We start from the raw sequence: 57,671 nt of genomic DNA on the forward strand, positions 1-57,671 counted from the left end.
GCTGGAGAGCCTGCACAATGCCTACACCGGCCGTTACGGGCTGCTGCGCCTGAACGAGCGCGCCGGTGGCGCCAAGCAACCGCGCTTCCTGCGCCTGGACGTAAAGAGCCGTCCGCTGGACAGTGGTATTTCCGGCCCCATGCAGCAGGCAATCGGCCAGACCCTGGCTGCCGGGCAACAGGTATTGGTATTTCTCAACCGTCGGGGTTTTGCCCCGACTCTGCTGTGCCACGACTGCGGCTGGATGTCTGAATGCCAACGCTGTGATGCGCGAATGACCGTGCACCAACGCTCCGGCGAACTGCGCTGCCACCATTGCGGCTATGTCGAACGCGTGCCTCGGCATTGCCCGAAATGCGCCAAAGTGGATTTGCGCCCGGTAGGGGCTGGCACCGAGCGCGCCGAAGAGCGACTGGCGATTCTGTTTCCAGAGGTGCCGGTGCTGCGTGTAGACCGCGACAGCACCTCGCGCAAGGACGCCATGAACCAGTTGTTCGCGACCATCCAGAAAGGCCAGCCGTGCATTCTGGTGGGCACGCAGATGCTTGCCAAAGGTCATCACTTTCCCAGGGTGACCCTGGTGTCGATCCTGGATGCCGACGGCGGCCTGTTTTCCGGCGACTTCCGCGCCAGCGAACGCATGGCCCAGCTGATAGTGCAGGTCGCCGGGCGCGCCGGGCGTGCCGAGGAACCTGGCAGAGTGATCATCCAGACTCACCTGGCCGATCATCCGCTGCTGGTGCAACTGACCGAGCAGGGTTATTTCGCTTTTGCCGAGCAAGCATTGAGCGAGCGGCGTTCGGCGGGCTTGCCACCCTTTGCCCACCTGGCGCTGTTGCGCGCAGAGGCACACAAACCGGGGCAGGCCGAAGGCTTTCTTGACGAAGCATGCAGCGAGGCCGAGCGTTTGCTGGCTGAGCAGAATTTGACCGGCATTGAGCTGCTCGGGCCGGTGCCCGCACCCATGGAGCGACGCGCGGGCCGGTATCGCGCTCAGCTATTGTTGCAGGCGACAGCCCGCGCGCCGCTGCATCGGCTGCTGAGCAGCTGGTTGTTGGCGCTGGAGCAGATGCCGAGTGGGCGAGCGGTGCGCTGGTCGCTGGATGTCGATCCCGTCGATTTGTATTGAAGGTCAAAAGATCGTCCGAACGCGGCCCGAGCCTTCGGCAGCTCCTACCCCGGTCGCGCTTATCTGTAGGAGCTGCCGAAGGCTGCGATCTTTGCCGCTTTTGTCACCGCATATCCATAACCTGCCCGCTATAGTTGGCAAGCCCGTCTCCGCCACGGATAATGCCCAGTTTTTCCACCCGCGCATCCAGGCGCTGCCGCGCTTGCGGTCGAAAGAGAGCATCATGAAAGACACCATTCGCCAGCTGATCCAACAAGCCATCACCCAACTCGTCAACGAAGGTGTGTTGCCTGAAGGCCTGTCGCCGGCGATCCAGGTGGAAAACTCCCGCGACAAGAAGAACGGCGACTTCGCCAGCAACATCGCCATGATGCTGGCCAAACCGGCAGGCATGAAGCCCCGCGACCTGGCGGAAAAAATCATCGCCGCGCTGCCATCCGATGAAAACATCACCAAGACCGAAATCGCCGGCCCGGGCTTCCTGAATTTCTTCCAGAACACCCAGGCCCTGGCCTCGCGGCTTGACGCGGCCTTGGCAGACGCAAACATCGGTGTGCGCAAGGCAGGCCCGACCCAACGCACCGTGGTCGACCTGTCCGCGCCCAACCTCGCCAAGGAAATGCACGTCGGCCATTTGCGCTCGACCATCATTGGCGACGGCGTGGCTCGCGTCCTGGAGTTCCTCGGCGACGACGTGATCCGTCAGAACCACGTTGGCGACTGGGGCACCCAGTTCGGCATGTTGATGGCTTATCTGCAGGAAAACCCGATTACCAGCGACGAACTGTCGGACCTGGAAAACTTCTACCGCGCCGCCAAGGGCCGTTTCGACGAATCCGAAGAGTTCGCCGACCGTGCCCGCGGCCTGGTGGTCAAGCTGCAAGCCGGCGACCCGGAATGCCTGGCGTTGTGGACCAAGTTCAAAGACATCTCCTTGTCCCACTGCCAGAAAATCTACGAGTTGCTGAACGTCAAGCTGACCATGGCCGACGTGATGGGCGAAAGCGCCTACAACGACGACCTGATCAACGTGGTCAACGACCTCAAGGCTGCCGGCATGCTGGTGGAGAGCAACGGCGCCCAGTGCGTGTTCCTCGACGAATTCAAAAACGCCGACGGCGACCCGCTGCCGGTGATCATCGTCAAGGCCGATGGCGGCTACCTGTACGCCACCACCGACCTGGCGGCCGTGCGCTATCGCAGCGGCAAGCTCAAGGCTGATCGCGCCCTGTACTTCGTCGACCAGCGCCAGGCCCTGCACTTCCAGCAAGTGTTCGCCGTGGCCCGCAAGGCCGGCTTCGTGACCCATCCGATGGAAATGGAACACATGGGCTTCGGCACCATGAACGGCGCTGACGGCCGTCCATTCAAGACCCGCGATGGCGGCACCGTGAAACTGATCGACCTGCTGACCGAGGCCCAGGAACGCGCCTACACCCTGGTCAAGGACAAGAACCCGGAGCTGGCCGAAACCGAGCTGCGCAACATCGCCAAGGTGGTGGGCATCGGCGCGGTAAAATACGCCGACCTGTCCAAGCACCGCACCAGCGACTACAGCTTCAACTTCGACCTGATGCTGAATTTCGAAGGCAACACCGCGCCGTACCTGCTGTACGCGTACACCCGCGTGGCTGGCGTGTTCCGCAAGCTGGGCAAGGATTTCAGCGAAGTCGAAGGCCAGATCACCCTGGAAGCCGTCCATGAGCACGAACTGGCGGCCAAGCTGGCGCAGTTCGGTGAAGTCCTCAATAACGTTTGCGACAAAGGCACGCCGCACATTCTGTGCACCTACCTGTACGATGTCGCGGGCCTGTTCTCCAGCTTCTACGAGAACTGCCCGATTCTCAGCGCCGAAACCCCGGCGCAAATGCAGAGCCGCCTGCGCCTCGCCGCGCTGACCGGTCGCACTCTCAAGCAAGGCCTGGAACTCTTGGGTCTGGAAACTCTGGAGCGTATGTAAGTTGGCTGCCAAGAAAAAACCTGCACCCAAGCGTGGCGCCAGCCGTTACCAGGCACCTGCCAAGCAACCGATCCCGGGATGGCTGTGGATGGCCATCGGCCTGACGGTCGGTGCGTTCATTGTATTCCTGATGAAACTGGAGCCTGGCAAAGGCAGCGAGAGCGTCAAGCGCGAGAAGATTGAGCAACAGAAAGCCACCCGGATCGCCGAGGCCAACAAGACCCCCCCGAGCCCGACGCAACCGGTGAAGCCAAAGTACGACTTCTACACGTTGCTGCCGGAATCGGAAGTCATAGTGCCTGCTGATGCCGTGCCGGAAAAAACCTTGCCGACACCCCAGGTGCCCGCGATTCCGACCACTCCGGTGACGCCGGAGCAAGCCGCCAAGATCGACACTGCGCGGGCGCAGGCAGCACTGGCCGGGATTACCCCGCCACCAGCGCCGCCGGTAAGCAAGGCCGCACCGGTGACCAAGTTCTTCCTGCAGGCCGGTTCGTTCCGCAAGGAGGCTGACGCAGACAAGGTTCGGGCGCAGATCATCCTGCTGGGCCAGGCCGTGGCGGTTGAGTCCGGCACCGTGAAGGACGAGACCTGGTACCGGGTGCTGGTCGGGCCGTTCAGCAATCGCGAACAACTGACCACCGCGCAGAAACAACTGGCGGGCAGCGGCTTCAGCAACCTGTTGTTACAACAACGCCAAAGCCGCTGAGTTCGTCAGCCACACTGCGTTATCGTTTATCGCGGGCAAGCCTTGCTCCCAACCTGTGGTGGCAAGGTTACCCACACTGCCGAGCTCGCGCAGGAACGCACAAACCTGTGGGAGCAAGGCTTGCCCGCAGTGACATTTGTACCGTCATCACCACACGCGAATCGTCCACCGCTCGTCCTCTCTCCCTCCCCGCAGTTGAAAAACCCGTCACCACCCCCATATGAGTTTCCATAAGGCATTTTCGCCCCGCTGCGTGGAGACTCTCCCTTGACCACCATCGTTTCAGTTCGCCGCCACGGCAAAGTCGTCATGGGCGGCGACGGCCAGGTTTCTCTCGGCAATACCGTGATGAAAGGCAACGCGAAGAAAGTTCGTCGCCTGTACCACGGCCAGGTTATCGCCGGTTTTGCCGGGGCTACGGCTGACGCCTTCACCCTTTTCGAGCGATTTGAAGGTCAGCTTGAGAAACATCAGGGTCACCTGGTTCGCGCTGCTGTCGAACTCGCCAAAGAATGGCGTACCGACCGTACTCTGAGTCGTCTCGAAGCCATGCTGGCAGTGGCCAACAAAGATGCTTCGCTGATCATCACCGGCAACGGCGACGTGGTCGAGCCTGAAGAAGGCCTGATCGCCATGGGTTCCGGTGGCGGTTACGCCCAGGCCGCCGCAAGCGCGCTGCTGAAGAAGACCGACCTGTCTGCCCGGGAAATCGTCGAAACCGCACTCGGCATCGCTGGCGACATCTGCGTATTCACCAACCACACCCAGACCATTGAGGAGCAGGACTGCGCCGAATAAGCCTGTTTCGGCCTTTGTGCCACGGCTCATTCTTGCTTGAGGTCCGCCAATTATTATGTCCATGACTCCCCGTGAAATCGTCCACGAACTCAATCGCCATATCATCGGCCAGGACGATGCCAAACGCGCCGTCGCCATCGCCCTGCGTAATCGCTGGCGCCGGATGCAGCTGCCCGAAGAGCTGCGCGTTGAAGTAACCCCCAAGAACATTTTGATGATCGGCCCGACCGGTGTCGGCAAGACCGAAATCGCCCGTCGCCTGGCCAAGCTCGCCAACGCGCCGTTCATCAAGGTTGAAGCGACCAAGTTCACCGAAGTCGGTTATGTCGGTCGCGATGTCGAATCGATCATTCGTGACCTGGCTGACGCCGCGATGAAACTGCTGCGCGAACAGGAAATGACCAAGGTTCGCCACCGCGCCGAAGACGCCGCCGAAGAGCGCATTCTTGACGCCCTGCTGCCACCGGCACGCGCGGGCTTCAACAGTGACGAAGCGGCTCCGCCTGCCGACTCCAATACCCGCCAGCTGTTCCGCAAGCGCCTGCGTGAAGGCCAGCTGGATGACAAGGAGATTGAAATCGAAGTCGCCGAAACGGCCGGCGTCGATATCTCCGCGCCGCCGGGCATGGAAGAGATGACCAACCAGCTGCAGAGCCTGTTTGCCAACATGGGCAAGGGCAAGAAAAAAGCGCGCAAGCTCAAGGTCAAGGAAGCGCTGAAACTGGTGCGCGACGAAGAGGCCGGGCGCCTGGTCAACGACGAAGAGCTCAAGGCCAAGGCCCTGGAAGCGGTTGAGCAGCACGGTATCGTGTTCATCGACGAAATCGACAAGGTCGCCAAACGCGGCAACTCCGGCGGCGTCGATGTCTCTCGCGAAGGCGTGCAGCGCGACTTGCTGCCGCTGATCGAAGGCTGCACCGTCAATACCAAGCTGGGCATGGTCAAGACCGATCACATCCTGTTCATCGCCTCGGGTGCGTTCCACCTGAGCAAGCCGAGCGACCTGGTGCCGGAACTGCAAGGTCGCCTGCCGATCCGCGTTGAGCTCAAGGCACTGACGCCAGAAGACTTCGAGCGCATCCTCAGCGAGCCACATGCGTCCCTGACCGAGCAATATTGCGCACTGTTGAAAACCGAAGGCCTGGGTATCGAGTTCCAGCCGGACGGGATCAAGCGCATCGCCGAGATCGCCTGGCAGGTGAATGAAAAGACCGAGAACATCGGGGCCCGTCGCTTGCACACGCTACTGGAGCGCCTGCTTGAAGAAGTGTCGTTCAGTGCCGGCGACCTCGCCAGCGCCCACGACGACAAGGTGATCATGATTGACGCCGAATACGTCAACAGGCACCTGGGCGAATTGGCGCAGAACGAAGACCTGTCCCGTTATATCCTGTAGGTCACCTGCCGCCCCGTAGGAGCTGCCGCAGGCTGCGATCTTTTGATCTTGATTTTGGTAGAGTCAAAAATCAAAAGATCGCAGCCTGCGGCAGCTCCTACAGGGTGCGTCACCCGACGGACGACCTTTCATGACCCAACTCCCCACCGACATCAAGCTGCACAAAGCCTCGAAAACCCTGTCGCTGAAATACGCGTCCGGCGAGGAACATCACCTGCCCGCGGAATTCCTGCGCGTGCACTCCCCTTCCGCCGAGGTCCAGGGCCACGGCAAACCCATCCTGCAATTTGGCAAGATCGGCGTCGGCCTGAGCAAGGTCGAACCGGCCGGTCAGTACGCACTGAAATTGACCTTCGATGACGGCCACGACAGCGGCCTGTTCACCTGGGAATATCTGTATCAGCTGGGCGTGCGCCAGGAAGACCTCTGGAACGATTATCTTGCAGAGCTCAAGGCTGCCGGAAAAACCCGCGACCCGAACCAATCCGTCGTCAGGCTGATGCTCTAGTCCGCACCTCTTGCTCATTAGAAGGCATTTTCTAATTTCATCTGTTTGAATGCTCCGCTCCAGGGCCGACGATTAGCCCGCTTGCGAAAAAAATTAAACTCGGGTAACCAATGGAGCTGGCAAGTTCCCTGCAGTGCTCTCTGCATAAAAGCAGTGGTGCAGAACTATCGGTCACCCGAGTAGTAGTACCTGGCATTTGCTGTGTGACTACACAGCTGGACTCAGGTACTCGTCTCAGGACAATGGAGCGTCGTAGATGAGTAACAAGAATAACGATGACCTGAAATCTCAGGCCTCGGAAAATACCTTGGGGCTGAATCCTGTCGTTGGACTGCGTAGAAAGGATCTTCTGGGCTCAGCTCGAATGGTGCTGACCCAAGCCATCAAACAACCGATTCACAGCGTCAAGCACGTTGCCCATTTCGGCCTCGAACTCAAGAATGTCCTGTTCGGTAAATCCGAACTCCAGCCTGCCGGTGATGATCGCCGCTTCGCCGACCCGGCCTGGAGCCAGAACCCGCTCTACAAACGTTATCTGCAAACCTACCTGGCGTGGCGCAAGGAACTCCACGACTGGATCGACGACAGCAGCCTTTCGCCCAAGGATGTCGCCCGCGGGCACTTCGTCATCAACCTCATGACCGAGGCAATGGCTCCGACCAACAGTGCAGCCAACCCGGCGGCGGTCAAACGCTTTTTCGAAACCGGGGGCAAAAGCCTGCTCGACGGCCTCTCGCATCTGGCCAAGGACCTGGTACACAACGGCGGCATGCCCAGCCAGGTCAACATGGGTGCGTTCGAAGTGGGCAAGAGCCTGGGCGTGACCGAAGGCGCGGTAGTGTTTCGCAACGACGTACTGGAGCTGATTCAGTACCGGCCGATCACCGAGCAGGTGCACGAGCGCCCGCTGCTGGTAGTGCCACCGCAAATCAACAAGTTCTATGTATTCGACCTCAGTCCGGACAAGAGCCTGGCGCGGTTCTGCCTGCGCAACAACGTGCAGACCTTCATTGTCAGCTGGCGCAACCCGACCAAGGAGCAGCGCGAGTGGGGCCTGTCGACCTATATCGAAGCGCTCAAGGAAGCAGTCGACGTCGTCACCGCTATCACCGGCAGCAAGGACGTGAACATGCTCGGCGCCTGCTCCGGCGGGATCACCTGCACTGCGCTGCTGGGCCACTATGCCGCGATCGGCGAGAAGAAGGTCAATGCCCTGACGCTCCTGGTCAGCGTCCTGGACACGACGCTGGACAGCGACGTGGCGCTGTTCGTCGACGAGCAAACCCTCGAAGCCGCCAAGCGCCACTCCTATCAGGCCGGTGTACTGGAAGGCCGCGACATGGCGAAAGTCTTCGCCTGGATGCGCCCCAACGACCTGATCTGGAACTACTGGGTCAATAACTACCTGCTGGGCAACGAGCCGCCGGTGTTCGACATCCTGTTCTGGAACAACGACACCACGAGATTGCCTGCCGCCTTCCATGGCGACCTGATCGAGATGTTCAAAAACAACCCACTGATCCGCCCGAATGCACTGGAAGTGTGCGGCACCGCCATCGATCTGAAGCAGGTCACGGCCGACATCTTTTCCCTGGCCGGCACCAACGACCACATCACGCCGTGGAAGTCCTGCTACAAGTCGGCGCAACTGTTCGGCGGTAACGTCGAGTTCGTGCTGTCGAGCAGCGGCCACATCCAAAGCATTCTGAACCCGCCTGGCAATCCAAAGTCACGTTACATGACCAGCAGCGAAATGGCGGTGAACGCCGAGCAGTGGCAGGAGAATTCCACCAAGCACACTGACTCCTGGTGGCTGCACTGGCAGGCCTGGCAGGCGGAGCGTTCAGGCAAGCTGAAGAAATCGCCGACCAGCCTGGGCAACAAGACCTTCACCGCCGGCGAAGCTGCACCGGGGACTTACGTACACGAGCGGTAACCGATACACCTCGGTCTGCAGGAGCTGCCACAGGCTGCGATCTTTTGATCCTGGTTTTCAAAATCAAGATCAAAGATCGCAGCCTTCGGCAGCTCCTACGGGGTTCGGGGATGAATTCACCCACAGGGCCTGACGCATGCCGCAACCGTTCATTTTTCGTACCGTCGACCTGGATGGCCAGACCCTCCGGACCGCCGTACGCCCCGGCAAGCCTCATTTGACGCCCTTGCTTATTTTCAACGGCATCGGCGCCAACCTGGAGCTGGTATTTCCGTTTGTCGCCGCGCTGGACCCGGACCTGGAAGTCATCGCCTTCGATGTTCCGGGAGTGGGTGGCTCGTCGACGCCAAGTCGGCCCTACCGCTTTCCGGGCCTGGCGAAACTCACGGCACGCATGCTCGACTACCTCGACTACGGCCGGGTCAACGTGATCGGCGTGTCCTGGGGCGGCGCCCTGGCCCAACAGTTTGCCTACGACTACCCCGAACGCTGCAAGAAACTCGTCCTGGCTGCGACTGCGGCCGGTGCGGTGATGGTCCCGGGTAAACCCAAAGTGCTGTGGATGATGGCCAGCCCCAGGCGCTACATCCAGCCGTCCCATGTGATCCGTATCGCACCGATGATTTACGGCGGCTCGTTCCGCCGCGATTCGACCCTGGCGGCCAGCCACGCGGCGAAAGTCCGTTCAGCGGGCAAGCTTGGCTATTACTGGCAGCTGTTCGCCGGCCTTGGCTGGACCAGCATTCACTGGCTGCACAAAATTCACCAGCCGACCCTGGTTCTGGCAGGTGATGACGACCCATTGATCCCCCTGGTCAACATGCGCCTGCTGGCCTGGCGGATTCCCAACGCTCAGCTGCACATCATCGATGACGGTCATTTGTTCCTGATCACCAGGGCCGAAGCGGTGGCGCCGATCATCATGAAATTCCTCGAAGAGGAACGCCAGCGCGCAGTGATGCACCCGCATCCGGCGCCATTGGGCGGTTAACCGGCACCGACGTTTGGTCACAAAAAGGAATCGGCAGGACGCCGTACCGCGCAACAACCCGTTAGTGCGGCTATGGTGTTCTGGTCCAGTGAGTTTGTTTTTGGCCTGAAGACGAAGGAGTGTTGAGTCATGCGCGAAAAACCAGTGCGGGATTCCCTGCCCACTCCCGCCGCGTTCATCAACGCACAAAGTGCGATTACCGGCTTGCGTGGCCGCGATATGCTGTCGACCTTGCGCAGTGTGGCCGCTCACGGCTTGCGCAATCCGCTGCACAGTGCCCGGCACGCGTTGAAGTTCGGCGGCCAGTTGGGTCGCGTGCTGTTGGGCGAAACCCTGCACCCGACCAACCCGCAGGACAATCGGTTTGCCGACCCCGCTTGGAGTCTCAATCCATTTTACCGCCGCAGCCTGCAGGCCTATCTCAGCTGGCAGAAGCAAGTCAAAAGCTGGATCGACGAGAGCAATTTGAGCCCCGACGATCGAGCCCGCGCGCACTTCGCGTTCGCCTTGCTCAACGACGCCGTGGCACCTTCCAACTCTTTGCTCAACCCGCTGGCAATCAAGGAAATCTTCAACTCGGGTGGCAACAGCCTGGTGCGCGGAATCAGCCATCTGGTCGATGACTTGCTGCACAACGACGGCCTGCCCCGGCAAGTCACCAAACAGGCCTTCGAAGTCGGGAAAACCGTCGCGACAACCACAGGCTCCGTGGTGTTTCGCAATGAATTGCTGGAGTTGATCCAGTACCGGCCGATGAGCGAGAAACAGTATTCGAAACCCTTGCTGGTGGTGCCGCCGCAGATTAACAAGTACTACATCTTTGACCTGAGCCCCGCCAACAGCTTCGTCCAGTTCGCCCTGAAAAACGGCCTGCAGACCTTCATGATCAGCTGGCGCAACCCCGATGTACGTCACCGTGAATGGGGTCTTTCGACCTACGTTGAAGCTGTCGAGGAAGCGATGAACGTTTGCCGGGCGATCACCGGCGCGCGGGAGGTCAACCTCATGGGCGCCTGCGCCGGGGGCCTGACCATTGCCGCGCTGCAAGGTCACCTGCAGGCCAAGCGCCAGCTGCGCCGGGTCTCCAGCGCTACCTACCTGGTCAGCCTGCTGGACAGTCAGATGGACTCCCCCGCCACCCTGTTCGCCGATGAGCAGACACTGGAAGCTGCCAAGCGTCGCTCTTACCAGAAAGGTGTGCTGGACGGCCGCGACATGGCCAAGGTGTTCGCCTGGATGCGTCCCAACGACCTGATCTGGAGTTACTTCGTCAACAATTACCTGCTGGGCAAAGAACCGCCGGCCTTCGACATTCTCTATTGGAACAACGACAACACCCGTCTGCCAGCGGCGCTGCATGGCGATCTGCTGGACTTCTTCAAACACAATCCGCTGACTCACCCCGGCGGGCTGGAGGTGTGCGGCACGCCAATCGACCTGCAGAAGGTCACGGTCGACAGCTTCAGCGTGGCCGGCATAAACGATCACATCACGCCGTGGGATGCGGTGTACCGCTCCACCTTGCTGCTTGGCGGCGACAGGCGTTTCGTGCTGTCCAACAGCGGCCACGTGCAGAGCATCCTCAACCCGCCGAGCAACCCAAAAGCCAATTTCATCGAAGGCGCCAAACTGAGCCTCGACCCACGGGCCTGGTTTTATGACGCCAAGCAGGTCGACGGCAGCTGGTGGACCCAATGGCTGAGTTGGGCCCAGGCACGCTCAGGGGCGCAGAAAGAAACCCACATGGCACTCGGCAATCAGAACTATCCACCGATGGAGGCTGCACCCGGCACCTATGTGCGAGTGCGCTGACGTTCAACGAACCATTAAGAAGACTGGATGAAGACCCGCGACCGGATTCTCGAATGTGCCTTGCAGTTGTTCAACCAGAAGGGCGAACCGAACGTTTCGACCATGGAAGTGGCCAACGAAATGGGCATCAGCCCGGGCAACCTCTACTACCACTTTCACGGCAAGGAGCCGCTGATACTGGGTTTGTTCGAGCGCTTTCAAAGCGAACTGTCGCCGCTGCTCGACCCGCCGCCGGACGCGCAATTGGCACCGGAAGATTACTGGCTGTTCCTGCACCTGATTGTCGAGCGACTGGCGCATTACCGCTTCCTGTTTCAGGACCTGTCCAATCTGGCAGGCCGCCTGCCCAAACTGGCCAAGGGGATCCGCAACCTGCTCAACGCGTTGAAGCGCACGCTGGCCTCGCTGTTGGCGCGCTTGAAGGCTCAGGGACAGCTGGTCAGCGATACCCAGGCACTTGGGCAATTGGTAGAGCAGATCACCATGACCTTGCTGTTTTCACTGGACTACCAGCGGATCCTCGATCGCGAGGGCGAGGTCCGGTTGGTGGTTTACCAGGTCATGATGCTGGTGGCGCCGCACTTGTTGCCGCCGATCAAGGTGGCGACCGAGCACCTGGCGATGCAGTACCTGGAAGAACATCAGTAAAAATCACCGCACAACGCCGTACAACGCCGTAGGAGCTGCCGTAGGAGCTGCCGAGTGAAACGAGGCTGCGATCTTTTGATTTTTAAAGATCAAAAGATCGCAGCCTTCGGCAGCTCCTACGTAGATTCCGGAGATCATGGATGATAATGGAGGTCATGGAGGTCATGTTGTGCATAAAAAACGCCCGACCTTTGCAGGCCGGGCGTTTTTATTGAGTCCTGGAATCAGGACTGACTGGTTGGCGTCGATGGTGCTGGCGCGGCAGTCGGGGTTGCAGCCGGGGTCGGCGCGGCGGCCGAGTTCGACGTGCTGGCCGGGGTCGGCTTGGCGGCAGCCGTTGCGGCTGGTTTTGCTGCAGCGGCTTTCGGCGCCGCCGGCTTCTTCACTGCAGGCTTCTTCGCTGCGGCAGGTTTTGCCGCTGGCTTGGCAGCGGGTTTGGCCGCTGTGCTTTTTGCAGCAGGTTTGGCTGCCGGCTTGGCGGTGGCTTTTGCAGCAGCAGATTTGACGGCTGACTTCGCTGCAGCAGGTTTCGCTGCGGCAGTCTTGGCCACCGACTTCGCGGCAGACGCGGCTTTCGCTGCAGTCTTGGCTACCGGCTTGGCGACAGCTTTGGCCAGTGGCTTGGCAGCCGGTTTGGCCGCTGCGGTTTTAGTCGCCACTGGCGCAACCTTGGCGCCGGTGAGTTTTTCGATCTGCTTGGTCAGGGTATCGACCTTGCTATGCAGTGCCTTGACTTCATTACGGCTCGGCACGCCCAGACGCGAAATAGCGCTGTTCAGGCGCTTGTCAAAAGCACCTTCGAGCTCATCCCACTTGCCCAGTGCACGATCTTTCACGCCGCTGATGCGCGACTTGGCCGAAGTGGCGGAGTCTTTTGCCGCATCGACTTTATCGCCGACTGCATTCTTGGCGAGCTTCTCGGCTTTCTCGCCGTCTTTTACCAAGGTATCGAAGAGCTTGCTGCCGTCAGTGTCGATCTTCGAGTACACGCCTAAACCGGCCAGCCAGATTTTGCGGGAGTAGTCTTCAACTTTCCCGATCCACGAGCTGCCTTCTTTTTCGATGTTCTTTTTACCAGCCATCCCGTTCTCCTTAAGATTTACGCGCGACGCGTTCGAGCAATGCCGTCAGCTCATCGAGCTTAGCAGAGAGTGTCTCAACGTCATGTTTAGACGGAATGCCGATACGATTCAAGGCACTTGCAACGCGCGAGTCAAAAGCCTTCTCGACCTTGTCGAGTTGCAGTTCGACTTTGCCTTTAAAACTACTGACTTCACTCTTTGCTTCATCGATCTCGGAGTTGGCGGCTTCAAGTTTTTCCGCAACGACCTTTTTGCCTTTTTTTTCAACAGTTTGACCTTCCTTGATCAACTCCTGAAAGTATTCGCTGCCTTCTTGGCCAACCTTGGTGTAGGCCCCCAGGCCTGCCAGCCAGATCTTGCGGGCATAAGATTTGACGTCGCCCAGAGCAGATGTCGAAGCGTCGATTTTTTTCTTCAAAATAACTTTGGCCATGGTGCACCTCACGCGCAGAAGGTTTGAGGAACTGCCCGCGAAAGAGTCGGGCTCAGGCACAAAGTAGTGAGAATAATTAGAAACGGCACCCTAACAACTGACATGAAACGGTGGTGCCTGAATGAAAAGATCGCAGCCTTCGGCAGTTCCTACAGAGGAATGTGGACTCTGTAGGAGCTGCCGAAGGCTGCGATCTTTTGATCTTCAGGCCAGGGCCTTGTCCAGCGCCTTTTCAATCTCGGCTTTGATCATACCGCTCATGGCCGACATCATCAGGCCCAACTCCACGTCGACCTTGATAGAATCCTCGGCCACATGCACCGCGCCCTTCACCCCCGAGCGCTTGAGATTCAGGGTATCGCCCGCCCACTGCGGCTCCAGGCCGTACTGATCGGACAGTTTCTGCGCCAGCTGGTCGGCCTTCTCGCGAGCCGCTTCCTTGCCCAGCGCGTGGGCACGTTCAACACTAATACGGGCCATCAAATGACTCCTGCTTTATGAATGCTTCCTGAAGCATCTTGACCGCCGCTGCGGCAAAACGTCCCGGTGATTGCCTATCTTACCTTTAGCCACTCCAAGACAAAGCAGGCCACCGGGATTAGAATGTCCCGCATTCTCTTCTGGTGACAGCGATATGACTGATCAGCGCAAAGGCAGCGATGCCGAACCCACCACTCACTTCGGTTTCAAAAACGTTCCGGAAAGCCAAAAAGCGGAGAAAGTCGCTGAGGTCTTCCACTCGGTAGCCGCCAAGTACGACCTGATGAACGACCTCCTGTCGGGCGGCATGCACCGTTTGTGGAAGCGTTTTGCGATCGAACTGTCGGGTGTTCGCACCGGTAACCGGGTGCTGGACATCGCTGGCGGCACCGGCGACCTGACGAAAAAATTCTCGCACCTGGTAGGCCCTACTGGCCAGGTCGTGTTGGCCGACATCAACGAATCCATGCTCAAGGTCGGTCGTGACCGCCTGCTGGACCTCGGTGTTGCCGGCAACGTCGAATTCGTCCAGGCCGATGCGGAAAAGCTGCCCTTCCCGGACAACCATTTTGATTGCGTGACCATCGCCTTCGGCCTGCGCAACGTGACGCACAAGGAAGACGCCCTGCGTTCGATGCTGCGCGTACTCAAGCCGGGTGGTCGCCTGCTGGTGCTGGAATTCTCCAAACCGACCAACGCACTGATGTCCAAAGCCTACGACGCCTACTCGTTCGCCTTCATGCCGTTGATGGGCAAGCTGATCACCAACGACTCGGAAAGCTATCGCTACCTGGCCGAATCGATCCGCATGCACCCGAACCAGGAAACCCTGAAGTCGATGATGGTCGAGGCCGGTTTCGACCGCGTGACCTATCACAACATGACCGCAGGTATCGTTGCCCTGCACCGCGGCATCAAACCCTGATGTTGCTGGCCGGCCTGCTCGCCAGCGTTGAGCTCGGTCTTAACCGGGTGCTGCGCCTCGACAGCACGGCCTTGCCGCGCCTGGCGCATTTGAGTGGCAGGGTGATCGCCGTCGATTGCCGCAACCCGGCATTCCAGCTGTTCATTCTGCCCAGCGACGAAGGCCTGATGCTCGCCTCCCAGTGGGAGGCCGGCGCCGACTGCACCTTGCGTGCCCCGGCCTCAAGCCTGCTGAAACTGGCCATGAGCAAGGACAAGACTGCCGTGCTGCACGGCCCGGAAGTCGAGCTCGACGGCGACAGCGGCGTGCTGCTGGAACTGGCGGCGATCCTCCAGGACCTCGAGCTGGACTGGGAGTACGAACTCTCGCGCTGGCTGGGCCCTGTGGCAACACAACTGGTCGGCGGTCATTTGCGCAGTCGCGCGCGCTGGTACCAGCAAGGATTTGTCAGCCTCGGCCAAAACCTGGGCGAATACCTGGCCGAAGAATCGCGCACCCTCGTCGGTCAGCGCGAAGCCGAAGCCCGTTTCATTGAACTGGACCAGATCAAACTTGATCTGGAACGTCTTGAGGCGCGTTTCGAGCGCCTTTCCCGATCTCTCGACCCAAGCGATAACGCATGAAGCTGCTTGCCGTCCGCCGTTTGTTGCGCATCCAGCGCGTTGTGATTCGCTACCGTCTCGATGACCTGCTGTTCGCCCTGCCGCTGCCCTGGTTCCTGCTGGCGCTGCGGTATGCATTGCCGTGGCGCTGGTTCCCGCGCAAAACGCTTGAGCTGAGCCGCGGCGCCCGACTGCGCCTGGCCCTGCAGGACCTGGGACCAATCTTCATCAAGTTCGGGCAGATCCTGTCCACCCGCCGCGACCTGCTGCCGGAAGACATCGCCGATGAATTGATGCTGCTGCAGGACCGTGTCCCGCCGTTCGATTCGCAAGTGTCGATCAAACTCATCGAAGAGCAGCTGGGCAAGAAGATCAGCGAAGTGTTCAGCCGATTCGACGTCCAACCGCTCGCTTCGGCTTCGGTAGCGCAGGTGCATGCCGCGCAGCTCAAGACCGGTGAAGAAGTCGTGGTCAAGGTGATCCGCCCCGGCCTCAAGCCGATCATCGCCCAGGACCTGGCATGGCTGTTCATCCTGGCTCGCGCGGCAGAAAAACTCTCGGCCGATGCGCGCCTGCTGCATCCGGTGGACGTGGTCCAGGACTACGAGAAAACCATCTACGACGAACTCGACCTGCTGCGCGAAGCCGCCAACGCCAGCCAGCTCAAGCGCAACTTCGAAGGCTCGCCACTGCTCTACGTGCCGCAAGTCTATTGGGATTGGTGCCGGCCCAAAGTGCTGGTGATGGAGCGCATCTACGGGGTTCAGGTGACCGACCTCGCGACCCTGGCCGACCAGCGCACCGACATGAAGATGCTCGCCGAACGCGGCGTCGAAATCTTCTTTACCCAGGTGTTCCGTGACAGCTTTTTCCATGCCGACATGCACCCGGGCAACATCTTCGTCAGCACCGTCAACCCGTGGAGCCCGCAGTACATTGCGATCGACTGCGGCATCGTTGGCAGCCTGACCCCGGAAGACCAGGACTATCTGGCCCGCAACCTGTTCGCTTTCTTCAAACGCGACTATCGGCGAGTGGCCCAGCTGCATATCGATTCGGGCTGGGTGCCGGCGGAAACCAAACTCAACGAATTCGAAGCGGCGATCCGCACTGTATGCGAACCGATCTTCGAAAAACCGTTAAAAGATATTTCATTCGGCCAGGTGCTGATGCGCCTGTTCCAGACCGCTCGACGCTTCAACATGGAAGTACAGCCGCAGCTTGTCCTGTTGCAAAAAACCCTGCTGAACATCGAAGGCCTGGGCCGCCAGCTGTACCCGGACCTCGATCTGTGGAACACCGCGCAACCGTTCCTCGAACGCTGGATGCGCGAGCGCGTCAGCCCCAAAGCGTTGCTGGGCAACGTGCAGAGCCAGTTTGAACAGCTACCGCACCTGGCCAACATGGCCCGCGACCTGCTCGAACGCATGTCCCAGCCTCACGCCTACGACCCGCCGCCACCCTGGCACCGCCGACGTGACGACTGGTTCCTGCGCCTGCTCGGCACCGCTCACCTGGCGGGCGGCGCAGTACTCGCGATCGGCGGCCCGCTGAACGACCTGGCCTATTGGCCAGCCGGAATCATGATGGCGGTCGGTTTGTATCTGGTCGTTCGCCGATAGCCAGTTGTGTGATCCGCTGGCACACTGTTTCAACGTTGGACTCCGCTAATGAAGTGCGGAGCCCGCTGTCGGAGTCGAAGATGAAAAACTGGCTGGACGAAATCAAGTGGGACGCCGATGGCCTGGTGCCCGCGATTGCCCAGGATCACAAGACCGGGCGCGTCCTGATGATGGCCTGGATGAACCGTGAAGCGCTGCAACTGACTGCCACGGAGAATCGTGCCATCTACTGGTCACGTTCCCGAGGCAAACTGTGGCGCAAGGGTGAGGAGTCCGGGCATGTGCAGACCCTGCATGAGATGCGCCTTGACTGTGACGCCGACGTGATCATTCTGATGGTCGAGCAGATCGGCGACATCGCCTGCCATACCGGCCGCCAGAGCTGCTTCTATCGAGTCTTCGAGAACGGCGACTGGAAAACCGTCGACCCGGTACTTAAAGACCCGCACGCCATTTACTCCGCAGGACACACCCATGAGTGACACCCTGACCCGCCTGGCCGAAGTGCTGGAAGAGCGCAAAGGCGCCGCTGCCGACAGCTCGTATGTTGCCAGCCTGTACCACAAGGGCCTGAACAAGATTCTGGAAAAAGTTGGCGAAGAATCCGTCGAAACCATCATTGCCGCCAAGGACGCTGCCATCAGCGGCGACTGCAGCGATGTGATCTACGAGACTGCCGACTTGTGGTTCCACAGCATGGTCATGCTCGCCCAACTGGGGCAGCATCCACAGGCTGTACTCGATGAACTCGACCGTCGCTTCGGTCTGTCCGGACACGCCGAGAAAGCCTCGCGCCCGTCCGCCTGAACAACTATATTAGAGAGGAGCAGCAACATGGGCATTTTTGACTGGAAACACTGGGTCGTCATCCTGGTCGTTGTCGTGCTGGTATTCGGCACCAAGAAACTGAAGAACCTCGGCACCGACGTCGGCGAATCGATCAAGGGCTTCCGCAAAGCCATGAACGATGACGAAAAGCCCGCTGATCCAAGCGTGACCCCGGCGCAACCGGTACCACCTGTGCAGCCACAGGCCACCCCGGTCAACCCGCCGCACACCATCGACGTGCAGGCACAAAAAGTCGAAGAGCCGATTCGCAAAGACGTGTGAGCACTGACTAATGTTTGGTATCAGCTTCTCTGAACTGCTGCTCGTCGGCCTCGTCGCCCTGCTGGTGCTGGGCCCCGAACGCCTGCCGGGTGCTGCGCGCACTGCCGGCCTGTGGGTCGGTCGTCTGAAGCGCAGCTTCAACGCGATCAAACAGGAAGTTGAACGTGAGATCGGCGCCGACGAAATTCGCCGGCAGCTGCACAACGAGCATATCCTGTCCCTGGAGCAGGAGGCGCGGAAGATCTTCACGCCCACCCAGCAGGAGCCGACTCCGGTGCAGCCTGTCGCGGAGCCGACCATTCATGCCCCGGTGCCGAACATCGAGCCGACAATCGGCGCTGAACCTGCGCCTGTCGCTGCTCCTGCGGCGCAGCCTCTGGCCGAATCTGCAACACCTGCGGCTGCGTCTGTTGCGCCTGCCCCTCATGACCCAACACTGCCGCCGCGAGCCCCATGAGCGATCTTCCTGAAAATGACCAGCACATGCCGCTGGTTTCGCACCTCACCGAGTTGCGCACCCGCCTGCTGCGCTGCGTAGCGGCGATCTTCATCGTCTTCGCCGGGTTGTTCGCCTTCACCCAGCAAATCTATACCTTCGTCTCCACGCCGCTGCGCCAGTATTTGCCGGAAGGCGCGACAATGATCGCTACCGATGTGTCGTCGCCCTTCCTGACGCCACTGAAGCTGACGATGATGGTTTCGCTGTTCCTGGCGATTCCGGTGATCCTGCATCAGATTTGGGGTTTCATCGCACCAGGCCTGTACAAGCACGAGAAGCGCATCGCCGTGCCACTGCTGATGTCCAGCATCCTGCTGTTCTATACCGGCATGGCGTTCGCCTACTACCTGGTGTTCCCGTTGATCTTCAAATTCTTCGCTGCCGCTACGCCGGCCGGTGTGGAAATGATGACCGACATCACCAGCTACCTCGACTTCGTCATGACGCTGTTCTTCGCCTTCGGCGTGGCGTTCGAAATCCCGGTAGCCGTGGTATTGCTGGTGTGGATCGGTGTAGTCGACGTCAAGTACCTGAGGAAAATCCGCCCGTACGTGATCATTGGCTGCTTCGTGGTCGGCATGATCCTGACGCCGCCGGACATTTTCTCGCAGACCCTGCTGGCTGTACCGATGTGGCTGCTGTTTGAAATCGGCATCCTGTTCGGCAGCCTGATCAGCAAGCGTGGCGAGCACCCGGACGACCAGCCGGCTGACGACTCCAACGACCAGCCGCCAGCGACCCAGCCGTGAACCTGCTGCTTCTCGAAGAGGCCGATTTCATTGCGGCCGATCGGGTGATCCTGCGTGATCGCCGCCTGACCCACATGCAGGAAGTCCACCGTTCGCAAGTCGGTGACAGCCTGCGGGTCGGCAGGATTGGCGGTCTGATGGGGTCTGCCGAGTTGCTGCGCCTGGACACCACCGAAGCCGAATTGCGCGTCACCCTTGATCAGCCCCCTCCGAGCAAGCTGCCGCTGACCATGGTGTTGGCCCTGCCACGCCCGAAAATGCTGCGCCGGGTGTTTCAGACCGTTGCGGCCATGGGAGTGCCGCGAATCATCCTGGTGAACAGCTATCGCGTCGAGAAGAGCTTCTGGCAAACGCCGTTCCTGGAACCAGACGCCATTCGCGAACAATTGATCCTCGGCCTTGAACAGGCCAGGGACAGCGTGTTGCCGGAAATTATTATCGAGAAGCGCTTCAAGCCGTTCGTCGAAGACCGGCTTCCCGCGATCACCGAAGGGACTCTGGGCCTGGTCGGCCATCCCGGCAACTACCCACCCTGCCCTCGCGGCCTGAACGAGCCGGTGACCCTGGCCATTGGTCCGGAAGGCGGCTGGATCCCCTACGAGATCGACCTGCTGGCCAAAGCCGGGCTGCAACCGGTACAACTGGGCGAGCGCATCCTGCGGGTCGAAACCGCGGTCACCGCCCTGCTGGCCCGACTCTTCTAAACACCACGCCCCCCGGTAGGAGCTGCCGCAGGCTGCGATCTTTTGATCCTGGCGTTTGTAAGGACGCCAGAACTCAAGATCAAGATCAAAATCAAAAGATCGCAGCCTTCGGCAGCTCCTACAGGTTCCGGAGAAGCTGCCGATACAACTCTCATAAAACCTACGTGTGGTTCGAGGGAGTTGCAGCATGTACCAATCGCTAGCCGATAAACTGGGGAACGTCAGCGTCAATCGCAAACTGGGAGTCGGTTTCGGATTGGTGTTGCTGCTGACCTGCCTGATCACCTTCACTGGCTGGACGGGCCTCAGCGGCGTCATGAGCCGGGGCGACAAGCTCGGTTTCATCTCCGGCCTGATCGAGCTGAGCAAAGACCTGCGCATCGCCCGCCAAGACTACGACATGCATCGCGGCGAACAGGGTCCCGGGACAGTCAACGATTTGCTCGGCCAACTGGATACCGGCCTGAAAACCGCCCGCACCCTGATCGAACAGCCTGCCGATGCAGCCATGGTCGACCAGCAACTGGTCGCCGTCGCTGAATACAAGCGCGCCTTTGCCGACATGACCCAGGCAACCGCTGCTCGTGAAGACGCCCGGAGCAAACTGGGGGTAAACGCTGACAACGCCGTAGCGCAAGTCAGCACGGTCGAAAAATCCATGCTGCAAGGCGAAAGCGTTGCCGACTACAGCCAGGTGATCGAACTGAGCAAGCTGCTCCAGCAAGCGCGCTACCAGGTTCGCGGCTACACCTACAGCGGCAAGGCCGAAGCCCAGCAACCGGCACTGGACGCCATCGACACCGCCCTGAAAAGCCTCGACAGCCTCGCGGCAAAACTGCCTGAGCAGCACCTTGCCAACCTGCAACAGGCTACCGGGTCGCTGAAGGCTTACCGCGCGGCTGTCAGCCAGTTCCGCGACTCCCAGGTCGCAAACGCCACGGCGCTCACGCGCATGACCGCTCAGGGCGACATCCTGATCGACCTCAGCAAGAAGCTGACGGCCTCGCAGACCATTGTTCGCGACACCGATGCCGCGCACGCCAAGAACATGCTGTTGCTCGCCACCCTGCTCGCCCTGGCTTTCGGTCTGCTGGCGGCTTGGGCCATCACCCGCCAGATTGTCATTCCCCTGAGCCAGACCCTCAAAGTTGCCGAACGCATTGCAGCCGGCGACCTGACCCACAATCTGGTGTCTCGCCGCCAGGACGAACTGGGCCAGTTGCAGCGTGCTATCCAGAGCATGACCCAGGGCTTGCGCGAGTTGATTGGCGGCATCAGTGATGGCGTCACGCAAATCGCCAGCGCCGCCGAGGAGTTATCGGCAGTCACTGAGCAGACCAGCGCCGGGGTCAACAGCCAGAAGGTCGAGACCGATCAGGTGGCAACCGCCATGAACGAGATGACCGCTACCGTGCAAGAAGTCGCACGCAATGCGGAAGAAGCCTCGGAGGCCGCTGTGGCCGCCGACCAGCAGGCCCGTGAAGGGGACAAGGTGGTGGGTGAAGCCATCGCCCAGATCGAGCGCCTGGCGCTCGAAGTGGGCCACTCGACCGAGGCCATGGGCCATCTCAAGCGCGAGAGCGACAAGATCGGCAGCGTGCTCGACGTGATCAAGTCGGTAGCCCAGCAAACCAACCTGCTGGCGCTAAACGCCGCCATCGAAGCCGCCCGTGCCGGTGAAGCAGGCCGCGGTTTTGCCGTGGTTGCCGACGAAGTCCGCAGCCTCGCCCAGCGCACCCAGAAGTCGACCGAAGAAATCGAAGAGCTGATCGTTGGCCTGCAAGCCGGCACCCAGCAGGTGGCGACAATAATGGACAACAGCCGCAGCCTCACCGAAAGCAGCGTCGAACTGACCCGCCGCGCCGGTGGTTCGCTGGAAAGCATTACCCGCACAGTGTCAGCGATCCAGTCGATGAACCAGCAGATTGCCGCAGCGGCCGAGCAACAAAGCGCGGTGGCCGAAGAAATCAATCGCAGCGTGTTGAATGTGCGCGATGTGTCCGAGCAGACCTCGGCCGCCAGTGAAGAGACGGCGGCGTCGAGTGTCGAACTGGCACGGCTTGGTACTCATTTGCAGACGCTGGTGGGACGGTTCAAGGTCTGAGTTGATGCGAACGCCTCGGTTCACACAGGACCAAGGTGATGCTATCGCGGGCAAGCTCCCACAGGGTTCAACGGTGTTACGCAAATTGCATGAACACTGAACATACTGTGGGAGCGGGCTTGCCCGCGATGGCGGCCGGATGGCCGCCGCGATCAGAGAACCTGGCGCAGGAACGCCTGTGCCCGAGGATCCTTCGGCGCAGCGAAAAACTCGGCCGGCGAAGCATCTTCCAACAGCTTGCCGTGATCGAAGAACAACACCCGATCCGCCACTTCCCGCGCAAAGCCCATTTCATGGGTAACGCAGACCATCGTCATGCCTTCCACGGCCAGGGTCTTCATCACATCCAGCACTTCACCGACCATTTCCGGATCAAGCGCCGAGGTCGGTTCATCGAACAGCATCACCTTCGGCTCCATCGCCAGCGCCCGGGCAATGGCCACACGCTGTTGCTGACCGCCGGACAGGCGTGATGGAAACTCGTTGGCTTTCTGCGCGATACCGACCTTCTCCAGCAACGCCAGGGCCTTGGCCTCGCGCTCCTTTTTGCCGCGCTTGCGCACGACTTTTTGCGCCAGGCAGAGGTTTTCCAGTACGGTCATGTGCGGGAACAGGTTGAAATGCTGGAACACCATGCCGACTTCACGGCGGTAGGCATTCACGTCGGTTTTCGGGTCGGCCAGCTCCAGGCCGTCGATGCTCACTGAGCCGGAATCGAATTCTTCCAGGCCGTTGAGACAGCGCAGGAACGTCGACTTGCCGGAGCCGGACGGACCGATCACCACCAGCACTTCACCCCTGGCCACTTGCGTGGTGACGTTATCCACCGCGCGCACCACCTGGCCACGGGTATCGAAGACTTTTACCAGATCGCGGACTTCAATCACTTTGCGCGAGCCTCCGCTCTAGCCGGCTGGCGATTTTCGACAGCGGCAGGTTGATCAACAGGTACAGGCCGGCGACGCAGAACAGGATTTCGAACGGCGAGAACGAGGTAGTGATGACTTCCCGGCCGCTTTTGAGCAGTTCGGTAATCGCGATGACCGAGACCAGCGAAGTGTCCTTGACCAGGCTGATGAACTGCCCGGCCAGTGGCGGCAGCACGCGCTTGAATGCCTGCGGCAGGACCACATGACGCATCGACTGGCCAGCGCTCAGCCCCAGAGATCGCGCGGCTTCGTTCTGGCCGCGGGCGATCGACTGCACGCCAGAGCGGATGATTTCCGCGACATAGGCGCCGGTAAACAGTGACAGCGCGGCGATCCCGGCAAATTCCCGGGACAGGTTCATCACGGTGCCGATGAAGAAGTAGAAGATGAAGATCTGCACCAGCAGCGGCGTGCCGCGCACCAACTCGACATAAATGGTCGAGAGATCGCGCAAGGTCGGGTTGCTGGACAGCCGGCACAGGCCGGTTGCCAGGCCAATCAGCAGGCCGAGCACACCCGAGACCACCGACAGCCACAACGTCGTCCACAAGCCCCACAACAGCGGTCCTGCCGCCCAATGGCGAGTCACGCCCACGACATCGCCTTCTGCCACGTCATCGCCCTGGGCGACTTGCAGGCTGTTGTCATCGACGATCAGGTGCTGCTCGTCGCCAGCGTCGTTGCGCAGGGTGACTTCAGCCTTGTCACCCTTGCGTACCAGCTCGCTGACGGTGGAAATGTCAGCAGCACGCTGGGACTCTTCGGCGTGGTAGGCGAAGTACTGCGGCACACGGTTCCAGCGCCATTCGTAGGACATCAGCGAGGTGGCGTAGTACAAGGCGCCGGCCAGGCCGATCAGCACCAGCACGGTTAAAACGTGCCAGGGCCATTGGGCTTTTCTCTGTTTCATGGGTTTAGCAAAATCCGAAAGTTGTGTCGCCAGGAAGGCCGTCATCGCCAGCAGGCTGGCTCCCACACTGGATCTGTGACGCACACAAATCCCCCGTGGGAGCCCGCCAGGAAGGCCGTCATCGCCAGCAGGCTGGCTCCCACACTGGATCTGTGACGCACACAAATCCCCTGTGGCAGCCCGCCAGGAAGGCCGTCATCGCCAGCAGGCTGGCTCCCACACTGGACCTGTGGCGTACACAAATCCCCTGTGGCAGCTCGCCAGGAAGGCCGTCATCGCCAGCAGGCTGGCTCCCACACTGGATCTGTGGCGTACACAAATCCCCTGTGGCAGCCCGCCAGGAAGGCCGTCATCGCCAGCAGGCTGGCTCCCACACTGGATCTGTGGCGTACACAAATCCCCTGTGGCAGCCCGCCAGGAAGGCCGTCATCGCCAGCAGGCTGGCTCCCACACTGGATCTGTGGCGTACACAAATCCCCTGTGGCAGCCCGCCAGGAAGGCCGTCATCGCCAGCAGGCTGGCTCCCACACTGTGGCGTACACAAACCTCCTGTGGGAGCCAGCCTGCTGGCGATGGGAGCGGCGCGGTCTTACTGACCGAGCCTTATTCCATGTCCTTGAGCCAGGCGGTGTCCTTGAACCACTTGTCATGGATGCGATCGTAGGTGCCGTCTTCGTGGATCTGGTGCAGGAAGTTGTTGATGAAGTTGAGGCTGTCGTAATCACCCTTCTTCAGGCCAAAGGCCAGCGGCTCGTAGGTGAACGGCTTGTCGAGGAATACCAGCTTGCCGGCCCCGACCTTGTTCACGGCGACAACGTTGTACGGCGCGTCGTAGATGAAGGCATCGGCCTTGCCGTTGACCACGTCCAGCACAGCTTCCTGCTCGTTGTCGTAGCCGTGGTACTTGGCCTTGGAGATCAGCTTCTTCGCGACCATCTCGCCCGTGGTGCCGAGCTTGGAGGTGATGCGGTAGTCGGCGGTGTTCAGGTCCTTGTAGGACTTGATGGTGCCTTCCAGCTCTTTGCGGATCAGCAGTGTCTGGCCAACGACGATGAAGGGGTCGCTGAAGTTCAAGCGCAGGTTACGCTCCTGGGTCAGGGTCATGCCGCTGCCGATCATGTCGAATTTGTCGGTCATCAGCGCCGGGATGATGCCGTCGTAGCCGGTGGACACCAGCTCCAGCTTGACGCCCATGGCCTTGGTCATGGCTTTGAGGATGTCGACTTCGAAACCGATGATCTCGCCGCGCTTGTTGGTCATTTCGAAGGGCATGTAGGTCGGGTCCATCCCGACTTTCAGCGTGCCGCGCTTGACCGCGTCATCGATGGCACCGGCCTGCGCCGTGCTGACTGCAACCAATGCCGTGACGCCGACCAGCAGCATCGAAAGATACTTCTTCATCATCAAGTCCCCAAAACCATTGCGGTATGAGGCGCGCAAACAGCAGATTTCCCTGGGGAAACCGGCAGATACGAACAAAAAGTTGTCCGGGCGCACCAATTCGGGGACGGATGCTATCGCAGCCTTGAAGGATTTGTTAGACGCAAAAGCAAAAGATCGTCCGACCGCGGCCCGAGCCTCCGGCAGCTCCTACGGATAAAGCCTGTAGGAGCTGCCGGAGGCTCGGGCCGCGGTCGGACGATCTTTTTAGCCGGGGAATGCTTTATGCCAACTGAGGCTGCGCACTCAGCGGTTTAAGCGGCAGCAACGGAGCATGCGGATCGGCTTTCACCGACTTGCGCCACGCTTCCAGCCACTCAGGATGACCTTCGTTCCAGATTTGCTCGTGCAGGCGAGCCAGGGCCACCGGATCACTGAGCAGTTGCACGCGCTCATTGTTGTTCAGGCCATCCGGCCCGACTTTCAATGCGTGCCGCACTCGCTCGATACGCAGCCATTCGATCGGCTCCGCCTGACCGTGACGGGAGGTCGCCAGCGAACACGCCAGGGCGTTCTGCTGCGGGTCCACCACCGACCGGACAAAGCCGTCGTTCAGCGCGTGATAGCGGTTTTCGTGGGTGTACTGGTCAGTCGCCAGCAACGCCTGTGGCGGATTGTATTCCTCAGGGATCAGGAACAGGCTCTCGTCACGGGATTTGAGCCCCAGGCCAACCCGGCTGGAAATCACCGACACCGGAATCGACAGCATCAACGAACCGACGATCGGCACCAGCCACCACAGGAAGCTCGGGTTCAGCCAGATCACCAGCAGCGCCCAGAGGAAGCCCAGCAGCGTTTGCGGACCGTGGCGCTTGACCGCTTCACTCCATGGCGTCGAGTCATCGTCACGCTGGGGCGAGTTCCAGGTCGCGGCCCAGCCAAGGAACGCGGCGAGCACGAAACGCGTGTGGAAAATCATCCGCACCGGCGCCAGCAGCACGGAGAACAGCATCTCCAGCAGCATCGACAGGGTCACCTTGAACTTGCCACCGAACTCTTTCGCGCCCTTGGCCCAGATCAGGATGATGCTCAGCAGCTTCGGCAGGAACAGCAGCACGATGGTGGTCGAGAACAGCGCGACGGCCTTGTCCGGGTGCCACTGTGGCCACAACGGATACAGCTGTCGCGGCTCCATGAAGTACTGCGGTTCCATTAGCGTGTTGACCGCCAGCAGCGCCGTCGACAGCACGAGGAAGAAGAACCACAACGGGGCCGACAAATAAGACATCACACCAGTGAGGAATACCGCCCGGTGAACCGGGTGCATGCCCTTGACCAGGAACAGCCGGAAGTTCATCAGGTTACCGTGGCACCAGCGACGGTCACGCTTGAGTTCGTCCAGCAGGTTTGGCGGCAGTTCTTCGTAGCTGCCCGGCAGGTCGTAGGCAATCCATACGCCCCAGCCGGCACGGCGCATCAGCGCCGCTTCGACGAAGTCGTGGGACAGAATCGCACCTGCAAACGCGCCTTTACCCGGCAACGGCGCCAGGGCGCAGTGCTCGATGAACGGCTTCATGCGAATGATCGCGTTGTGGCCCCAATAATGGGATTCGCCCAACTGCCAGAAGTGCAGGCCGGCGGTGAACAGCGGCCCATAGACCCGGGTGGCGAACTGCTGCATGCGTGCATACAGCGTGTCCATGCCCGATGCGCGCGGCGCAGTCTGGATGATCCCGGCGTCCGGCGTGGCTTCCATCAGGCGTACCAGGCTGGTCAGGCATTCGCCGCTCATCACGGAGTCCGCGTCGAGCACCACCATGTACTTGTAGTCACCCCCCCAGCGACGGCAGAAGTCGTCGAGGTTACCGCTCTTGCGCTTGACGCGACGACGGCGGCGGCGATAGAAAATCTTGCCGAAGCCCTTGGCTTCGCGGCAGACGTCGAGCCAGGCCTGTTGTTCGGCGACGCAGATGTCGGCATCGTTACTGTCGCTGAGCACGAAGAAGTCGAAGCGATCGAGGTCACCTGTGGCCGCTACCGACTCGAAGGTCGCCCGCAACCCGGCAAATACCCGCGGCACGTCTTCGTTGCAGATCGGCATCACCAGCGCAGTGCGCGCATCCTTGGCGATCGGCTCATTACCAGCGCTTTTACCGGAAATACGGTACTTGTCGTGGCCGGTGAGCAGCTCGAGGAAGCCCATCAGCGCCGTCCAGAACCCGGCAGACACCCAGCAGAACAGAATCCCGAACAGAATCAGGATGCTGGTTTGCAGCGCATACGGCAGTACTTGCGTAGCCGTCTGCAGCAGCGGTTGGTGCAGGACTTCGTTGAGGTCGACGAACGACCAGCCCTGATACGGCATGATGCCTTTCATGTACCAGCCGGCAACGATGGTCTGGCCGAGCATCAGCACCAGCAGGATGTAGCGACGGATCGAACCGACGGTGCGCCAGCGAGCCGCCGGCAACACGCGTTCATCCTTCGGCGGGGCCGGTGGATTGGTGCGACCGGTCAGCCGGCGCCAGCCACGCACCAGGATATTGGTGCGCCATGGCTCCGGCACGACCTTGGTCCGACGGATCGGCGGGGTCGCCTTCAGGCAAACCCGACCGCTGGCGTCGAGCGCCAGCATTTGCGCGTCTTCCAGCTCTTCGGCCGTGCTCAGGGCCAGGCGCTTGCCGACCGAGGCCTGGGCGGCCTCGCTCGGCGCGTCGAACGTCGAAGACGACAGCCGCTGGTGCAGCTCGCTGAAAGACTGGCAGCCCGCGAGTTCCGCGCGCTGCTGGTCGGTCATCGGCAGATGCGCCAGATACTCGGCAAGCGTCTCTGGCTGTACTTGAGAATTACTCATCGGCAGGCAACTGGTAGCTCCAGGTCTCGGTCAGGACTTCTTCAGTCGGCGCCGATTCCGGTGTGGCTGGGGCCGCATCGGCAGCTGCAGGCTGCTTGGCGTCTTTGTTGTCCTTGTTGGCGGTATCCGCTACTGGCTTGGCATCAGCCTGCTTGGCCTCTGCCAGCTTGGTTTCCTTGTCCGCCTTCTCCTGCTGCTTGGCGGCAACCTTGTCGGCCTTGGCCACGGACGAGCTGGAAACAGGCAACGAAGTCTTGGCCAGGTCCTCAGGTACGATGTTCTGCACCAGTGCAGCACGCATCTCGGTGGATTTACCCGGATCCTTGATCTTCATCCGCAGGGTCAGGCGCCAGCCCTTGGTTACAGGGTTGTAACGCACGCTGTTCTCGACCAGTTCGGCGTTGTCACCGACGCTGACCTGGCTGCGAACGTCAGTCTCAGGCGGCAGGGCTGCCAGGGACGGGCCTTCGAAGTCCACCAGGTAGGCCACGCTGCCGTCCGGCTGACGGATCAGGTTGGACTGCTTGACGTCACCGGTGGAACGCAGGGTCTGGCTGACCCAGGCGCTATCGGGTGCGTGCAGCGCCGCTTCATCGATCGTCCAGTGCAGGCGGTAGGCGACATCCAGCGGCTGGCCTGGCTCAGGCAGTTTTTCCGGACTCCAGAACGCCACGATGTTGTCGTTGGTTTCATCGGCAGTCGGGATTTCCACCAGGTCGACAGAACCCTTGCCCCAATCGCCTTTTGGCTCGATCCAGGCACTTGGGCGCTTGTCGTAGCGGTCGTCCAGGTCTTCATAGTGGCTGAAATCGCGACCACGTTGCAGCAGACCAAAACCGCGCGGGTTCTCGACGGCGAAGTTGCTGACGGACAGGTGCTTAGGGTTGTTCAGCGGGCGCCAGATCCACTCACCGTTGCCGGCATGGATCGCCAGGCCGCTGGAGTCGTGCAGTTCACGACGGTAGTTGAGCACCTTGGATGGCTGGTTGGCGCCGAACAGGAACATGCTGGTCAGTGGGGCGATGCCCAGTTTGGTGACCTTGTCGCGCAGGAACATCTGCGCCTTGACGTCGACGATGGTATCGCTGCCCGGACGCAGGGTCAGGCGGTAGGCACCGGTCGCACGCGGGGAGTCGAGCAGCGCAAAGATCACCAGGTGCTTGTCACCCGGTTTTGGCTGTTGGATCCAGAACTCGGTGAAACGCGGGAATTCTTCGCCGGAAGGCAAAGCGGTATCAATGGCCATGCCACGGGCGGACAAACCATAGGTGTGACCCTTGCCGACGACGCGGAAGTAGCTCGCGCCCAGCATGGTCATGATTTCGTCCTGCTTGTCGGCCTTGTTGATCGGGTACAGCACACGGAAACCGGCATAACCCAGTTGCTCAGTGGCCTTGGGATCAAACTTGACGTCGCCGAAATCAAAACGACTTGGGTCGTATTTGATCTCCTCGACCGTATTGGCCGTGATTTCGTTGATTTTCACCGGGGTATCGAAGTGCATGCCCTGGTGATAGAACGACAGCTTGAACGGGGTTTTCTGATCGGCCCATTCGGCTTTTTCGGTGAGGAAACGAATTTTTTGATAGTCCGCGAACTTCATATCGCGGAATTCGTTCGGCAGATTACTGCGCGGGGCTTCGTATTTCTGCCCGGCCAGCTCTTTTGCCTTGACCGACACATCATCCAGACTGAATGCCCAAAGCTGGCCGGCGCTGAGCAGGCAAAGCAGTGCAGAGCCCGCTACCAGAGCGCTTCGTAGCCGTTTGGCAGACAATTTTGGTGCAATACAGGGACTAACAATCACGAGCAACCCTCGCCGAAAACAGATCAAAAAACCAACGGCCAGCTATCTATATGCCAGGTTGGCGAGCATTGTTCCGACTCCCATGGGGCAAAATGATTCCCCAACAGGTCCAGGACAAGTCTCTACCTAAGTCAAAATGGACCAACGAACGCTGATCCCCGTAGCGCGCGATTATCTAGTAGGCCGCGTTACAACGCATCAGGGGTAACAAAGTATTTATCGCGAAAACCCCCTGTTTCCGCTCGAAATGCGCTTAAAAAGATGTTTCAAGCGCTTTCAGGCCTGTAACAGGAAGGTGACCGGGCCATCATTGACCAGATACACCTGCATATCCGCGCCGAATCTACCTGATGTCACTGTGCCATGCATTTGTTTCGCTTTGCCTAATAGATAGTCAAAAAGCTCTTCGCCCAGTGCCGGAGGGGCAGCAGTCGAGAAGCTGGGGCGCAACCCGCTCTTGGTATCAGCGGCCAGGGTGAACTGAGAGACCAGCAGCAAACCACCGCACACATCCACCAAGGACCAGTTCATCTTGCCCTCGGCGTCACTGAACACCCGATAGTTAAGCAGCTTATGCAGAAGTTTGTCGGCGCTGGCCCGTGTATCGTCGGGTTCGACCGCCACCAGCACCAGCAAACCCTGGTCGATTGCACCGACCACTTCACCCTCCACCTCGACTCGCGCGCTGCTCACGCGTTGCAGCAGAGCCTTCATGCTTCTTCAGGCGAAAGGTCGAGCATGCGGCGCGCCATCAGATCGGCGGCGCGCACCAGCGCATCGGTAATGCCCGGCTCGGAGGCGGCATGGCCGGCGTCACGAATCACCTGCAGTTCACTGTTCGGCCAGTTCTGGTGCAGTTCCCAGGCGTTATCCAGTGGGCAGATCACGTCGTAGCGGCCATGAACAATCACGCCGGGCAGATGGGCGATCTTGCCCATGTCGCGGATCAGTTGGTTAGGCTCGAGAAAAGCGTTGTTGGTGAAATAATGGCACTCGATCCGGGCGATCGACAAGGCTCGCTGGGGCTCCGAGAAGCGGTCGACGACCAGTGGGTTCGGGCGCAGGGTCGCGGTCCGGCCTTCCCAGGTGGACCAGGCCTTCGCCGCGTGCATCTGGGCAATCTGGTCATTGCCGGTCAGGCGCCGGTGGAACGCGCCGAGCAGATCCTCACGTTCGTCCAGCGGGATCGGTGCAATGTAATCCTGCCAATAGTCAGGGAACAGCCGGCTGGCGCCCGCCTGATAGAACCATTCGATTTCCTGCGGCCGGCAGAGAAAAATCCCACGCAGGATCAGGCCGTGAACACGTTCCGGATGGGTCTGCGCATAGGCCAGTGCCAGGGTCGAGCCCCAGGAGCCACCGAACAGCACCCATTTGTCGATGCCCAGGTGCTTGCGGATTCGCTCCAGGTCGGCGACCAGATCCCAGGTGGTGTTGTTTTCCAGGCTGGCATGGGGCGTGGAGCGACCACAGCCACGCTGGTCGAAGGTGACAATGCGATACAGATTCGGGTCGAAGTACCGACGGCTCTGGGCATCACACCCGGCGCCCGGGCCACCGTGGATAAACACCACAGGCAAGCCTTGCGGCGAACCACTTTCGTCGACATACAGCGTGTGGGTTCCATCGACGGCCAGATCGTGCCGGGCGTAGGGTTTGATCTGCGGGTACAAAGTCTGCATTGCGCGCTCCGTAAGGGGTCGAGGTCATCCCTGTGGGGACTTCTATTATTCTGCCGTCTGGCATCATAAACCCGAATTACGTGATTGAGCACGCGCGCGCAGTTGGCTTCAGTGCTTCTGGCCCCAAGCCAGCAACCCTTGCAATAACTCCCGAAGCACCACCTGCGTCGGTGCTGCCAGGTCCGGTCGATAGCGGAACGGCTCAAACTCTTCCATGTACGTGCACTGGCCCAGCTCCAGCTGCACCGCATGAATGTTTTGCGCCGGGTTGCCGTAATGCCGGGTGATGTGGCCGCCCTTGAAACGACCATTGAGCACATGGCTGTAATCGGTGTGGCGAGCGCAGATCGCTTCCAGTTCGGTGGCCAGCTGTGGGTCGCAACTGGCGCCATTGAAGGTGCCAAGGTTGAAGTCCGGCAGCTTGCCGTCGAACAGGTGCGGGATGATCGAGCGAATCGAGTGCGCATCGAACAGCAACGCGTAGCCGAACTCGGCCTTCAGGCGCGCCAGTTCGTTCTGCAAGGTGCGGTGATACGGCGTCCAGATCTGTTCCAGATAGGTCGCCCGCTCTGCCGGTGACGGTTCCATGCCTTCGCTGAACAACGGGATGCCGTCGAACAGCGTGGCCGGGTACAGACCGGTGGTCGCCCCGGCGTACAACGGCTTGTCGTCAGACGGTCGATTCAGGTCGATGACAAAGCGCGAGTACTCGGCCGCCAGCGTGCTGGCGCCCAATTCAGCGGCAAACTCATAGAGCCTGGGAATGTGCCAGTCGGTATCCGGCAGGCTGCGCGCGTCAGGAATCAACCCGGCCTCGACCGCGGGAGTCAGGCGCAGGCCCGCGTGAGGCATGCTGATCAGCAGCGGCACACGACCTTGTTGGAAATTCAGAACCTTGTCCACAGCTGCTCTCCTATACGCTCGTTTCGACGCCGTGGCGCACGACGCGTTTTTCCAGATCGCCGCCCAGCCAGTACGACAGGTCGGCAGGACGATCGATTTGCCAGGCCACAAAGTCCGCGACCTTGCCGGCTTCCAGCGAACCATGGGTGCCGGCCATGCCCAATGCCGTAGCGGCATGGATGGTCGCGCCGGCGAGGGCTTCTTCGGGGGTCATGCGGAAGCAGGTGCAGGCCATGTTCAGCATCAGGCGTAACGACAGCGCCGGCGAAGTGCCCGGGTTGAGGTCGCTGGCGATGGCGATTTTCACGCCGTGCTTGCGCAGGGCTTCCATGGGCGGCAATTGGGTTTCGCGCAGGAAGTAGAACGCGCCCGGCAGCAGCACCGCGACGGTGCCGGAAGCCGCCATGGCGATGGCGTCGTCTTCGTCCATGAACTCCAGGTGGTCGGCGGACAGCGCGTGGTAACGCGCGGCCAGGCTGGAGCCGTGCAGGGACGACAATTGCTCGGCATGCAGCTTGACTGGCAGGCCGAGCCCCTGAGCAGTGACGAACACACGCTCGACCTGCTCTGGCGAGAACGCCAGGTATTCGCAGAACGCGTCGACCGCGTCCACCAGGCCTTCGGCGGCCAGAGCCGGAAGCATTTCAGTGCAGATGTGCTCGATGTAGGCGTCGGCGCGATCAGCATATTCGGGAGGCAAGGCGTGAGCGGCCAGGCAGGTGCTGCGCACGCTGATCGGCAATTCGGCGCCCAGGCGGCGGATCACCTGCAGGATCTTGCGTTCGCTGGCCAGGTCCAGGCCGTAGCCGGATTTGATCTCTACCGTAGTTACGCCGTCGCGCATCAGGCTTTTGAGTCGCTTGGCCGCGCTGGCGAACAGTTCATCTTCACTCGCGGCACGGGTGGCGCGCACGGTGCTGGCGATGCCCCCGCCCTGGTTGGCGATTTCGGCGTAGCTCAAGCCTTGCAGGCGCTGTTCGAACTCGCCGCTGCGGTTACCGCCGAACACCGTATGGGTGTGGCAGTCGATCAGGCCTGGCGTAACCCAGGCCCCATTCAAATCGTTGACCGCCGGGTAGTCGCCTGCCGGCAGGTCGGCACGTGGGCCAATCCACTCTATGAGCGCACCGGACGTCACGATGGCCGCGTCCTCGATGACCGAGTAGACGCCTTGCGCCATGGTTGCGACGTGGCAGTGTTGCCAGAGCGTTTTCATCCCGAGTTCCTCGTCTTGTTCAAAATCGATTCGCGAGCAAGCCCGCTCCCACAAGAGATACGCATTCACCTGTAGGAGCTGTCGAGTGCAACGAGGCTGCGATCTTTTAATAAGCAAGATCAAAAGATCGCAGCCTTCGGCAGCTCCTACATGAGCGGCCTTACAGGCTCGGCAGCAACTTCACCGAGACCAGATCATTCAAACAACGCGTCGCCAACAATTCAGTCGCCGCGTTGATGTCCGGCGCAAAGAACCGGTCCTTCTCATAAAACGCCACTTCAGCACGCAAAATGGCGCGAGCTTTTTCCAGCTTCGCCGAGGTCTTCAAGCCTTCACGCAGATCCAGGCCCTGGCACGCTGCCAGCCACTCCACCGCCAGCACCCCACGCGTATTCTCGGCCATTTCCCACAAACGCTTGCCCGCAGCCGGTGCCATCGATACGTGGTCTTCCTGGTTGGCCGAAGTCGGCAGGCTGTCGACCGAATGCGGATGGGACAGCGCCTTGTTCTCGCTGGCCAGTGCCGCCGCCGTCACCTGGGCGATCATGAACCCGGAGTTGACGCCACCATTGGCCACAAGGAACGGCGGCAATTGCGACATGTGCTTGTCCATCATCAGCGAAATGCGACGTTCACTCAGGGAACCGATTTCAGCGATGGCCAAGGCCATGTTGTCCGCAGCCATGGCCACCGGCTCGGCGTGGAAGTTACCGCCGGAAATCACGTCGCCTTCGGCGGCGAACACCAGCGGGTTATCCGACACCGCGTTGGCTTCGACCGCCAGCACTTCGGCAGCCTGGCGCAATTGCGTCAGGCAGGCGCCCATGACTTGCGGCTGGCAGCGCAGGGAGTATGGGTCCTGGACCTTATCGCAGTTCTGGTGCGAGTCAGACACGTCACTGCGCTCGCCGAGCAAATCGCGGTAAGCAGCAGCGGCGTCGATCTGGCCTTTTTGCCCGCGAGCGGCGTGGATGCGTGCGTCGAATGGCGAGCGCGAGCCCAGTACCGCCTCGACCGTCAGGGCCCCCAGCGCCACGGCGCCGGCGAACAGGTCTTCACCTTCAAACAGGCCGCGCAGGGCGTAGGCGGTGGACACCTGGGTACCGTTGAGCAGCGCCAGGCCTTCCTTTGCCGCCAAGGTCAGCGGGGTCAGGCCGGCGACTTTCAACGCTTCGGTCGCCTCCAGCCATTCGCCCTTGTAGCGCGCCTTGCCCTCACCCAGCAGCACCAGGGACATATGCGCCAGCGGCGCCAGGTCACCGGAAGCACCGACCGAACCTTTCAACGGAATGTGCGGGTAGACCTCGGCGTTGATCAACGCGATCAACGCATCGATCACCACCCGGCGAATGCCGGAGAAACCACGACTCAGGCTGTTGACCTTGAGCACCATGACCAGCCGCACCAGGGCGTCGCTGATCGGCTCGCCAACACCGGCGGCATGGGACAGCACCAGTGAGCGCTGCAGGTTTTCCAGGTCTTCGCTGGCGATGCGAGTCGAGGCCAGCAGACCGAAACCGGTGTTGATGCCGTAGGCGGTGCGGTTCTCGGCGAGTATCTGCTCAACGCAGGCAACGCTGGCCTCGATCTGCGCCGAGGCGCTGTCGTCAAGGCTGATTTTGACCGGCTGCTGATAAACATCGCGCAGTTGGGCAAGGCTCAGTTGGCCGGGAATCAGGTTTAGCGCAGTCATTCAAATGCTCCTTATGAGAGTTTGTTATTAACTACCAGTCGCTCCGGAGCATTCCGTTATCCGTCGCCTCTCGTCTTCTGGACGATCCGCGCCTTGGCACGCTGGTGTGGGTATCGGTCAGTGCAAATTCGGTAACGCGTCGTGCAGCCGCTGCGGATCTTTCAGCACGCTGGCGGCGGCGGCAATGTCCGGAGCCAGCCAACGATCCTGATCGTAGGCCGGAACCTGTTCACGCAGCAGGCGCCAGGCGATATCGGTGCCGACGCCAAAACGTTGCGGCTTGAGGAATTCGAACGCCTGGGCGGCCAGCAAGTATTCGATCGCCAGGATCTGCGTGCAGTTTTCCAGCGCGCGATGCAGCTTCAGCGCGGCATTGGTGCCCATGCTCAGGTGATCTTCCTGCAGACCCGAGGTGACGTAGTTGTCGAGCACCGCCGGTTGCGCCAACTGACGGTTCTCCGCGCACAGCGAAGCGGCGACGTACTGGACGATCATCATCCCGGAGTTCACCCCGGGATTGGCCACCAGGAATGCCGGCAGACCGCTGACATGCGGGTTGATCAAGCGGTCCAGGCGCCGCTCGGCAATGGAGCCGATTTCCGCCATGGCAATGGCCAGCAAATCAGCGGCCAGGGCCACTGACTGACCATGCGGGTTGGCCTGGGACATGATGCGGAAATCGTCCGGTGTGCCCAGCAGCATCGGGTTATCGGTGACCGAGTTGAGCTCGGTTTCAATCTGCTTTCTGGCGTGCTCCAGCTGATCGCGGGCGGCGCCGTGAACCTGCGGGATCGAGCGGATGCTCAGCGCATCCTGCGTGCGCACGCCCTTGCTCGACGCGATCACTTCACTGCCATCCAGCAACGCTCGCAAGTTGAGCCCGACCTGCTGCATGCCAGGATGTGGTTTGAGCGCAATGATCTCGGCATCGAACGCCGCGATCTGGCCACGCTGGGCTTCAAAGCTCATCGCACCGATCACATCAGCCCATTGCAGCAGACGCGTGGCATCAGCAATCGCCAGGCAGCTCAGGCCGGTCATGCACGGCGTGCCGTTGACCAGGCACAGGCCATCCTTGGCACCGAGCTGGACCGGTTGCAGACCTTCTTCGGCCAGGGCTTGCTGCGCAGAAACTATTTTCCCGCGATAGCTCACAGTGCCGACACCCAACAGCACGATGCCGATGTGCGCCATGTGGGTCAGATAACCGACTGAACCCTGGGAAGGCACTTGCGGGGTGATGCCTCGATTGACCAGCGCCAGCAGCGCTTCGATCACTCGACGGTGAATGCCGGATTTGCCATGACTGAAATTGCGGATCGCCGCACACATGATTGCGCGGGTCTGCTCGTCGGCCAATGGAGCGCCGACGCCACAGGCGTGGCTGAGCAGCGTGTTGCGCGACAGCTGGCTGAGTTGCTCGTCTTTCAGCGAGACGTTGCACAGTGCGCCCAGACCAGTGTTGACGCCGTACGCGCGCTCGCCGCTGGCGACGATGCGCTGGACGATGGCTTGGGCGTTCTCGATCCGCGCCCAGACCTGCGCCGACAGCTCAAGCTGTGCGCCATGACGGGCAACCGAGACCACATCCTGCCAACGCATTGGGGCGTCGGCGATAACGATTGTTTCAGCCTGGGACATCTCTACCTCATACCTGAATATTGATGCAGCATCGCCGACGCCATCGCTGGCAAGCCAGCTCCCACAGGTTCCGAGGTGTGCACACAAACTGTGGAACAAACCCAATCCCTGTGGGAGCAAGGCTTGCCCGCGATGGGGCCAGCACTTACACCGCAAATATCTTCAAACCACCGCTGCCCGCCGCTGCACAAACCGGTCGACATACTCATCCGCCGGCGAATGCAGGATCTCGCGCGGCGTACCCACCTGGATCAACCGCCCATCCTTGAGGATCGCGATCCGGTTACCAATGCGCACCGCCTCATCCAGGTCGTGCGTGATGAACACGATGGTCTTGTGCAAGGTCTTCTGCAGCTCCAGCAGCTGGTCCTGCATCTCCGCGCGGATCAGCGGGTCGAGAGCGCTGAACGCTTCGTCCATCAGGATGATGTCCGTGTCTGCGGCCAAGGCCCGGGCCAGGCCCACCCGTTGGCGCATGCCGCCCGAGAGCTGATGCGGGTATTTGTTTTCGTAACCCTTGAGGCCCACGGTGTTGATCCAGTGCAGCGCGCGCTCGGAGCACATCTGCTTGCTCTCGCCACGCACTTTCAGGCCGTAGGCGACGTTCTCCACCACGGTCTTGTGCGGCAGCAGACCGAAGCTCTGGAACACCATGCTGATCTTGTGCCGGCGAAATTCGCGCAGGGCTTCCATGTCGTATTGCAGGATGTCCACACCGTCCACCAGGATCGCGCCGCTGGTGGGGTCGATCAGGCGATTGAAGTGACGCACCAGCGTCGACTTGCCCGAACCGGACAGGCCCATGATCACGAAAATCTCGCCAGTGCCGATGCTCAACGACAGGTCGTTGACCCCGACCACGCAGCCGGTTTCGGCCAGCACCTGGTCCTTGGTCTTGCCTTGGCCGACCATGGCCAGCGCATCCTGCGCACGGTTGCCAAAAATCTTGAAGACGTTTTTGACTTCGATTTTGCTCACGGTTACGTCGTTCATTTGCTCACCTCATGCCGTGGCCGACCATACGCCTGAGTAATGCGGTCGATGACCACTGCCAGAATCACGATCGCCAGGCCGGCCTCCAGGCCTCGTCCGACGTTGAGGGTCTGAATCCCTACCAGCACATCCTCTCCCAGGCCACGGGCACCGATCATCGAGGCGATTACCACCATCGACAGGGCCATCATGGTGGTCTGGTTGATCCCGGCCATGATGCTCGGCAGGGCCAGCGGCAGTTGCACGCCGAACAGTTGCTGCCAGCGGTTGGCACCGAAGGCGTTGATCGCTTCCATCACTTCACCGTCGACCTGGCGAATGCCCAGGTCGGTCAGGCGGATCAGCGGCGGCGCGGCGTAGATCACCGTGGCGAAAATCGCCGGGACCTTGCCCAGGCCGAACAACATCAATACCGGAATCAGGTACACGAAACTCGGCATGGTCTGCATGATGTCGAGCAATGGCATCAGCACCGAACGCAGGCGATTGCTGCGCGCCGAGAGGATGCCCAGCGGTATGCCGATCAGTACCGATATCACCGTCGCGACCATCATCAGCGCGAGGGTTTGCATCAGCTTGTCCCAGAGACCGACGGCGCCGACCAGGAACAGCAAGCCGACGATAACGGCAGTGGTCACAACCTTGCGGGTCGCGTGCCAGGCAACGCCCGCCACGATCGCCAGCATCAGCCACCAGGGCGCAGCACGCAGCAGCCCCTCAAGATTGACGATGGCCCACAACAGGGTGTCGGAGATCTGCCGGAACACATCGCCGTAGTTGGTGACCAGCGAATCGACCCAACCGTTGACCCAGTCGGCGATGGAAAAGGTAAAGCTTTCGGGAAACATAAGAGACTCTCGATCAAGGGGGTTGAGATGCAGCACCCGACTGCCGGGCTCGACAGTCGGAACGCTGGACCTACAAGGCCGCGTCGATTTTCCTGGCAGCGTCTTCGCTCACCCATGCATGCCAGACTTCAGGATGTTCCTTGAGGAAGATTTTCGCCAGTTTTGGCGAAGCGATCCGCTCCTTGGCCATGCGCCCCAGGTTCTGGTTCAGCAAGTCGATTGGCAGGTTGACCTTTTCCAGCACCGCCACCAGTTCCGGGGCTTCGTCGTGGAAGGTCTTGGACAGGCCGACCTTGATGGTCACGCTCTTGTCCACGCCCGGTTTTTCTTCGAGCTTGACCAGGTCGACCTGGCCCATCAGCGGAGTTGGCGACCAGTAGTAGAACAGGATCGGCTCGCCGCGCTTGTAGCTCGACAGCACTGCCGCATCCAGCGCCGGGCCGGTGCCTGGGCGGAAGTTGGTGTAGGTGCTTTCCAGGCCGTAGCTCTTGAGCATCTCGCTGTTGTCCAGCTCGCATGTCCAGCCAGCCGGGCAGTTGTAGAAACGGCCTTTGGACGGCTCTTCCTGATCCTTGAACACTGCAGCGTACTTGGCCAGGTCGGCGATGTTCTTCAGGTCAGGGGCCTTGGCTTCCAGCTTGCGGCTGGGGTCGCCCTCGATGACGTAACGCGGCACATACCAGCCTTCTACGGCGCCGGTAACAGGAGCGCCGACCCCGACGACCTTGCCGGCCTTCTCGGCCTTGTTCCAGACCTCGCTACGGCCCACCCACTCCTCGGCGAAAACCTGGATATCGTTGCTGCTCAAAGCGTTTTCCATGGTGATGGAGTTGCCCGGCAGGCTGTCGGTCTTGCAGTCGTAGCCTTTCTCCAGCACGACCTGCAGCACGTCGGTCAGCAACATGCCGCTTTCCCAGTTCAGGCCGGCAAATTTCACCGGTTTGCCCGACTCGCACCAGCCGGCTGCCTGGGTGGCGCCGGCACTGGCGAGCAGGCCCATGGAAAGTAGTGCGGTCAGCAGGGTCTTGTTCGATTTCATTGTCGTGACGCTCCTAATCATGAATGGGCTTACGGCAGTCAAGAGGCATCCAGCCCTGTCCACGTCCAATCAGGCCTGCGCCGCAGCGCGACCGGCCCCGCTGGTTTTTGGTGGTGCAACGCTGTCCTGCTCGACTGGCAGGATCAGTTGATCGGGTACGGTGCCATGCCATTTTTTGGCGCACACGTAATATAGAGCGGCTGGAAGCACCAGGCCGATGATCCAGGAAATATCCACACCGCCCATGGCTTCCACCAGCGGACCGGTGTAGAACTTGGTGGCGATGAACGGCAGCTGCACCAATACACCGAACACATAGATGCTGATACCCAGGGCGTTCCAGCGACCGTAGCGGCCATTGGGATCGGCCAGCGCCGGCACGTCATAACGTTCGCGGGTGATGCAGTAGTAGTCCACCAGGTTGATCGCGCTCCATGGCGTGAAGAACGCCAGCAGGAACAGGATGAAGGACTTGAACGCACCGAGGAACGAGTGCTGGCCGAGCAGCGCGATCAGGGTCGCAGTGCCGACAATGAACAGAACGAACACCAGTCGCTGCAAGCGCGACACCTGCAGGTGACCACGAAAACCGCTGATGATGGTCGCGATACACATGAAGCTGCCATAGGAGTTCAGCGTAGAGATGGTGACCTTGCCGAATGCGATGCTGAAGTACAGCAACGCAGCGGTGGCACCGGTACCGCCCAGGCCCACAATGTAGGCCACTTCATGGCCGGCGAACTGCCCGTTGGCCGAAGCGGCGGCAAACACGCCGAGAATCATCGCCACTTGTGCGCCAATTACCGAACCCGCGCCGGCGGCAAAGAAGGTTTTCACCGAAGACGTGCTGCTTGGCAGGTAGCGAGAATAGTCAGCCACGTACGGGCCGAACGCGATCTGCCAGGACGCGGCGAGTGATACCGCCAGCAGGAAGCTGCTCCAGCTGAAGTGGCGAATTTGCAGGAGTGCGCCGACGTCTGTCTGGCTCATCAGGCGGTAGAACAGGTAGACAAAGGCAATCACGCCGATGACGCTGGCGACACGGCCAATCCAGTGGATCACCCGATAACCAAGCACCGTGACCAGCACAATGACACTGGCGAAGATGAGGATACCGACGCTGTCGCTGACGCCGAACAACTGGCCCAGCGCCTGGCCGGACAGTACGGTTCCGGTGGCGGTGAAGCCCAGGTACATCAGGCACACCAGCACGATCGGGATCGCCGCGCCATACACGCCGAACTGCACCCGGCTGGAAATCATCTGCGGCAAGCCCAGCTTGGGCCCTTGCGCCGCATGCAACGCCATCACCCCACCGCCCAGCAATTGCCCGATCAACAGACCGATCAACGACCAGAACACATCACCGCCCAGCACCACGGCCAGGGCCCCGGTGACAATCGCGGTGATTTGAAGGTTGGCACCCATCCACAGGGTGAACTGGCTCAACAGACGACCGTGTCTTTCCGCTTCCGGGATGTAGTCGATCGAGCGCTTCTCGATCAAGGGTTTAGTGCCTGCACGTTCGTTGTTAACAGCCATGATTCAACCTCTGTGGATTGTTTTAATTGTTCTGTCGGGCTTACTCGGGCTCTGTGGGAGCTGGCTTGCCAGCAATGACGTCAGCACCTTCAACATCAATTCCAGCAGGGCCGTCGCTATCGCTGGCAAGCCAGCTCCCACAGGGGGTCGCGTTATTTACCGGTAATCATCGGCAGGTTCAGCCCCTGTTCCTTGGCGCAGTCGATCGCGATCTGGTAACCCGCATCGGCGTGACGCATGACCCCGGTTGCCGGGTCGTTGTGCAGCACGCGTGCAATTCGCTCAGCCGCCTCATCAGTACCGTCGCAGACAATCACCATGCCCGAGTGCTGGGAGAAGCCCATGCCGACGCCGCCGCCGTGGTGCAGGGAAACCCAGGTCGCACCGCTCGCGGTGTTCAGCAGAGCGTTAAGCAGTGGCCAGTCGGACACGGCGTCGGAACCGTCCTGCATCGATTCGGTTTCGCGGTTCGGGCTGGCAACAGAGCCGGAATCCAGGTGGTCACGACCGATCACGATCGGTGCCGACAGCTCACCGCTGCGCACCATTTCGTTGAACGCCAGGCCAAGCTTGGCGCGCAGGCCCAGGCCAACCCAGCAGATACGTGCCGGCAGACCCTGGAAGCTGATGCGTTCGCGCGCCATGTCCAACCAGTTGTGCAGGTGAGCGTCGTCCGGGATCAGCTCTTTTACTTTCGCGTCGGTCTTGTAGATGTCTTCAGCGTTACCCGACAGTGCCGCCCAGCGGAACGGACCAATGCCTCGGCAGAACAGCGGACGGATGTAGGCCGGCACGAAGCCAGGGAAGTCGAAGGCATTTTCCACACCCTCTTCCTGGGCCATCTGGCGGATGTTGTTGCCGTAATCGAAGGTCGGGATGCCTTGCTTCTGGAACTCGAGCATCGCTTTAACGTGCACGGCCATCGATTGCTTGGCAGCCTTGACCACGGCAGCAGGCTCGGTCTTGGCGCGAGCGCGGTACTCTTCCCAGGTCCAGCCGGCTGGCAGGTAACCATTGAGCGGATCGTGGGCGCTGGTCTGGTCGGTGACCATGTCCGGGCGCACGCCGCGCTTGACCAGTTCCGGCAGGATCTCGGCCGCGTTACCCAGCAGCGCAATGGAAATTGCCTTGCCTTCCTTGGTGTATTTGTCGATACGCGCCAGCGCGTCGTCGAGGTCAGTGGCCTGTTCGTCGACATAACGGCTGTTCAGGCGGAAATCGATGCTCACCTGCTGGCACTCGATGTTCAGCGAGCAAGCGCCGGCCAGGGTTGCCGCCAGTGGCTGGGCGCCACCCATGCCGCCCAGGCCAGCGGTCAGCACCCAACGCCCCTTGAGGTCATCGTTGTAGTGTTGGCGACCGGCTTCGACGAAGGTTTCGTAGGTGCCCTGGACGATGCCCTGGCTGCCGATGTAGATCCAGCTGCCGGCGGTCATCTGGCCGTACATGGCCAGGCCTTTGGCGTCGAGTTCGTTGAAGTGCTCCCAGCTCGCCCAGTGGGGCACCAGGTTGGAGTTGGCGATCAGTACCCGCGGTGCGTTGCTGTGAGTCTTGAACACGCCGACCGGCTTGCCGGATTGCACCAGCAGGGTCTCGTCGTCGTTCAGGTTGGTCAGGCTTTCGACGATCTTGTCGTAGCACTCCCAGTTACGTGCCGCACGCCCGATACCACCGTAAACCACCAGTTCTTTAGGGTTCTCGGCAACTTCCGGGTCGAGGTTGTTCATCAACATGCGCAGCGGCGCTTCGGTCAGCCAGCTCTTGGCGGTCAGCTTGTTACCGCGGGCGGCACGGATTTCTACGTCACGAAACTTAGTGGTTTTGTTGTCAGTCACGAAAAAGACTCCTCAGCGATCAATTCAAACCAACCCTGGCAGTGGGCAAGCCAGCCTGTGCGCGTCGTTGCGCCACAAGCGAATCAGTTGACGCTGCGAGGAGTCCGGATCGACTCATACGCATACGTCTTTACTTGTACATACAAGCATATGCAATCAAGCGGCCAACTTGCTGGATGGCTGTTCAAGAAAAATTCTGAAAGAAGTGCAGAGCCTGTAGATCAAGGGTTTTGACGTGCATGAAATTTTTTCGGAGAATTTGAACGCACCTGGGAGGGCTGTTACTGGAGCGCGGTTTTGCGCCACCCTGGGGCGTTCGGTAACAAAGTGGTGCGCGTTTTGGAACGCCGGAAAGCAAAAGATCGCAGCCTTCGGCAGCTCCTACGATGAGATGACGTACATCCTGTAGGAGCTGCCGAAGGCTGCGATCTTTTAGAAGCTTGGATCAGCGCGCGATCAGCTCAATCACACAGCAATTACCGCCACTGGAGACTTCCAGGAGACCGGCATTACCATCAACCTGTAGGCAATCATGGCGGCCCAATTGCTGGGCACTGTTACCGACTTTCACTTCTAACGCGTCAGTGACACTGAACACCAGCACAGTCCCCGCCGAACTGAAAAACCGCTGCTCCCCTGCCAGCCACTGCAACCGCGCGTCGTAACGCTGCGGCGCATAAATCAGGTTGAAATCGCGAATCGGTCCACCAAGCAGTGTGCAAGACACCTGGCTCTCACCACTAAAAGCAAACGGCTCCAGCGGTAACAACGCAGGCGTGTCCTGGCCGTCGACGCGCAACGTCATGCCATCGCCCTGCAGTACGGTAATCACACGCTGATAACCGGCGAACGTGGAAAACCCGCCCGACTCGCCAATATCGGCAATCGACAGGCGCCAACCGAAACCGTCCAGGCCCGTGCCCGCATCCCGGGTAATTTCCTCAGTGCTGCCTCCGCCGTTTTTCCATGGCATGCGTGGGTAATCTTTGGCGCGTAAAACCTTCATGTTCATTTATGGAACCGACCTTCCAGACGATGACGGGAACCGGGGTGGATCAACCGGGCGGCAGTCACCGGCTGACGCCCCGACCAGGTCCGGCGACGAATCAGCAGGCATGGCTCGCCTTTTTCAATTTGCAGCAATTTGCATTCGCTGGCCTCAGCCAGTATCGCCTCGACCACGTGCTCGCCTTCAGTCAGCGGTGCGACCTGGTTCAGGTAGGCGTACGGCGTTTGCAGGGTGAAGTCCTGCTTGAGGTAATCCGGGGCCACCAGCGCGTTAACAAAACGGTCTTCGATCTGCACCGGAATATCATTCTCGAAGTGCACGATCAGCGAGTGAAATACCTTCTGGCCTTCGCGCATGTCCAGCGCCAGTGCACGCTCGGAGCCGGCGGCTTCTTCTTCCAGGGTGATCACCTTGCAGGTGTGACGATGGCCGCGAGAGGCGATTTCGTCGGCGATGTTGTGCACTTCAAACAGGGCCGACTGGCTTTTCGGCTCGGCAACGAACGTACCCACACCCTGCATACGCACCAACAGGCCGTCGGCGGTCATCTCGCGCAGGGCACGGTTGATGGTCATGCGGCTGAAACCCAGCTGGCTGACCAGTTCGCTTTCCGAGGGCACGCGGTAATGCGGCGGCCAGTTACCACTGTCGATTTGCTGGGTGATCATCTGTTTGACGCGGGCGTACAGGGGCGCCGGACTGTCGCCCATGTTCGCGGCCAACGGAGAGACAGCAGGCGGAGTCGGCACGGTTAATCCTTGTTCATCTGGATGAGATTGCTAGCTTGCCGGAGTTTACCGTCGAGGCAAACGTCTGTATATGTATATACAAATAACACACGATGGGGTGCTGAACCATGTCCGCCTTCTTTGCCGAACGCGCACTGCTGCCTAACGGATGGGCCAATGATGTACGTCTTGAGGTCAGCGCCGATGGCGCGCTGACCCTTGTCCAGGCCAATTCTCAAGCAGATGGCGCCGAACGGATAAAGGGGCCGCTGCTGCCGGGCATGCCGAATCTGCACTCCCACGCATTCCAGCGGGCGATGGCCGGGCTGGCGGAAGTGGCAGGCAATCCAAACGACAGTTTCTGGACCTGGCGCGACCTGATGTACCGTCTCGTCGGAAAAATCAGCCCGGAGCAGCTCGGCGTCATCGCTCGTCAGCTGTACATCGAGATGCTCAAGGCGGGCTATACGTCGGTCGCCGAATTTCATTACGTGCACCACGACACCAGCGGCCAGGCGTATGCCGATCCTGCAGAACTGGCGCTGCGTATCAGCCAGGCGGCGGCGTCTGCCGGCATAGGCCTGACGCTGCTGCCCGTGCTCTACAGCCATTCCGGCTTCGGCGGCCAGGCGCCGAACGAGGGTCAGCGGCGCTTTATCAACAGCACCGAGAACTACCTCAAGCTGCAGTCGCGCCTGCAGCCGATCCTGGCCGGACAGCCGGCGCAGTCCCTGGGTTTGTGTTTCCACTCGTTACGCGCCGTCACGCCCCAGCAGATCAGCGAAGTACTGGCGGCCAGCGACACCCAATGCCCGGTGCACATTCATATTGCCGAGCAGCAGAAGGAAGTCGATGACTGCCTGGCCTGGAGCGGTCGTCGACCACTGCAATGGCTATACGAAAACACCGAAGTCGACCAACGCTGGTGCCTGGTCCACGCGACCCACGCCAACCCGGAAGAGGTTACGTTGATGGCCAGGAGTCGCGCCATTGCCGGCCTGTGCCTGACGACTGAAGCCAACCTGGGCGACGGAATTTTCCCGGCGGTGGACTTCCTGGCTCAGGGCGGGCGCATGGGGATCGGTTCCGACAGCCACGTGTCATTGAGCGTGGTGGAGGAGTTGCGTTGGCTTGAATACGGTCAGCGTCTGCGTGACCAGCGGCGTAACCGCCTGTATGGCGCCGATCAACCGATGGTTGGCCGCACGCTATATGACGCGGCACTGGATGGCGGCGCCCAGGCGCTGGGTCAGCCAATTGGCGCACTGGAAGTCGGCAAGCGAGCGGACTGGCTGGTGCTCGATGGCAACGATCCGTACCTGGCAACAGCCAGCGGTGACGCCATTCTCAATCGCTGGCTGTTTGCCGGTGGCGATCGCCAGGTGCGCGATGTCCTGGTCAATGGCCAGTGGGTCGTGCGCGACGGGCGCCATGCCGGCGAAGAAGAAAGCAGCCGTGCGTTCACCCAAGTCCTGCGCGATCTATTGGGTTAACGCAAAACGAAATGTGGGAGCGAGCCTGCTCGCGATGAGGCCGTCATATCCAACAGAGATATTGGCTGACAGACCGCTATCGCGAGCAGGCTCGCTCCCACAGTTTTGATCTTCGGTGCCCGCTAGTTCGAAGTCTTCGCCATCTGCGTATCGGAGGCACGCCAGATCAATCGCGTGGTGTCGTACCCCTGCTGTCGCGCCTTGCTCAGCAGCTCTTCGCGCGTTACGCCGTTGACGGTGGGGCTGCGTGACAGCAACCACAGGTAACGACGGCTCGGATCGCCAACAATGGCAGTCTTGTAGTCGTCGCTGACGTACAGCACCCAGTAATTGCCCTTCGCTACACCCGGCAGCAAGCGCGAAAACCAGTTGTCGAATTCGACCCACAGCTTGTCGGTCTTGCCTGGCACTTGTGGCCAGGCGGTGCCTTTGGCCTCTTCCCATTGCCAATCCGCCGTCAGGCAGCGGTTCAGCACCAGCACATTACCGTCGGACTTGAGGGTGTAATGGGCTTCGGATTGCGCACAGTTGCGCTGGAAATACATCGGCAGGCGCGCCAGCTCATACCAGGTGCCTTGATATTTCTTCAGGTTGACGCTGTCGACCGTTTTCGGCGCCAGCGACTCATCGCCAGAAGTGGCGCAGCCGGCCAATACCAGGCCGGCCAAAAGAACAAATAATAACCGCTTCATTGTTTTTCTCCCGTGGGCGCGAAGCCCCGGTTTACTTCAGGCCTTGGCCAGAAAACATCAACACTTTGTCACCGGCGTACTGCACGCTGATAAAGCTGTTCTTGTCGCCCCAGGTGCAACTGGACATGCCGAGCGCGCCGGAGCAATCGGTAGGCTTGCCCAGCAAGGTTTCAACCTCGGCCTTGGGCATGCCCGAGGACAACTTCGAATAGTTTTCCTGATTGACCTTGCTGCATGCGGCCAACAGCACGCAGAACGAAAGCAGGGCGATAGAGCGCAGCGACATGGTGTAGCTCCTGGGGCGAAGGGGGTTGGCATGGCTGCCAAGCAGAAGCTTAGAAGAGAAAACCCCAATCTGGTTCCCCGGCCGGCAGCCTATTTGTCGAGCCACTCGTCTGCCATGTTCCGAAAAATCAGCAACTTTGCCGCGCCACTCATCAATTCGCCAATTTTGCAGCAGGACGCCTAATCTTTGGCACGGTGCGGTCGACACATCATGTAGGAGCGAGCTTGCTCGCGATGGATGCCAACGATAACGCGGTTCGATTAACCACACGCGATTATCAAACTCCCTCGCACGAGCAAATCGCGACCACACCAGTCCCTGCGCGGTAGCTCACTTAATGACCAGAAACATGAAGTTCAGCCACAAGATCCTGCTGGCTGCCGCCCTCGTGGTGGCCGTTGCATTCGCCTGTTTCATCCTGTTCAACGACTACCGCCAGCGCCAGACCCTGCGCAGCAGTACGCAAGCGTCGATGCAGGAACTGGGCAGCCTGACCACCAGCAACATCCAGACCTGGCTGGAAAGCCGCATTCAGTTGCTGCAATCGCTGTCCCAGCAGATTGCAATAGACGGCTCCGCGCCGGCCAGCCTCAAGCGCGCTATCGACCTGCCGGCCTATACCAGTAACTTCCAGCTGAGCTATTTCGGTGGCAGCGACGGCGTGATGTTCTCGGTCCCGGCCGGCAATCGCGCCGCCGACTACGATCCCCGCGCCCGCGGCTGGTACAAAGCGGCCAACAGTGCAAAACAGACGGTGGTAACTGAACCCTACATCGCAGCGTCCTCAGGCAAACTGGTGATCACGGTGGCAACACCGGTGCAACGCCAGGGCCAGATGATTGGCGTCGCCGGTGCAGACATCGACCTGTCCAGCGTCAGCGCGATCATCAACTCGCTGAACTTCGGTGGCCACGGCCATGCGTTTATCGTCAGCGCCGACGGCAAGATCCTGATCCATCCGGACAGCAACTTTGTCCTCAAGAGCCTGGCCGACGCCTACCCCAATGGGGCACCGACCGTGAGCCCGGGGCTGAAAGAGGTCGAGATCGGCGGTAAAAGCCAGTTCATCTCCTTCACTCACGTCAACGGTGTGCCTTCGGCGGACTGGTACGTGGCACTGGTGCTCGACCAGGAAACCGCGTTCGCGATGCTCAGCGAATTCCGCACCTCGGCGATCATTGCCATGGTGATTGCGGTGGTGATCATCATTGCGCTGCTGGGCATGCTCATCAGCTTCCTGATGCAACCGCTGCTGACCATGGGCCGTGCCATGCACGACATCGCTGAAGGTGAAGGCGACCTGACCCGGCGGCTGACTATCCACGGTCATGACGAATTCGGCGCGCTGGGCACTTCGTTCAACCGCTTCGTGGAACGTATCCATACTTCCATCACTGAAGTGGCGTCCGCCACCGGCCAGGTCAACGAAGTCGCCCTGCGCGTAGTGGCAGCTTCGAACTCGTCGATGTTCAACTCCGACCAGCAAGCATCGCGCACCAGCAGTGTGGCTGCGGCGATCAACGAACTGGGGGCCGCCGCCCAGGAAATCGCCCAGAATGCAGCCCTCGCCTCGCAACATTCGAGCGATGCACGGGCCCTGGCCGAAGACGGCCAGCAGGTGGTCGACAAGACCATTGCCGCGATGCAGCAGCTGTCGGCGAAGATCAGTGATTCCTGCGGCAACATCGAAACGCTTAACAGCAGCACGGTGAACATCGGGCAGATTCTGGAAGTGATCACCAGCATCTCCCAGCAGACCAACCTGCTGGCCCTGAACGCAGCCATCGAAGCGGCCCGTGCCGGCGAAGCCGGACGTGGGTTTGCCGTGGTCGCCGATGAGGTACGCAACCTGGCGCACCGCACCCAGGACTCGGCGCAGCAGGTGCAGAAGATGATCGAGGAACTGCAGGTCGGCGCCCGGGAAGCGGTGAGCACCATGACCGATAGCCAGCGTCAGAGCGAAAGCAGTGTCGGCATCGCCAACCAGGCCGGCGAGCGCCTGGGTAGCGTGACCCAGCGTATCGGTGAGATCGATGGCATGAACCAGTCGGTGGCGACGGCCACTGAGGAACAGACGGCAGTGGTGGAGTCGATCAATGTCGACATTACCGAAATCAACATGCTGAATCAGGAAGGCGTGGAGAACTTGCAGTCGACGTTGCGGGCATGCTCGGATCTGGAGCAGCAGGCGGCGCGGCTTAAACAGTTGGTGGGTAGCTTCAGGATTTAAACTGCTTTCACTGGCCCCATCGCCAGCAGGCTGGCTCCCACAGGGGATTGTGAACGACACAACCCCAATGTGGGAGCCAGCCTGCTGGCGATGACGGCATCAGCCGCAAGGAAAATCTAGAACCTTGAACCAGGCCCCGAAAGAAACGCCAACTCTTCAGCCGTCGAATCCCTTCCCAACACTGCATTGCGATGCGGAAACCGCCCAAACCGCGCAATCACCTTCTGATGCTTTTCGGCGTAATTCAGGTAATCGGTAAACAACGCCTGATCACCCTCAGGTTGTTGGTTAACCAGATCGATGTACCGCGAAACGGCCTCGTTCTGCACCGCCAGATTCTCGCAATGCTCGAACACCATGTAGATGAATACCCGCTGAATCGGCTGCAACTGCCGATCAAAATCCGCAGCAATGCCTTGGGCTACCAGGGCTTGAGCCCTGAGGTCACCGCAAAAGGCTTTGGGGGAGTCGCGATAGATCATGCGTGGCAGCTGATCGAGCAACAGCACCAGCGCCAGCCAACCGTCGGGGCGTTGCGCCCAGTCAGTCAATCCGCCGGCAAGCGCCTGCTCGACCCAGTCCCCGAAACGCGTTTGCGCCTCGAGGTCCTGGCGGTCGTGCTTGCCGAACCATAACTTGCCCTTGTCAGCCGCTACCTCGTCAGAGGTCTGGGCTGAGCCAAACCACCATTCGAGCAACGGCTGCCAGGGCGCGGTCATGTTATTCCTTGTGGTAAGCCGTAACGCGGGCGACTTCTTCTTTCGAGCCCAGGTACACCGCTACGCGCTGGTGCAGGCCTTCTGGCTGGATGTCGAGAATGCGCTGGTGACCATCGGTGGAAGCGCCGCCGGCCTGTTCCACCAGGAACGACATCGGGTTGGCTTCATACATCAGGCGCAGTTTGCCCGGCTTCGACGGCTCGCGGCTGTCGCGTGGGTACATGAACAGGCCGCCACGGGTCAGGATACGGTGCACATCGGCCACCATCGCGGCAACCCAGCGCATGTTGTAGTTCTTTTTCAGCGGGCCTTCATCGCCAGCCAGCAATTCGTCGACGTAGCGCTGTACCGGAGCTTCCCAGTGACGCTGGTTGGAGGCATTGATCGCGAATTCCTGGGTGCTTTCAGGAATCGTGATGTCTTCATGGGTCAGGACAAAGCTGCCCATTTCACGGTCCAGGGTAAAGCCCTTGACGCCGTCACCCAGGGTCAACACCAGCATGGTTTGCGGGCCGTAGATCGCGTAACCGGCAGCAACCTGCTGGGTACCTGGCTGCAGGAAGGCCTTTTCGTTCAGGGCTTCGTTCTGGCTCAGGTATTCAGTTGGGCAACGCAGTACCGAGAAGATGGTGCCGACTGGCGCGTTGATATCGATGTTGGACGAACCGTCCAGTGGGTCGAACACCAACAGGTAGGCGCCTTTCGGGTATTTGCCCGGGATCTGGTAGGCATTGTCCATTTCCTCGGACGCCATGCCGGCCAGGTGACCGCCCCATTCGTTGGCTTCGAGCAGGATGTCGTTGGAGATCACGTCGAGTTTCTTCTGCACTTCGCCCTGGACGTTTTCAGTGCCCATGCTGCCCAGAACACCACCCAGGGCGCCTTTGGATACGGCGTGGCTGATTTCTTTACAAGCGCGCGCCACCACTTCAATCAGGAAACGCAGATCGGCAGGAGTGTTGTTGCTGCGGGTCTGCTCAATCAGATAGCGACTCAGGGTAACGCGGGACATGGAAGGCTCCGGTGGAATGGGGGGGGCGGGAAACCCGCGCAGTTTAACGCGAGTCGGGGCGCATTTCCTCCTATCAGACGTGAGATGCCCAATAGAGTTCATGCGCGGGGTTTAGCGTAGTTCGAATCCTGCAGGATTTGGCGGAAGATTTTTGCCGACTCTGCGAGCGCCATCGCGGGCAAGCCTTGCTCCCACAGGCGCCATCAGTCAGGCCCAATCCCCCAGGACCTCCCTGATCCTGTGGGAGCAAAGCTTGCTCGCGATCCGGCGCGCAGCGCCGGCCATTCTCAGGAGTTCGCCGGCGGTTTGCGCAACAGGCTGAACGCCATCGCCGCCAGAAACACCACACTCAAGAGCAACACCGCCCAAAGACCGAATTTCTTCCAGTCGGTGGCGGCGGTGGCCGCAGTGGTCACCGTAGACGTCGGCGCCACGACCACTCCAGCATCTACCGAAGCCTTGCCCAGCGCCGCCAACTTTTGCGCGCTGTAATCCGGGATCAGCGTCGACAACGGCAGGTTCGCCGCCTTCACCGTCGCACTGCCAAGCGCCAGGGTGTAAGGCCCCTCCCCGCGTGCCAGGAACACCAGCAGCGTAGAGCGCACAGCAAATTTCAGGGTCGGCGCCTGCGCGCCCAAGCCACCGCCGCGCTCGTCGACGACCAGCTTCAACTGCTGGACGGTCTGCCCGGCCAACTGCAACTCGTTCTGCACCACATCCTGGCCATTCTGGGTCAGGCGGTACAACAAACCGCTGCCCAGCGGCCGCCACGGCAAGCTGCTTTCCCGACGCCCGGACACCGTCACCGGCGCCAGGCTGTTGGCCTGATCCAACTCGATCTGGATGCGCTCCACGTTCAGCCCCGTCGGCAACTGCCAGATGTACTCACCGGCCTTGGCGCTGCTGGCGCCCAACGGCTGCGACCAGACCAACGGCAGCGGCAAGCTGCGCCCGCTGGCGCTTTCCAGTTGCGCCGAGGTCAGGACAGGCGCCGACTGCGCCGTGTTCCAGAGCAGGCGCAGGTAACGCGCCGATTGCCCCGGCAACCCCACCTCACGCTGCTCCACCCGCTCGTCGGCAAAGGTCAGCCGAGCCACCTGCCCTTCTCCCCAGGATTGCCAGTGCTGCAAGTCGTCGCTCGCCTCAATGGTGAAACGCTGGAAGCCATCGCGCTCACTGGTCCAGTCGAGTATCAACTGCTGCAGGGGCGCCTTGATTCCGCTGGCATCCAGCAACCAGCCGCGCAGCACTTCTTCGCCCGCTTCAAGTTGACCGGCTGGTTGCACTTCCACCAGCGTACCGTCACCGCTCGACCGCACCTTCACGCTCGGAGCGCGCTCAGTGGAGTCGGCGGAGGCGTACAGCGGGAACCATTTCACGTCGGTCAGCACAGGCTTCTCGCTGGCCTGCGCCGATTCCCGAGCCAGGGCATAGGCCTGGGGCTCGCCTGCGGCATTGAACACCCGTACATCTGCAAGATCGGTCTGGCGTGCATTCAATTGCACGCTCATCGGTAGCTCAAGGCGATACCACGGCCCCTCGCCGCTGATTGACAACGGCACCTGGGTGCTGAAGTCTGCCGGTTTTTCCTGGGCGCCGGCCGACAGCGTCACGCCTAGCGCAACAACGCCCAACCAACCCAGGCTCAGCTTCTGACTCAAGACGAAACTCCTTCGGTTTGCGGGGCCGGTTTATCCGCCTCCGCCGCAGCTTCGGCGCGCTTGGGCGGCAGCGGGGCGAAATAGCCCACCACCAGCAGCAACACCCCGACTCCAATGAAAGACACAATCCGCGCCAACCCGCCACGGTTGCTCAGCTCAACAAAGAACAACTTGGCAACCACCACACCGATCAGCGCGGCGCCGATCAACCAGACCTCGCGACGATGGCGCAGGTGACCACCAATCATCAGGCTCAGTGCCATCAAGGTCCAGACGATCGACAGCCCGGCCTGCACCCGCATGGATTCAAGCAATGCATCGAGCTGGAATGGCACGCCAGCCCAATGATGGGCGGTGCGCATCACCAGGACGGTGAAGAAGGCGAACAGCGAGACGCCTGCGATCATTTGCGCAGCCTGGTGGAAGTAGTTGCTGCGCAGCGCCAGTTGCGCCACTGCACTGCGCGCCCAGATAAATACGCCGAACAGCGCAAACAACAGGCCCAATTCCAGCGGATTGATCAACGGCACATAGGGCAAAGGGTCGGCCGACCCGTCGCTGACACTGTTCGCCAACCAGAACCAGCCAAGCATCAACAGCGCCAGCGGTACGGCCGCATAGACCCGGTACTCGCGGGGATAGGCAGCCACCGGCCATGGCCAACTGCGCGGCACCGCCATCAGCACCAGGTAGACGCTCGGCAGAATCGCCCAACCCAGCCAGCGCCAGGCATTGTACTGCTCGGACAACAGCAGCAAGGCGTAGCGCAACTCCGGGGCCAGCACGCCAATCAGCAGCCAGCAGCCGAGCACGTGGGCGATGCCGAGTGCGCGCTCGGGCACCCGCGCAGCCAGTCGCCGCAGCGAGATGAAATGCACGGCGAACACCGCGACCCACACCAGCCAGCCAAAATCGGCAGCCGGATGAAAACGGCCATGCAGCGCGTCCAGCAGCACCAGGGCGGCAGCAGGTATCAGCGTGAGACAGAGCAACCCCAGCGAGGCCCACTGCAGGCGCAAAGCAAGCACCGCCCACAGCGCGACGCTCACCGCCAGGACGGCCAGCAGCAACGTCGCTTGCAGGTCCACTGCAGCGAAACGCTGGATGTCCATACCCCAGGCGATCGCCCACCAACCCGCGCCCCACACCAGCAATACGTCAGCCAACCGCTTCAGGCTGAACGCACCGAACCTCGCTGCAGGGTTTCCGAACTGCAGGCACCAGGCCCCGACGAACGCTGCCAGGCCCAAAACCATTGGCGTCCAGAACCCGGTGTGCGCCAGTGGACGCAAGCCTTCGCTGGCGAACTGAGCGAAAAATCCTGCAGCCGACAGCGCGAAAGCCGCGCCACCCAGCAACTGCACGGCAAATGCCATGAACAGGAACGTGCGCGACTGCAGGCGCAGGCCGACAACCAAGGTCGCCAGGCCGGCCAGCGCCCAACTGATCGCCGTGCCCTGGGTCAGGAAAAACAGCGGCGCCAACAGATAGAGGAAGATCAGCCCCAGGCCCGCGAGCACCGGCAGCCCCTGACGTTCCCAAGGTGCAGTGTGCGCAGCAGAGGCTGTGCGCAATTGGTGGAAGCTGAACAACAACGCCGCGCCAAGCATCAACGCGCCCAGCGGTGCGCCTTGGAGCAAACTGCTGTCACCGAATCGCAGCTCGCTGAGAAACATCAGCGCCGAGCCCAGCTGCAAGAGCAAGGCAAAGGCGCGGGCCAATGTTCGCTGCTGACGCAGGCCAAGCCAGAGGATACCGGCCCCCTCAATAGCCCAGGCCGCAGACGTCCAGCGCGCATCCAGCCCCAGGGGAATCGCCAGGCTGGCGAAGATCACCCCGAGGGCGAGGCAGGTTTCCGCCAACAACAGCGCCCGGGCCCCCATCAGCCAACGGGCCAGGCCCATGTAGATCATGCCCAATGCCAGGGCACTGAACGCAGCGGCCAACTCCAGATGCTGGACCAGCACAAACTGCAGGCCAAAGCCCACCAGCGGCGGGCCGAAGAGCAGGGTGCCGTCGACGTAATCGCCCTTGCGCGCCGACCAGCGCAACAGCGCATCGCGACTGTCGTCCTCGGGTGTGTCGCTCATCTCCAACAATTTTCGACGGGCGAACAGCAGGCCGATGGCCAGGTACATCAGGAAAAACAGGATCAGGAACGGCTCGGTGCTCCACAGCAGCTCCGGCGTATAGGAACGCAAGCCCCAGGTGAAGCCGATACCGAAAGTGCCAACGAAGCCGATCACGTTGAGTAACCGCCAGGCCTTGAACCAGGCGATGGCGAGGATGCCCGCATTGAGCAGCGCGAAGTAACTGAACAGCGCGACGTGGCTGCCGGCGCCGGTCGAGGTTAGCAGTGGCGCGGCAAAACCGCCCAGTGCCGCAGCGGCGGCCAGGCCCAGGGAGTCCTGCTTGATGGCGAGGATGGCGGAAAACACTGTCACCGCCACCAGCAGGCCCAGGGCCGCAGTCGGGTCCAGCAGCGGATGCAGGCGCATTGCGGCGAACACCGTGAGGTACAGCACCGCGATCCCGGTGCCTTGCAGGATCAGCGCGTAGTTATTGTTGCGTGTGCGCAACCACCAACCCAGCCCAAGCAGGCTCAAAGCAGCCGCCGCCACCCCGGCGTACCGCAACTCGATCGGCACTACCATGCCTTCGGTGGCGTAACGCAGCAGGAACGCCAGCCCGAGGAACAACAGCACCACGCCGACCCGCAGCACGGTGTTGCCGCCGAATAACCAGGCACGGGCACCATCGATAGCCCGTTCGATGAAGTTGGGGCCGCGTGGAATCGCTGGCTCCAGGGGTTCGCGGGCGACCGGTGCGGCCCTCCAGGCATCGACGGGCGGCGGACGCCTCGCTTCAGAGGCTGCGACGGTAATCGGCTCGAGCTCGGGTGGAAGCTCCCAGACAAGTTCGGGCGCTTCAACAGGGATGTCGTCAAGAATGAACTCAGGAGCAGGCTCCGGTGCCTGCGGCGTCCTCATGCCGGACGTTTCGAGCGAAGCCAGGCGTTGCTGCAGCGCCAGCAGGTCGACTTGCGCCTTCTGTAACTGCAACTGTTGCTCGGTGGCTTGCAAGGCCAGACGGCCGATACGAATGGCCTGCCCGATACCCAGGCCGAGCAACGCACCCAATAGCGCATCGCCGAACGACTCGTCGAGCACCCAGCCGAGCACCAGCCCTATGAGCATGAAAATCCATTGCATGGTCGATATCCCTAAGCGCAGTGGCCAATCCGGGAAGATTAGCGCAGCCCGACACGAAAAGATCGCAGCCTTCGGCAGCGCCTACACAGGAATACGTCCCCCTGTAGGCGCTGCCGAAGGCTGCGATCTTTTCGGCGCCATTATATCCAGCCGGGCGGCTACTTACTCCAACGCTTTCCAGATATCTGTGGCGTACTCGCGAATCGTCCGGTCGGACGAGAACCAGCCCATCCGCGAGGTGTTCAGCACCGCCGAACGCCACCATTCGTTGGAATCGTGCCAATGCGCTTCGACCCGCATCTGCGCGTCCCAGTAGGAGTCGAAATCGGCGCAGACCAGGAAGCGGTCGTAGTCGATCAGCGAATCGATAAAGCCCGCGTAACGGGATGGATCATCCGGCGAGAACACCCCACCGCGAATCGCCTGCAGCACATCGTTGAGTCGATGGGACGCTGCGATGTCCGGCGTCGCATTGAACTCGTGGTTCTGCTTGCGCGCTTCAACCTGCTGGGCACTGAGACCGAAGATAAACATGTGCTCGGCACCGATGCGCTCGCACATTTCCACGTTGGCACCGTCCAGGGTACCGATGGTCAGCGCGCCGTTCAGGCCGAACTTCATGTTGCTGGTACCCGACGCCTCGAAGCCCGCCGTGGAAATCTGCTCCGACAAGTCCGCCGCCGGAATAATACTTTCCGCCAGGCTGACGTTGTAGTTGGGCAGGAACACCACCTTGAGCAGACCGCGCACGGTCGGGTCGTTGTTGACCACACGGGCGATGTCGTTGGTCAGCTTGATGATCAACTTGGCCTGGTGATAACTGGCGGCCGCCTTGCCGGCGAAAATTTTCACCCGGGGTACCCAGTCGGTTTCCGGCTCGGCACGAATCGCCTGATAAAGCGCCACGGTGTGCAGCAGGTTGAGCAGCTGGCGTTTGTACTCGTGGATCCGCTTTACCTGCACGTCGAACATCGCCGCCGGGTTGACGGCGATACCCAGGCGCTCGTGAATGATGTAGGCCAGGGCCTTCTTGCTGTGCAGACGCTGCTCGGCGAACGCCTTGCGGAAGGCGGCTTTCTCGGCGAACGGTTCCAGCTCCAGCAAGCGTTCTTCCGGGTTGTCCAGCAGGTCCGGTCCCAGGGCATCCACCAGCATTGAAG

Annotated in this window: 51 protein-coding genes and 1 pseudogene (2 of these 52 only partly in view); 24 read left to right on the forward strand and 28 right to left on the reverse strand. The window is 60.8% G+C overall.

The window, feature by feature from the left end; all coding sequences use genetic code 11:
- The 10 genes from UB23_RS25100 to UB23_RS25150 form a co-directional block, all read left to right on the forward strand.
- Positions 1-1,129, forward strand: partial view of a primosomal protein N' gene (locus UB23_RS25100; RefSeq protein ID WP_045061945.1) — the 3' portion only. The gene continues 1,091 nt to the left of window position 1, outside the view; 1,129 of the gene's 2,220 nt are visible here — the last part of the coding sequence; the start codon falls outside the window, past its left edge; its stop codon occupies positions 1,127-1,129.
- A 223-nt stretch (positions 1,130-1,352) separates the two neighbouring features.
- The gene (gene argS / locus UB23_RS25110; RefSeq protein ID WP_045061947.1) at positions 1,353-3,089 is read left to right on the forward strand and encodes an arginine--tRNA ligase; all 1,737 of its coding nucleotides are present in this window, start codon (positions 1,353-1,355) and stop codon (positions 3,087-3,089) included.
- Between the two features lies 1 nt (position 3,090).
- Positions 3,091-3,798 carry an SPOR domain-containing protein gene (locus UB23_RS25115; RefSeq protein WP_045061948.1) on the forward strand — a complete coding sequence of 236 codons (708 nt, stop codon included), beginning with the start codon at positions 3,091-3,093 and terminating at the stop codon, positions 3,796-3,798.
- A gap of 267 nt (positions 3,799-4,065) precedes the next feature.
- Positions 4,066-4,596 (forward strand): ATP-dependent protease subunit HslV, encoded by a 531-nt coding sequence (gene hslV / locus UB23_RS25120; RefSeq protein WP_007948954.1) that lies wholly within the window; start codon positions 4,066-4,068, stop codon positions 4,594-4,596.
- 55 nt (positions 4,597-4,651) lie between these two features.
- On the forward strand, positions 4,652-5,992 hold the full coding sequence (gene hslU, locus UB23_RS25125; RefSeq protein ID WP_045061949.1) for an ATP-dependent protease ATPase subunit HslU: 1,341 nt from the start codon (positions 4,652-4,654) through the stop codon (positions 5,990-5,992).
- A 130-nt stretch (positions 5,993-6,122) separates the two neighbouring features.
- On the forward strand, positions 6,123-6,500 hold the full coding sequence (locus UB23_RS25130) for a gamma-butyrobetaine hydroxylase-like domain-containing protein (protein WP_045061950.1): 378 nt from the start codon (positions 6,123-6,125) through the stop codon (positions 6,498-6,500).
- Positions 6,501-6,756: 256 nt separating this feature from the next.
- Positions 6,757-8,436 carry a class II poly(R)-hydroxyalkanoic acid synthase gene (phaC, locus tag UB23_RS25135; RefSeq protein ID WP_045061951.1) on the forward strand — a complete coding sequence of 560 codons (1,680 nt, stop codon included), beginning with the start codon at positions 6,757-6,759 and terminating at the stop codon, positions 8,434-8,436.
- Positions 8,437-8,572: 136 nt separating this feature from the next.
- Positions 8,573-9,427 (forward strand): poly(3-hydroxyalkanoate) depolymerase, encoded by an 855-nt coding sequence (gene phaZ / locus UB23_RS25140; protein ID WP_045061952.1) that lies wholly within the window; start codon positions 8,573-8,575, stop codon positions 9,425-9,427.
- Between the two features lie 129 nt (positions 9,428-9,556).
- A complete protein-coding gene (gene phaC, locus UB23_RS25145) occupies positions 9,557-11,239 on the forward strand; it encodes a class II poly(R)-hydroxyalkanoic acid synthase (protein ID WP_045061953.1) in 1,683 nt (560 codons plus the stop codon).
- Positions 11,240-11,266: 27 nt separating this feature from the next.
- Entirely contained in the window at positions 11,267-11,887 is a 621-nt protein-coding gene (locus tag UB23_RS25150; RefSeq protein ID WP_045061954.1) for a TetR/AcrR family transcriptional regulator, read from the forward strand.
- 224 nt (positions 11,888-12,111) lie between these two features.
- On the opposite strand, the gene UB23_RS25155 is transcribed toward UB23_RS25150, so the two are convergent.
- From UB23_RS25155 to UB23_RS25165, 3 genes are all read right to left on the reverse strand, one after another.
- On the reverse strand, positions 12,112-12,969 hold the full coding sequence (locus tag UB23_RS25155; RefSeq protein WP_045061955.1) for a phasin family protein: 858 nt from the start codon (positions 12,967-12,969) through the stop codon (positions 12,112-12,114).
- Between the two features lie 10 nt (positions 12,970-12,979).
- Positions 12,980-13,402 carry a phasin family protein gene (locus UB23_RS25160; protein ID WP_045061956.1) on the reverse strand — a complete coding sequence of 141 codons (423 nt, stop codon included), beginning with the start codon at positions 13,400-13,402 and terminating at the stop codon, positions 12,980-12,982.
- Positions 13,403-13,606: 204 nt separating this feature from the next.
- Positions 13,607-13,882, reverse strand: a complete 276-nt coding sequence (locus UB23_RS25165) for a polyhydroxyalkanoic acid system family protein (protein WP_045061957.1) — start codon at positions 13,880-13,882, stop codon at positions 13,607-13,609.
- A 154-nt stretch (positions 13,883-14,036) separates the two neighbouring features.
- Between UB23_RS25165 and ubiE the strand changes: the two genes are divergently transcribed.
- From ubiE to UB23_RS25215, 10 genes are all read left to right on the forward strand, one after another.
- Positions 14,037-14,807, forward strand: coding sequence for a bifunctional demethylmenaquinone methyltransferase/2-methoxy-6-polyprenyl-1,4-benzoquinol methylase UbiE (ubiE, locus tag UB23_RS25170; protein WP_007948968.1), 771 nt, complete (start codon positions 14,037-14,039; stop codon positions 14,805-14,807).
- Positions 14,807-15,430 (forward strand): ubiquinone biosynthesis accessory factor UbiJ, encoded by a 624-nt coding sequence (locus UB23_RS25175; RefSeq protein ID WP_045061958.1) that lies wholly within the window; start codon positions 14,807-14,809, stop codon positions 15,428-15,430. Before ubiE ends, UB23_RS25175 begins: the two co-directional genes overlap by 1 nt.
- Entirely contained in the window at positions 15,427-17,031 is a 1,605-nt protein-coding gene (ubiB, locus tag UB23_RS25180) for a ubiquinone biosynthesis regulatory protein kinase UbiB (RefSeq protein ID WP_045061959.1), read from the forward strand. Before UB23_RS25175 ends, ubiB begins: the two co-directional genes overlap by 4 nt.
- Before the next feature lie 80 nt (positions 17,032-17,111).
- The gene (hisI, locus tag UB23_RS25185; RefSeq protein WP_045061960.1) at positions 17,112-17,513 is read left to right on the forward strand and encodes a phosphoribosyl-AMP cyclohydrolase; all 402 of its coding nucleotides are present in this window, start codon (positions 17,112-17,114) and stop codon (positions 17,511-17,513) included.
- Positions 17,506-17,838 carry a phosphoribosyl-ATP diphosphatase gene (locus UB23_RS25190; protein WP_008047820.1) on the forward strand — a complete coding sequence of 111 codons (333 nt, stop codon included), beginning with the start codon at positions 17,506-17,508 and terminating at the stop codon, positions 17,836-17,838. The genes hisI and UB23_RS25190 overlap by 8 nt, the downstream gene beginning before the upstream one ends.
- 27 nt (positions 17,839-17,865) lie before the next feature.
- Positions 17,866-18,141: a twin-arginine translocase TatA/TatE family subunit gene (locus tag UB23_RS25195; protein WP_045061961.1), complete on the forward strand. Its 276-nt coding sequence runs from the start codon at positions 17,866-17,868 to the stop codon at positions 18,139-18,141.
- 10 nt (positions 18,142-18,151) lie between these two features.
- Positions 18,152-18,598 (forward strand): Sec-independent protein translocase protein TatB, encoded by a 447-nt coding sequence (gene tatB, locus UB23_RS25200; RefSeq protein ID WP_045061962.1) that lies wholly within the window; start codon positions 18,152-18,154, stop codon positions 18,596-18,598.
- A complete protein-coding gene (gene tatC, locus UB23_RS25205) occupies positions 18,595-19,389 on the forward strand; it encodes a twin-arginine translocase subunit TatC (RefSeq protein ID WP_045061963.1) in 795 nt (264 codons plus the stop codon). The genes tatB and tatC overlap by 4 nt, the downstream gene beginning before the upstream one ends.
- The gene (locus tag UB23_RS25210) at positions 19,386-20,093 is read left to right on the forward strand and encodes a 16S rRNA (uracil(1498)-N(3))-methyltransferase (protein ID WP_045061964.1); all 708 of its coding nucleotides are present in this window, start codon (positions 19,386-19,388) and stop codon (positions 20,091-20,093) included. The genes tatC and UB23_RS25210 overlap by 4 nt, the downstream gene beginning before the upstream one ends.
- A 187-nt stretch (positions 20,094-20,280) precedes the next feature.
- Positions 20,281-22,197, forward strand: coding sequence for a methyl-accepting chemotaxis protein (locus tag UB23_RS25215; protein ID WP_045061965.1), 1,917 nt, complete (start codon positions 20,281-20,283; stop codon positions 22,195-22,197).
- A gap of 152 nt (positions 22,198-22,349) precedes the next feature.
- Here UB23_RS25215 and UB23_RS25220 read toward each other — a convergent pair whose 3' ends face one another.
- The 18 genes from UB23_RS25220 to hutC form a co-directional block, all read right to left on the reverse strand.
- Positions 22,350-23,084: an amino acid ABC transporter ATP-binding protein gene (locus tag UB23_RS25220; protein WP_045061966.1), complete on the reverse strand. Its 735-nt coding sequence runs from the start codon at positions 23,082-23,084 to the stop codon at positions 22,350-22,352.
- Positions 23,077-24,036, reverse strand: a complete 960-nt coding sequence (locus UB23_RS25225; RefSeq protein WP_045062030.1) for an amino acid ABC transporter permease — start codon at positions 24,034-24,036, stop codon at positions 23,077-23,079. Before UB23_RS25225 ends, UB23_RS25220 begins: the two co-directional genes overlap by 8 nt.
- Before the next feature lie 603 nt (positions 24,037-24,639).
- On the reverse strand, positions 24,640-25,437 hold the full coding sequence (locus UB23_RS25230; protein ID WP_045062031.1) for a transporter substrate-binding domain-containing protein: 798 nt from the start codon (positions 25,435-25,437) through the stop codon (positions 24,640-24,642).
- A 262-nt stretch (positions 25,438-25,699) separates the two neighbouring features.
- Positions 25,700-28,270 carry a glucans biosynthesis glucosyltransferase MdoH gene (gene mdoH, locus UB23_RS25235; RefSeq protein WP_045061967.1) on the reverse strand — a complete coding sequence of 857 codons (2,571 nt, stop codon included), beginning with the start codon at positions 28,268-28,270 and terminating at the stop codon, positions 25,700-25,702.
- Complete coding sequence (locus tag UB23_RS25240) at positions 28,263-30,077, reverse strand: glucan biosynthesis protein G (RefSeq protein WP_045061968.1); 1,815 nt, start codon at positions 30,075-30,077, stop codon at positions 28,263-28,265. Before UB23_RS25240 ends, mdoH begins: the two co-directional genes overlap by 8 nt.
- Before the next feature lie 276 nt (positions 30,078-30,353).
- A complete protein-coding gene (gene dtd / locus UB23_RS25245) occupies positions 30,354-30,791 on the reverse strand; it encodes a D-aminoacyl-tRNA deacylase (protein WP_045061969.1) in 438 nt (145 codons plus the stop codon).
- Complete coding sequence (pip, locus tag UB23_RS25250) at positions 30,788-31,759, reverse strand: prolyl aminopeptidase (protein WP_045061970.1); 972 nt, start codon at positions 31,757-31,759, stop codon at positions 30,788-30,790. Before pip ends, dtd begins: the two co-directional genes overlap by 4 nt.
- 108 nt (positions 31,760-31,867) lie before the next feature.
- Positions 31,868-32,662 (reverse strand): N-formylglutamate deformylase, encoded by a 795-nt coding sequence (gene hutG, locus UB23_RS25255; RefSeq protein WP_045061971.1) that lies wholly within the window; start codon positions 32,660-32,662, stop codon positions 31,868-31,870.
- A gap of 10 nt (positions 32,663-32,672) precedes the next feature.
- Positions 32,673-33,878, reverse strand: coding sequence for an imidazolonepropionase (gene hutI / locus UB23_RS25260; protein ID WP_045061972.1), 1,206 nt, complete (start codon positions 33,876-33,878; stop codon positions 32,673-32,675).
- Positions 33,879-34,038: 160 nt separating this feature from the next.
- The gene (hutH, locus tag UB23_RS25265) at positions 34,039-35,571 is read right to left on the reverse strand and encodes a histidine ammonia-lyase (RefSeq protein ID WP_045061973.1); all 1,533 of its coding nucleotides are present in this window, start codon (positions 35,569-35,571) and stop codon (positions 34,039-34,041) included.
- Between the two features lie 117 nt (positions 35,572-35,688).
- Positions 35,689-37,212: a histidine ammonia-lyase gene (hutH, locus tag UB23_RS25270; protein ID WP_045061974.1), complete on the reverse strand. Its 1,524-nt coding sequence runs from the start codon at positions 37,210-37,212 to the stop codon at positions 35,689-35,691.
- 162 nt (positions 37,213-37,374) lie between these two features.
- Complete coding sequence (locus tag UB23_RS25275) at positions 37,375-38,205, reverse strand: quaternary amine ABC transporter ATP-binding protein (RefSeq protein ID WP_052673021.1); 831 nt, start codon at positions 38,203-38,205, stop codon at positions 37,375-37,377.
- Positions 38,202-39,053: an ABC transporter permease gene (locus UB23_RS25280; RefSeq protein WP_045061975.1), complete on the reverse strand. Its 852-nt coding sequence runs from the start codon at positions 39,051-39,053 to the stop codon at positions 38,202-38,204. The genes UB23_RS25275 and UB23_RS25280 overlap by 4 nt, the downstream gene beginning before the upstream one ends.
- A 70-nt stretch (positions 39,054-39,123) precedes the next feature.
- The gene (locus tag UB23_RS25285) at positions 39,124-40,092 is read right to left on the reverse strand and encodes an ABC transporter substrate-binding protein (RefSeq protein WP_045061976.1); all 969 of its coding nucleotides are present in this window, start codon (positions 40,090-40,092) and stop codon (positions 39,124-39,126) included.
- Between the two features lie 69 nt (positions 40,093-40,161).
- Complete coding sequence (locus tag UB23_RS25290) at positions 40,162-41,634, reverse strand: purine-cytosine permease family protein (protein WP_045061977.1); 1,473 nt, start codon at positions 41,632-41,634, stop codon at positions 40,162-40,164.
- 152 nt (positions 41,635-41,786) lie between these two features.
- Complete coding sequence (gene hutU / locus UB23_RS25295; RefSeq protein ID WP_045061978.1) at positions 41,787-43,469, reverse strand: urocanate hydratase; 1,683 nt, start codon at positions 43,467-43,469, stop codon at positions 41,787-41,789.
- Between the two features lie 445 nt (positions 43,470-43,914).
- The gene (locus UB23_RS25300) at positions 43,915-44,481 is read right to left on the reverse strand and encodes a HutD/Ves family protein (protein WP_045061979.1); all 567 of its coding nucleotides are present in this window, start codon (positions 44,479-44,481) and stop codon (positions 43,915-43,917) included.
- Positions 44,478-45,188 (reverse strand): histidine utilization repressor, encoded by a 711-nt coding sequence (gene hutC / locus UB23_RS25305; RefSeq protein WP_172435301.1) that lies wholly within the window; start codon positions 45,186-45,188, stop codon positions 44,478-44,480. The genes UB23_RS25300 and hutC overlap by 4 nt, the downstream gene beginning before the upstream one ends.
- Before the next feature lie 146 nt (positions 45,189-45,334).
- Here hutC and UB23_RS25310 point away from each other — a divergent pair, with 146 nt between their 5' ends.
- Positions 45,335-46,699 carry a formimidoylglutamate deiminase gene (locus UB23_RS25310; RefSeq protein ID WP_045061980.1) on the forward strand — a complete coding sequence of 455 codons (1,365 nt, stop codon included), beginning with the start codon at positions 45,335-45,337 and terminating at the stop codon, positions 46,697-46,699.
- Positions 46,700-46,821: 122 nt separating this feature from the next.
- On the opposite strand, the gene UB23_RS25315 is transcribed toward UB23_RS25310, so the two are convergent.
- Positions 46,822-47,391, reverse strand: a complete 570-nt coding sequence (locus UB23_RS25315) for a lipocalin family protein (protein ID WP_045061981.1) — start codon at positions 47,389-47,391, stop codon at positions 46,822-46,824.
- Between the two features lie 31 nt (positions 47,392-47,422).
- On the reverse strand, positions 47,423-47,677 hold the full coding sequence (locus tag UB23_RS25320; protein ID WP_045061982.1) for a lipoprotein: 255 nt from the start codon (positions 47,675-47,677) through the stop codon (positions 47,423-47,425).
- A 30-nt stretch (positions 47,678-47,707) separates the two neighbouring features.
- Here UB23_RS25320 and UB23_RS29830 point away from each other — a divergent pair, with 30 nt between their 5' ends.
- From UB23_RS29830 to UB23_RS30945, 3 genes and pseudogenes are all read left to right on the forward strand, one after another.
- Positions 47,708-47,860, forward strand: a complete 153-nt coding sequence (locus UB23_RS29830; protein WP_160298071.1) for a hypothetical protein — start codon at positions 47,708-47,710, stop codon at positions 47,858-47,860.
- Between the two features lie 166 nt (positions 47,861-48,026).
- Positions 48,027-49,049 (forward strand): annotated as a pseudogene (locus tag UB23_RS30940) (HAMP domain-containing protein); the annotation flags it as partial.
- 93 nt (positions 49,050-49,142) lie between these two features.
- Positions 49,143-49,907, forward strand: coding sequence for a methyl-accepting chemotaxis protein (locus tag UB23_RS30945; RefSeq protein ID WP_414704660.1), 765 nt, complete (start codon positions 49,143-49,145; stop codon positions 49,905-49,907).
- 116 nt (positions 49,908-50,023) lie between these two features.
- On the opposite strand, the gene UB23_RS25330 is transcribed toward UB23_RS30945, so the two are convergent.
- The 5 genes from UB23_RS25330 to UB23_RS25350 all read right to left on the reverse strand — a co-directional run.
- Positions 50,024-50,626, reverse strand: coding sequence for a DUF924 family protein (locus tag UB23_RS25330; RefSeq protein WP_045061984.1), 603 nt, complete (start codon positions 50,624-50,626; stop codon positions 50,024-50,026).
- 1 nt (position 50,627) lies between these two features.
- Entirely contained in the window at positions 50,628-51,638 is a 1,011-nt protein-coding gene (locus UB23_RS25335) for a class 1 fructose-bisphosphatase (RefSeq protein ID WP_045061985.1), read from the reverse strand.
- A gap of 287 nt (positions 51,639-51,925) precedes the next feature.
- Entirely contained in the window at positions 51,926-53,299 is a 1,374-nt protein-coding gene (locus UB23_RS25340; protein WP_045061986.1) for a DUF3999 domain-containing protein, read from the reverse strand.
- The gene (locus tag UB23_RS25345) at positions 53,296-56,511 is read right to left on the reverse strand and encodes a DUF2339 domain-containing protein (RefSeq protein ID WP_045061987.1); all 3,216 of its coding nucleotides are present in this window, start codon (positions 56,509-56,511) and stop codon (positions 53,296-53,298) included. Before UB23_RS25345 ends, UB23_RS25340 begins: the two co-directional genes overlap by 4 nt.
- 162 nt (positions 56,512-56,673) lie before the next feature.
- On the reverse strand, positions 56,674-57,671 hold the 3' portion of the coding sequence (locus UB23_RS25350) for a glycogen/starch/alpha-glucan phosphorylase (RefSeq protein WP_045061988.1). The gene runs 1,453 nt beyond the window's last position; only the last 998 of its 2,451 coding nucleotides appear in the window; its start codon lies off the right edge, out of view; it ends in the stop codon at positions 56,674-56,676.

It is taken from the genome of Pseudomonas sp. ES3-33, from assembly GCF_000952175.1.
Taxonomy (GTDB): Bacteria; Pseudomonadota; Gammaproteobacteria; order Pseudomonadales; family Pseudomonadaceae; genus Aquipseudomonas; species Aquipseudomonas gregormendelii.

What these genes read in the sequence shown, in the direction of transcription:
- argS (WP_045061947.1), top strand. Translation starts at nt 1,353, where the DNA reads ATGAAAGACACCATTCGCCAGCTGATCCAACAAGCCATCACCCAACTC.
- hslU (WP_045061949.1), top strand. Translation starts at nt 4,652, where the DNA reads ATGTCCATGACTCCCCGTGAAATCGTCCACGAACTCAATCGCCATATC.
- UB23_RS25130 (WP_045061950.1), top strand. Translation starts at nt 6,123, where the DNA reads ATGACCCAACTCCCCACCGACATCAAGCTGCACAAAGCCTCGAAAACC.
- phaC (WP_045061951.1), top strand. Translation starts at nt 6,757, where the DNA reads ATGAGTAACAAGAATAACGATGACCTGAAATCTCAGGCCTCGGAAAAT.
- phaZ (WP_045061952.1), top strand. Translation starts at nt 8,573, where the DNA reads ATGCCGCAACCGTTCATTTTTCGTACCGTCGACCTGGATGGCCAGACC.
- phaC (WP_045061953.1), top strand. Translation starts at nt 9,557, where the DNA reads ATGCGCGAAAAACCAGTGCGGGATTCCCTGCCCACTCCCGCCGCGTTC.
- UB23_RS25150 (WP_045061954.1), top strand. Translation starts at nt 11,267, where the DNA reads ATGAAGACCCGCGACCGGATTCTCGAATGTGCCTTGCAGTTGTTCAAC.
- UB23_RS25155 (WP_045061955.1), bottom strand. Translation starts at nt 12,969, where the DNA reads ATGGCTGGTAAAAAGAACATCGAAAAAGAAGGCAGCTCGTGGATCGGG.
- UB23_RS25160 (WP_045061956.1), bottom strand. Translation starts at nt 13,402, where the DNA reads ATGGCCAAAGTTATTTTGAAGAAAAAAATCGACGCTTCGACATCTGCT.
- UB23_RS25165 (WP_045061957.1), bottom strand. Translation starts at nt 13,882, where the DNA reads ATGGCCCGTATTAGTGTTGAACGTGCCCACGCGCTGGGCAAGGAAGCG.
- ubiE (WP_007948968.1), top strand. Translation starts at nt 14,037, where the DNA reads ATGACTGATCAGCGCAAAGGCAGCGATGCCGAACCCACCACTCACTTC.
- UB23_RS25175 (WP_045061958.1), top strand. Translation starts at nt 14,807, where the DNA reads ATGTTGCTGGCCGGCCTGCTCGCCAGCGTTGAGCTCGGTCTTAACCGG.
- ubiB (WP_045061959.1), top strand. Translation starts at nt 15,427, where the DNA reads ATGAAGCTGCTTGCCGTCCGCCGTTTGTTGCGCATCCAGCGCGTTGTG.
- hisI (WP_045061960.1), top strand. Translation starts at nt 17,112, where the DNA reads ATGAAAAACTGGCTGGACGAAATCAAGTGGGACGCCGATGGCCTGGTG.
- UB23_RS25190 (WP_008047820.1), top strand. Translation starts at nt 17,506, where the DNA reads ATGAGTGACACCCTGACCCGCCTGGCCGAAGTGCTGGAAGAGCGCAAA.
- UB23_RS25195 (WP_045061961.1), top strand. Translation starts at nt 17,866, where the DNA reads ATGGGCATTTTTGACTGGAAACACTGGGTCGTCATCCTGGTCGTTGTC.
- tatB (WP_045061962.1), top strand. Translation starts at nt 18,152, where the DNA reads ATGTTTGGTATCAGCTTCTCTGAACTGCTGCTCGTCGGCCTCGTCGCC.
- tatC (WP_045061963.1), top strand. Translation starts at nt 18,595, where the DNA reads ATGAGCGATCTTCCTGAAAATGACCAGCACATGCCGCTGGTTTCGCAC.
- UB23_RS25215 (WP_045061965.1), top strand. Translation starts at nt 20,281, where the DNA reads ATGTACCAATCGCTAGCCGATAAACTGGGGAACGTCAGCGTCAATCGC.
- UB23_RS25225 (WP_045062030.1), bottom strand. Translation starts at nt 24,036, where the DNA reads ATGAAACAGAGAAAAGCCCAATGGCCCTGGCACGTTTTAACCGTGCTG.
- UB23_RS25230 (WP_045062031.1), bottom strand. Translation starts at nt 25,437, where the DNA reads ATGAAGAAGTATCTTTCGATGCTGCTGGTCGGCGTCACGGCATTGGTT.
- mdoH (WP_045061967.1), bottom strand. Translation starts at nt 28,270, where the DNA reads ATGAGTAATTCTCAAGTACAGCCAGAGACGCTTGCCGAGTATCTGGCG.
- dtd (WP_045061969.1), bottom strand. Translation starts at nt 30,791, where the DNA reads ATGAAGGCTCTGCTGCAACGCGTGAGCAGCGCGCGAGTCGAGGTGGAG.
- pip (WP_045061970.1), bottom strand. Translation starts at nt 31,759, where the DNA reads ATGCAGACTTTGTACCCGCAGATCAAACCCTACGCCCGGCACGATCTG.
- hutI (WP_045061972.1), bottom strand. Translation starts at nt 33,878, where the DNA reads ATGAAAACGCTCTGGCAACACTGCCACGTCGCAACCATGGCGCAAGGC.
- hutH (WP_045061973.1), bottom strand. Translation starts at nt 35,571, where the DNA reads ATGACTGCGCTAAACCTGATTCCCGGCCAACTGAGCCTTGCCCAACTG.
- hutH (WP_045061974.1), bottom strand. Translation starts at nt 37,212, where the DNA reads ATGTCCCAGGCTGAAACAATCGTTATCGCCGACGCCCCAATGCGTTGG.
- UB23_RS25275 (WP_052673021.1), bottom strand. Translation starts at nt 38,205, where the DNA reads ATGAACGACGTAACCGTGAGCAAAATCGAAGTCAAAAACGTCTTCAAG.
- UB23_RS25280 (WP_045061975.1), bottom strand. Translation starts at nt 39,053, where the DNA reads ATGTTTCCCGAAAGCTTTACCTTTTCCATCGCCGACTGGGTCAACGGT.
- UB23_RS25285 (WP_045061976.1), bottom strand. Translation starts at nt 40,092, where the DNA reads ATGAAATCGAACAAGACCCTGCTGACCGCACTACTTTCCATGGGCCTG.
- UB23_RS25290 (WP_045061977.1), bottom strand. Translation starts at nt 41,634, where the DNA reads ATGGCTGTTAACAACGAACGTGCAGGCACTAAACCCTTGATCGAGAAG.
- UB23_RS25300 (WP_045061979.1), bottom strand. Translation starts at nt 44,481, where the DNA reads ATGAACATGAAGGTTTTACGCGCCAAAGATTACCCACGCATGCCATGG.
- hutC (WP_172435301.1), bottom strand. Translation starts at nt 45,188, where the DNA reads ATGGGCGACAGTCCGGCGCCCCTGTACGCCCGCGTCAAACAGATGATC.
- UB23_RS25310 (WP_045061980.1), top strand. Translation starts at nt 45,335, where the DNA reads ATGTCCGCCTTCTTTGCCGAACGCGCACTGCTGCCTAACGGATGGGCC.
- UB23_RS25315 (WP_045061981.1), bottom strand. Translation starts at nt 47,391, where the DNA reads ATGAAGCGGTTATTATTTGTTCTTTTGGCCGGCCTGGTATTGGCCGGC.
- UB23_RS25320 (WP_045061982.1), bottom strand. Translation starts at nt 47,677, where the DNA reads ATGTCGCTGCGCTCTATCGCCCTGCTTTCGTTCTGCGTGCTGTTGGCC.
- UB23_RS29830 (WP_160298071.1), top strand. Translation starts at nt 47,708, where the DNA reads ATGGCTGCCAAGCAGAAGCTTAGAAGAGAAAACCCCAATCTGGTTCCC.
- UB23_RS30945 (WP_414704660.1), top strand. Translation starts at nt 49,143, where the DNA reads ATGTTCAACTCCGACCAGCAAGCATCGCGCACCAGCAGTGTGGCTGCG.
- UB23_RS25330 (WP_045061984.1), bottom strand. Translation starts at nt 50,626, where the DNA reads ATGACCGCGCCCTGGCAGCCGTTGCTCGAATGGTGGTTTGGCTCAGCC.
- UB23_RS25335 (WP_045061985.1), bottom strand. Translation starts at nt 51,638, where the DNA reads ATGTCCCGCGTTACCCTGAGTCGCTATCTGATTGAGCAGACCCGCAGC.
- UB23_RS25345 (WP_045061987.1), bottom strand. Translation starts at nt 56,511, where the DNA reads ATGCAATGGATTTTCATGCTCATAGGGCTGGTGCTCGGCTGGGTGCTC.